Genomic DNA, 55,836 nt, shown 5'->3' on the forward strand with positions numbered 1-55,836 from the left:
ATCGACGAGAACCAGGATGCCGCCATGAAGTATGGCGTGCGCTCCATCCCGATGCTGATCATGTTCAAGAACGGCGAGCCGATGGCCAGCCAGGTGGGCGCAGCCCCCAAGGGCAAGCTCTCCGACTGGATCAAGAGCGCCCTCTGAGACCCCGGACGGCCGCGCACCCTTGCAGAAACCGGGTACGCAAGCCTTCTGAACCATGCTGAACCTTGACGGGTCGGAGCGGCTGTGCACAAGCATGACCGCTCCAACTCTTTTTCAAGCGACAAACCGACGGACAACACATGAGCGACGACAACAAGATCCCGGAAGGCGTCGAGCCCGAGGCCGCTGCTGATCAGGCTTCCGCCGACGCTCACGCCGGCGACACCGCACAGGAACTCAATCCGCTGGAGGCTCTTCAGGCCGAGAACGCGGAGCTGAAGGACCGCCTGCTGCGCACCATCGCCGAAATGGAAAACCTGCGTTCCCGCACCCAGCGCGAGATCAAGGACACCCGCACCTATGCGGTGACCGGTTTCGCCCGCGACATGCTGAACGTCACCGACAACCTGCGCCGCGCTCTCGACAGCCTGGGCGCGGAGGTGCGTGAGGCGGCCGACGCGACCATCAAGAGCCTGATCGAAGGCGTCGAGATGACCGAGCGCGACCTGCTGGGCCAGCTGGAAAAGCACGGCGTGAAGAAGCTGGAACCGGAAGGCCAGAAGTTCGACCCGAACTTCCATCAGGCCATGTTCGAGGTTCCGAACCCGAATGTACCGAACAACACGGTCGTTCAGGTGGTTCAGGCCGGCTACTCCATCGGCGACCGGGTCCTGCGCCCCGCCATGGTGGGTGTCGCCAAGGGCGGCCCGAAGGATGTGGCCGCAGACGGCGAGGCCGGCCAGACGGTGGACAAGAGCGCCTGATCGCGCATCCGCTCATCTGAACGACCGGAGAACAGCGCGGCCGATTGTGCCTGTGCGATTTACATTCAGGTCGTCGACCTTATCTTGGGAGGGGCTGCTCCGGTCGCGGGGCAGCCCTTCTGGCATTTCGGAGACGGGCGCCATGCTCCTGCAGTTTCTCGATTACATCGGCGTGGCCGTCTTCGCCCTGACCGGCGCCATCATGGCCTCGCGCAAGGGGCTGGACATCCTCGCTTTCCTCTTTCTGGCGACAATCACCGGCATCGGTGGCGGAACCCTGCGCGACGTGCTCCTCGACGTACCGGTCTTCTGGACCCTCAACGATCGCTATCTGCTCGTATGTCTGGCCATGAGCGCGCTCATGTGGGTGGCGGGGCCGCAGGTGGAAAAGCTCGGCAAGCCCCTGCGCTGGGCCGATGCCATCGGCATGGCGGCCTATTGCGTCATGGGGGCGGCCAAGGCCCTCGCTGTGACCGATTCCGCTCTGGTGGCGATCCTGTTGGGAACCATGACGGCAACCTTCGGCGGCATCCTCCGCGACATCGTGGTGGGCGAGAAATCGGCGCTGCTCAAGCCCGAGATCTATGTGAGCGCCGCGCTGGCGGGATCTGCGCTCTATGTCGGTCTGCGCATGGCGGAGATGGACAGCTGGGTCGCAGCCGGCCTCGCTGCCGCCTTCGCGCTGATCCTGCGCGGTGGGGCGATCGTCGCGGGCTGGACCTTGCCGGTCTACAAGTCCGGCGCTTCTCTCGACCGGCCGTGACGGCGGCCGAAAGGTCTCCTGGAAATGAAGAGGCCCGCATCTGCGGGCCTTTTTCATGTCAGGTTTGAGTGTGGGCAGGGTCTCAAGCCAGCGCCTGCTGCAGGGCCACAATGGCCACACCGGCGCTTAGCAGGGACGGCAGAGCCATGAACATCACAAGGGTCTTGAACATCGGGGTCGCTCCTCATCGGAATGGCGGGGTGCCATCCATGAGGAGATATTAGGGGAAACCCGTAAGGTCCGGGGTGATGCACGGCACAGTCCGGCGGTTTCTGCGCCCATTGCCTAGCTGCGCAGGAACACGTGACCAGCGGTGGCGAAGTCGCCCAGCCCCGACATGCGACCCTCGTGAAACACGGTGGTCTGGCCATAGAAGCGGCGACCGGCCTTCTCGCCGCGCGTGAGCTCGCGGAACGTTGCGGTAATCTCCCAGCCCGCGGCGGCCGGATCCTCCGGCGTTTCGGCCTGAAAGATACGGGCGCTGTCGTTGAGGGCGCGCACGAGATCCGGCGTGCCGCCCAGAAGGTCGAGATGCACGCCCTCGGGCAGATCGTCGGCGGTGAAGGGCAGCCAGGACAGGTCGCCCTCCTGCGCTGCCTCGCCGACGCAGATGATGTCGGCACCGGTGGCCGCGGACGACAGCTCCGGGCTGGTGCGGAAGTCGATATGGGAGAGGCCGGGCAGGGCGGAAAGCCTCCGGCACATCTCGGTCTCCGTCGGTTCCAGAAGCACGGAGCGGATGGGCCGCACGGCCGCATAGGCCTGCATGATCAGCGGAAAGAAGGCGGGCGGAGACAGCACCAAGAGACGGGCGCTGTCTTCCCGGGAGAGATATTGTGCGCTCAGCCCGCAGAGCGCCGCGCGCCGTCGCTGCGCCAGCCTCACCCCGTCGAGAAGCGCGATGGGTTGGCCCGTCTTGCCGGAGAACAGCAGATAGGCACCCGCCTGAGGGCTTGCGGCCTGAGATGCTGCCGAGGAGGCAGTGCCTGCCGGCAGGTCGAGCATGAGCGAGCAGCCGATATAGCCCCGGTCGCTGTGCCCCTGGCCACTGAAGTCGGTCCAGGCGGACGCCAGGGTCAGCGTACCGGTGCCATCCGGGCGTTGCAGCGCGAGCCGGGACGGGGCGGGGACAATGGTCTGCGAGCGATAGGCCCGGCGGAGGGTTTCCAGGAGATCCCGGACAGGGGCGGCGGCGTCGATGTCTTCTGCAGAGAGGATCCTCATGCCGCGCGCCCCGCAGGGTCGTCAGGCCGCAGAGCGGCTCTTCGGCGCGGGGAGCCCTGGCTTGGCGGCCGCAGGCTCGACGATTTCGCGCAGATGTTCGGCTTCACCCTGCCACTTGCGCACTTCGCGCCGCTTGGCACGGGCTTCCTTGCGCCACTTGCCCTGGCGGGCCCAGGCGCCGACGCCTCCCAGCACAATGCCGAGAGCGAGGCTGGCGAAAATGACCCAGAAGAGGGGAATGTCGGTGATGGCGAACCGCGGATCGGTCGGATCAAACGGGTTCAGCGACACGGTCACCGGATGGCGGTTGGACACCGAAAGGGGGACGATCACGATCGCGACGGCAACGAGAAGGGCGTTCTTGACGAAACGGATCATGACAGTCTCCGGGATATGGCTGCTGGTGCGAGAACCACAGGCTCCGGATACTAAGTCCTGCGGCGACAGACGGGAATGACCGTCAGGTCAGTCTTCCCCGTGGTCCACACCATCGTTCAGACGGACGCGCATTTCCTTGCCGGTCTTGAAGAAGGGAACGTATTTTTCCTCGACTTCGACCTTCTGGCCGGTGCGCGGGTTGCGCCCGGTGCGGGCGGGGCGGTTCTTGACGGAGAAGGCGCCAAAGCCGCGAAGCTCGACCCGATCGCCGCGCATGAGCGCTTCGGTGATCTCGTCAAGAATGGCATTCACGATATTCTCGACATCGCGCTGGTAGAGATGCGGGTTTTGTTCCGCGATCTGTTGAACCAGTTCAGACTTGATCATTTGCCGCCCCTCAATATTTCTATTTCTCAATTTCCGTTTCGGAAGCCTGCCAAACCGATACGAGGCCGTCAAGCATAAAACCGGGAGAAATCAGCCGGTTAGCCGAATAATCCGACTGAAGTATAGTTTCCGCGATCCCGGCGCCCAGGCCTTTCGACATTTTCAGGGCGAAGGGGCTGTCATCAGCCGCCTTGTCGAGATCCCAGGTGAGAACCGGCAGGCCCTCCGGCACGCCTTTCTCGTCCACGAGCCAGGCGACAACCTCCCGCTCGCCGCCGATGGCGTCGATCAGGCCCTTGTCCAATGCACGAACGCCGGAATAGATCCGCCCGTCCGCCAGAGTGCGCGCCGCTTCGAGATCAAGTCCCCGGCGCTCGGCGACCAGCTTGACGAACCACTGGTAGCTGTCGTCCACCACATCGGCCAGCACGGCGCGGGCCTCCGGGGAGGTCTCGGAATAGAAATCGGGTTCGGCCTTCAGGGGCGCGCTCTTCACCGCATCCATCTCGACGCCGATCGTGTCCAGCAGCTTGGCCGCATTGCCATACTGGAAGAGCACGCCGATGGAGCCGGTGATCGTGTTGTAGCGGGCAAAGATCCGCTCGCCGGACAGCGCCACCATGTAGCCGGCCGAAGCCCCAAGGGTGCGGATCTCGGCAACCACGGGCTTCTTTTCCGCCAGCCGGCGCAGGGCATTGTAGAGATCCTCGCCGCCGGTGGTGCTGCCACCGGGCGAGTTGATCGAGACGATCACCGCCTTCACGCTGTCGCGTTTGACCAGATCGTCGATCAGCTTCAGCTGGGCGCGGTTCTCGAGGATCATGCCCTCGATGGGCAGGCGGGCAATGTGGTTGCCGGCATGGGACAGATCGCGACAGAGCAGGGCAAAGCTTCCCCCGCCGATGAGGACCAGCATCGCCACCACGGCGACCACGCGCCAGAAGGTGAGCTTGCGGCGCAGCTTGCGGCGGTCGATGAGTGTATCCACGTCGAGGGGCATGAAGGAAAGCCTCTGGCTGTCTGCGGGTCGAACCGGACCCGCACGGCTCTTCTTCATAGGACGGAGCGTCACCGGAATGCAAATGCAACGAGGCTCTTGCACCCGGTTGACGTGCAGGCTCCGCGAGACCGGCCCGCGAAGCCCGGGTGCCCGTGTCAGCCGATGGCGACCACGGAGAAGGCGAAGGTGAGATCCTTGCCCGCCAGCGGATGGTTGGCATCCAGCACCACGTGGTCGTCCTCGACCGTGTCGATGACCACGGGCATGATCTGTCCGCCCTGGGTCTGAACCTGCAGCTGGGTGCCGACTTCCAGCGGAATTTCCGGCGGGAACTGGTTGCGCGGAACCGCCTGACGGGCAGCCGGGTTCACCGGGCCATAGGCTTCCTCGGCCGGGATCGTGACGGTCTTGTCCTCGCCGACCTGCATGCCCGGCAGGGCCTTGTCGAGACCGGGGATGATCTGTCCCGAACCGACCGTGAAGGACAGCGGATCGCGGCCTTCGGAGCTGTCGAACACGGACCCGTCGGTCAGGGTGCCCTTGTAGTGAATGTGAACGATGTCACCCGCTTTGACGGTCGTCATAGCGTGTCTCTCAATTCTGTCTGGAACGTGGGGAGGGTGAATGTCAGAGGCCGTCCGGTCTGGCGGCGGGTGCTCCGGGCTCATGGGCCAGCCTAGTCCATTCGGCCCGAATGTCAAAACCGGCGGCGGCCAGCGGGTGAGGCGTCAGAGGCTTGAAATACCAGAGGGCTGAAACGACAGAAGGCCCGGCGTCGCCGCCGGGCCTTCCGAAGTGTTGCGCTTGAAGCGTCTTCGAAGATCTTAGTCTTCGGAAGCCTGCTTCAGGGCTGCGCCCAGGATGTCGCCGAGGGACGCGCCGGAGTCGGAGGAACCGTACTGAGCGACGGCTTCCTTCTCTTCTGCGATTTCCAGAGCCTTGATGGAGGCGGAAACGCGACGGGTCTTCTTGTCGAACTGGGTGATGCGGGCATCGAACTTGTCGCCGACGGAGAAGCGCTCCGGACGCTGTTCCGCACGGTCGCGGGACAGGTCGGCGCGACGGATGAACGCGGTCAGGTCGCTGTCTGCGATCTTGACGTTCAGGCCGCCATCGGTGATTTCGATGACTTCACAGGTGACAACAGCGTTCTTGCGGATTTCACCGGCAGCGCCGGATTCCATCGGGTCAGCGCCGAGCTGCTTGATGCCGAGGGAGATACGCTCCTTGTCGACGTCAACATCGAGAACGACGGCCTTGACCATGTCGCCCTTCTTGAACTCTTCGATGACCTGCTCGCCCGGACGGTTCCAGTCCAGATCGGACAGGTGAACCATGCCGTCCACGTCGCCGTCGAGGCCGATGAACAGACCGAATTCGGTCTTGTTCTTGACTTCGCCTTCCACTTCCGTGCCAGACGGATACTGATCGGCGAAGGCTTCCCACGGGTTCTGCAGGGTCTGCTTGAGGCCCAGGGAGATGCGGCGCTTGATCGGATCCACTTCCAGGATCATCACTTCCACTTCCTGAGAGGTGGAAACAATCTTGCCCGGATGGACGTTTTTCTTGGTCCAGGACATTTCGGAAACGTGGATCAGGCCTTCGATGCCCGGCTCCAGTTCCACGAATGCACCGTAGTCGGTGATGTTGGTCACGCGGCCGTTGAACTTGGCTTCGATCGGGTACTTGGCTTCGATGCCATCCCACGGATCGGTTTCAAGCTGCTTCATGCCGAGGCTGATGCGATGCGTGTCCTGGTTGACGCGGATGATCTGCACGCGAACGGTCTGGCCGATCGAGAGCACTTCCGACGGATGGTTGATGCGGCGCCACGCGATGTCGGTGACGTGCAGCAGGCCATCGATGCCGCCCAGGTCAACGAACGCACCGTAATCGGTGATGTTCTTGACCACGCCTTCCACGGTCTGGCCTTCTTCGAGGCTCTGGACCAGTTCGGAACGCTGTTCGGCGCGGGTTTCTTCCAGAACGACGCGGCGGGAGACCACGATGTTGCCGCGGCGCTTGTCCATCTTCAGGATCTGGAACGGCTGCGGGGTGTGCATCAGCGGGGTCACGTCGCGGACCGGACGGATATCGACCTGGGAGCGCGGCAGGAAGGCCACGGCACCATCGAGGTCGACGGTGAAACCACCCTTGACTTGGTTGAAGATCTGGCCGTTGACCTTTTCGCCAGCTTCGAAAGCGACTTCCAGGCGGACCCAGCTTTCTTCGCGGCGAGCCTTCTCGCGGGACAGGACGGCTTCGCCCAGAGCGTTTTCGACGCGCTCCAGGTAGACTTCGACTTCGTCGCCGACCTTCATGTCGCCGTCACGGCCCTTGGCGCCGAATTCCTTCAGCGGCACGCGGCCTTCGACCTTCAGGCCGACGTCGATGACGGCGAGGTCCTTTTCGATGGCGACAACGATGCCCTTGACGACAGCGCCTTCATACAGATCGTTCTGGACGAAGGACTCTTCGAGAAGAGCGGCAAAATCCTCAACGGAGGGGTTCATTTCAGACATAAAAACTCCTGATGCCAATCCTGGCCGGCCGCCGGCGGGTTCGTGTTGGTGTTCGAAGGATCCTCCCTTCCCCGGATCGGACCTGCGCGGACATCTGGGCCGTGCGGATCGTCTCTGCCGAACGTCTCGATCCGTGAAGGGATCAAGCCGATCGGGCCGGCGGGGCAGGAAACGGAGCATCCCGTCTCGTGTCGGCGTTCTCCGCAACAGGGCGAAAAACGCTGAAATTCCTGATGCATGGCCGTGCCCGCAAGCGGGCTCGCCATCACATGCGGCAGATCCTGCGCAGCCACCGGACAGGGTCCGGTTGCGCATCGGGAAAAGCCGAAAGGGCGTATGGGAAATGTTCAACCGCTCCGGCCATGGGCCGGTGGGTCAAGGGCCCGTCAGCCAGCCAGGGTCCGGTCAATGATATCCACAGCCGCCTGAAACGCCGTTTCTATATCCATTTCCGTCGTGTCAAGCAAGTGTGCATCGGCCGCCTGCTTGAGCGGAGCCACGCTGCGGGAGCTGTCGCGCACGTCGCGGCGCTTCAGGTCTTCCAGCACGGAGGCGTAGCTCGCGTCCTCGCCCTTGCCCTGCATCTCGGCGGTCCGGCGCTTGGCGCGGGCCTCCGGTGCGGCTGTGACAAAGAGCTTCACGGTCGCGTCCGGGCACACGACGGTGCCGATGTCACGGCCGTCGAGAACCGCGCCCGGAGCCTTCGCGGCGAAGGCCTTCTGGAGCCGCACGAGTTCCTCGCGCAGGCCACCGAGCACGGCGACCCGGGAGGCCGCCTCGCCGATCTCATGGGCGGAGAGCACGGACTTGTCCATCTTCGCCAGATCCAGGTGGCGGGCCACCTCGATCGCGATCGCCTCGTCGCCAAGCGGCATGCCCTGCGCCAGAAGGGCAGCGGCCACGGCCCGGTAGGTCAGGCCCGTGTCCAGATGGTTCAGCTTGTAATGGTCGGCAATTCGCCGGGCGAGGGTGCCCTTGCCGGAGGCGGCGGGGCCGTCGATGGCGATGATCATGCGGCAACACCCCCCGCGTCCCGGATGTCGGCGCCCAGGCCGTTGAAGAGCGAGGTGAAGGTCGGGAAGCTGGTGGCGATCACGGCGCCATCATCCACGGTCACCGGCTTGTCGGCGGCCATGCCGAGCACTAGGAAGGACATGGCGATGCGGTGGTCCAGATGGGTGACGACGGTGCCGCCACCAAGTCCCTTGGCGCCGCCGGTCACGGTCAGCGTGTCCTCGGTCTCCACGCAGGGAATGCCGTTGGCTTCCAGTCCGCGCGCCACGGCGGCCAGACGGTCGCTCTCCTTCACCCGCAGCTCGTCGAGGCCCGGCATGAAGGTGTCGCCCTCGGCGAAGGCGGCCGCGATGGCCAAAACCGGATATTCGTCGATCATCGAAGGCGCACGCTCTGCCGGCACGGTGATGCCCTTCAGCTTGCTATGCTTCACCCGGATGTCGGCCACTTCTTCGCCCCCGGCGCTGCGTCGGTTCACGAGCTCGATGTCTCCGCCCATCTCGATCAGGGTGGTGATGATGCCCGTGCGATGCTCGTTCAGCATCACGTTCTCGATGACGATGTCAGAGCCCGGCACGATCAGGGCGGCGACCAGCGGGAAGGCCGCCGAGGAGGGATCCGCCGGCACGTCGATGTCCTGCGGCTTGAGCGTCGGCTGACCCTGCAGCTTGATCACCCGCTCACCTGCCTCGTTCACGGTGACGGAAATGTCGGCGCCGAAGCCGGCAAGCATCTTTTCCGTGTGGTCGCGGGTGGGGATAGGCTCGATGACGGTGGTTTCGCCCGGGCAGTTGAGACCGGCCAGCAGCACCGCCGACTTTACCTGCGCAGACGCCATGGGCACACGGTAGGTGATCGGGGCCGGGGTCCTGGCGCCGCGGATGGAGGCCGGAAGCCGGTCACCCTCGCGGGCGATCACCGCCGTGCCCATCTGGCGCAGCGGGTCGAGCACCCGGCCCATGGGGCGCTTGGAGAGGGAGGCATCGCCGACGAAAGTGGCGGCAATGTCATGGGTGCCGAAGATGCCCATGGTCAGCCGCACGCCCGTGCCTGCGTTGCCGAAGTCGATGACCCGGTCCGGTTCCAGCAGGGAGCCCAGACCGATGCCGTCGACCGTGTAGCTGCCGTCCGCATGCTTGACGATCTTGGCGCCCACGGCCCGCATGGCCTCGGCCGTGGCCAGCACATCCTCGGATTCCAGCAGGCCGCGGACGGTGGTGCGGCCAACGGCCAGGGCGCCGAACATCAGCGAGCGGTGCGAGATCGACTTGTCGCCGGGAACCCGGACGGTTCCCTTGAGCGGGCTGGCGGTGCGGGCTGCGAGCGGGGTAGGCGAGGTGCCATGGGACATGGACATGGTTCCGATTTTGTCGGGGCTGGAAAAGGGTTCCCTAGCTACCACGGGAGGGCCATCCCGTCATCTGCAAATGCGGATGCGAAAACTTGACGGAACCTCAGGTGTCTTCTTGAAATTTGGCTGCCTTCGTGCAGAACTTCGCGCTTGGGCCTTCATTCGCGTGATTTGGCTTTGACAGCAGGGCGCCATAAAGGCTATGGGGCGCCTCAATTCCAAAAGACGAAGGGTTAGCACGGTGGCAAAACCTGAACTTGGCACGAAGCGGCTGTGCCCGAGCTGCGGCGCAAAATATTACGACCTGAACCGGTCTCCGATCGCCTGCCCGAAGTGCGGCACGATCTTCGAGGCTGTCATGACCTCCCGTTCGGCGAAGGCCTCCAAGGTTGTCGAGGAAGTCGACGACGAGGATGAGGACGACGACGCAGCTCCGGAGCTCGTCAGCCTGGAGCAGGCGGACGCCGAGAACGGCGCTGACGGCGACGACGTGCCGGATCTGGACGATGACGTCGACCTGGATGACGACGACGACGCCGAAGAGGACGACGTTTTCATCGAGGATGAAGACGAGGACGAGGAATCCGTCCCGGGCCTTCGCGTCGAAATCGAAGACGACGAAGCCTAATGATTTGAAGATGCGAGGCTTTTCGGTCTCGCATCTTTTCCACAGGCGGAAATCCGGAGACGGGAAATTTCTGCTTGATCGGAAGGGGGCGGGCGACTATGTTCCGCTCCACATCGAGACCGGGTCCCAAGCCGGTCGACCGGAAAGATGGGGTCGTAGCTCAGTTGGGAGAGCGCTACAATGGCATTGTAGAGGTCAGGGGTTCGATTCCCCTCGGCTCCACCATTCCTCCTCAGGGCTTCTCGCAAGCGACCTGAAACTTGGGTGTCCTCCCTATCGAAGCGGAAGACAGGTTGGCCAGAGGCCGACACGCCGCCCACGCGGCAAAGACATGACGCCGGGTTCCCATGCCGGCTGACGGATTTCGGGGTCGTAGCTCAGTTGGGAGAGCGCTACAATGGCATTGTAGAGGTCAGGGGTTCGATTCCCCTCGGCTCCACCATCCTTCTTATCGATGAAATTTTCCAAATAAAATCAATAAACTATGCCTCTCGGTTCTGTTGGTGCGTACCCACGGTCAGTACCCAGGCGTTTAAGTGCCGTTATACAGGCTGAATGCGTTCATGCTCACTGTTCCAACCCGTCTCACGAGTGACAGACAAGACTGTGGCCTCATCCCGGTCAATCTGAGGCGGGTGGTTAGCAGGGCCCCCGTATGCAAACGCAGCGTTTTGTAAAACGACGGTCTATCGTGTTCCCGATCTTTCGATCAGTCGCAATTTGGATCTCTAAAGGTGAGTCCTATCCAGACTTCCGGAAAAGTCCAACGGGGCCTTTCTCATCCTCACCTTTGCGCTCAAATGTATAAGTTGACGACCCTAACCATCGAAGCTGACAGTTCTTTCCAAGGCTGCAGCGGTCGTGAAGTTGTCCTGGTCGCCTAAAGACGTATGCACTGCCTCCGTCCGCGATGACGGTTGCGACCAAGCGTCCGTCCCTGGCACAGTATTCCTGCTTGTCGCGGATGAGGAGCGTTTCGGAATTCTTGATACTATCAAGGGGGATGCAGCCTTTGGCATTGAAGACGTCCGCACCACCGAGCGTGACGTTGATTGCCGCGCCCTGTCCTGTCGGTGGGCTGCTCAGTTTCTGACTTACCATTTGTTGTACGATCTCGGCGACTTGCTGCTCGCTTAGCCCACCGCCTGACCCCGCTGGCCCAGCGGGACCCCGATCACCCTGCAAGCCCCTCGGGCCCTGAGGTCCCATCTCGCCCGGGTCGCCTCGCTCCCCTTTAGGGCCTCGCGGGCCGGGGGTGCCTGAGTTGGCCAAGGCCTGGGTCTTCTGCAGGATGTCCTGAAGTTGCGTGACCTGTCCCTTGAGGACCTGAACTTCGGCGCGTGACGCTTCGATCTGGTTGTTCAGATTACCGACGTAAATTCCCAGACTGATCAGAGCTGCTCCGACCGGCAGGACCGCGCTTGCGATTCCGACCACCTTAATCCAAATATTTTCGCTCATAAAAGACCCTTAGTATCCGGCAATAAAACCCGAAATTGCATAATCATGAACTGCAAGTCGAGTGGAATTTGCTGGCGCTGGTGATCGCGTATGAGGCGATGCCCGACGGGGATCCGTCCTACACTTGGCAAGCCGATCAGACGAGGGCCGTGTTGCGACGCAAGCTCTTCGGCCGGAGCGCGTCTGCGGCTTGTCGGTGCAAGGCTCACCGCAACAAGCCATGAGCAGTCTCTGGAGGGAGCGGTTGCCGTCCCTCCAGAAGACGCGTTAGGTGGAATCCGCCGTCTCAGGCGGACTGGGCGTAGCCGCCGTTATAGGCTTCGCTCTTGCGGCGCACCTGTGCGTGTTCGACGATCCTGTCGCGCGCGATGCCCCGGATCTCCTCGATGGAGGAAAGGCCCTTGCGCTCCAGATAGTCGTTGAGGTCGCCCGTCAGTTCCTGGATCAGGTTGACGCCGATGCCGCCGCTGCCCTTTTCCTCCATCGCCGCCGTGCAGACCTGCAGGTTGCCGGCGCCATGGGCGATGAAGTTGAAGGCTTCGCGGAAGCCCCGAATCCCGCCGATACCAGAAATCGACTTGTCCGGATAGGCGCGTGACACGTCGGAGACGCGCTGCAGGGCCTGGTGCAGGATGGCGAGACCACCCAGGCCGCCGGACGTGACCAGCCCGTCCACCTCGACCTCGAACTTGAGGGTTTCCGGGTCGAGAAGCGGCAGGGACGGGAAGGTGTTGCAGAGGGAGATCGACGAGGCGCCGGCCGCATAGGCCACGCCCGCAGCCTCGACCAGGGACGACGTGGAGGGGGTCAGCTTCACCCAGATCGGCACGCTGACCGCCGCGGTCACCGCCTTGAGGATCGACCGGATGATCTCCTCGTCATTGGCGATGTTGGCGCCCATGTCCTTCCGGTCCATGTGCGGGCAGGACATGTTCAGCTCGAGCGCATCACACCCGGCATTGACGCAAGCCTTGGCCAGCTTCGCCCAGTTGTTCATCTCCTCCTCGCTGCCGGCACCGGCCATGATCGAGGCGATGAGCATGCGGTCGGGATAGGTGGTCTTGATCTCTTCCAGATCGGGGAGCCACTGCTCCAGCGGCTGATCGGAAATCAGCTCCCAGTTCCAGGATGAATGCGACACGGTGTCGGGCCGCTTCATGCGCGAGACATAGGGCTTGGTCTCGCTGGTGCGCTGATAGATGGTCTTGGGCCCGGCGACATTCTCGACCGGATGCAGGCCGATCGTCTTGGTGACGACCCCACCCCAGCCGGCTTCAAACGCGCGCAGGATCTTTCTTTTGCTTTCCGTCGGCGGCGCGGAGGCCAGAACGAACGGGTTGACGAAATCGAGGCCTGTAAAACGTGTAGCAAGTCTGTTCACCGCAGCGCACCCATAGCTGATCTAAAGTTGAAAGCGTCAGTCCGATTTTCGAGAAAGTCAATGCTTATCAATCAGCTTCCTGTTTCGCCGGCGACACTCAACCTTGCGGCACGTGTCGCGGGGAAGAGCTACAGCATTGCGAAAGACCCCTCGCCGGGAGGGCCTGTCAGCCGGGGCGCTTTTGCACGACGCGCTCTTGCTCTAAACAGGGGGTCTGACCACGTCCCTGCCTATCGCGACCGAAGAGAGCTGCGCATGCTGTCCCATTTCCTGCCGCTGGATCTTGATGCCATCACCCCGGAAGAAGAGGCGCCTGCGCCCGAGAAGGTTCTGTCGGGCGATCCGCGTTTCACCACATGGCTGGCCGAGGCGCGGGACGAGGACACCCATTTTACCGGCGTGTGGCAGTCGACGCCGGGCAAGTGGCGCATTTCCTATGACGAGTGGGAGTTCTGCTCGATCCTCTCCGGCCGCTCGGTTCTGACCGACGCGCTGGGCAACGCCCGCGAGCTCAAGGCCGGGGACAGCTTCGTCATTCAGCCGGGCTTTTCCGGCACCTGGGAGGTGATCGAGACCACGCGCAAGCTCTTCGTCATCCGGCTCTATCCGTGACCGCCCTATCCGTGACCGCTCGCCCCGGCAGGGTCTGATCCGGTGTGGATCTCGCTTTTCTCGCTCTTCACGGTCTCCTTCCTGGCGGCGACGGTGCTTCCGGCCCAGTCCGAATTCGGCCTGGCCGGGTTGCTGGCGGCCGAGGCCGCGCCCGTCTGGGCGCTTGTGGCCGTGGCCAGTCTGGGCAACACGCTGGGATCCTGCGTGAACTGGGGCCTCGGGCGCTGGATCGAGCATTTCCGCAAGCGCCGCTGGTTCCCCGTCAGCGAGGCGGCCCTTGACAGGGCATCGGGCTGGTATCAGCGCTGGGGCAAGTGGAGCCTGTTGCTGAGCTGGGCGCCGGTGATCGGCGATCCGCTGACGCTGGCCGCCGGTGTGCTGCGCGAGCCCTTCCTGCCCTTCCTCGTTCTGGTCGCCCTCGCCAAGACCGGCCGCTATCTGGCGGTCGTCGCGGTGACGCAAGGGGTGCTGGGTTAGGGCAGGACCCGAAGGAGCAGGCGGCAAGATTATCCAGCAGGTTGTGATGAACAAGAAAAAGGCCCGGTTTCCCGGGCCTTTCGCATGTTTGCAGGGATGTACGCCGCGGTCAGGCCGAGTAGACGCGGCTCTGGACCAGCGGGGTGCCCTTGAGCCCGCTCAGGGTCTTGGCACCGGCAAGCACGGCCAGATCGACCAGCGGCTCGCCCAGGACGACCAGCATGTAGGCGGCGCCGAAGGTGCTGATGGAGCTCAGCGTCTCGGCCCCGAAGCCCTGGCCGTAGACGGCCCAGAAGGCCACCCAGGCAACCACGCCGCCCTGATAGGCGGTGGAAAGCGCCAGGGTCTGGGCATAGGTCACGTCCACATAGGCCGTGTTCTCGGGAATGATGCGCTTGGCCAGGGCTGCCACGGCAAAGAGCGGCACCAGCAGGGTGGTGACGTTCATGCCGTATTGCGGCAGGTCAAAGGGCGCGAAGAACAGCCCCTGAAGCAGCAGGCCGCCTGCCAGGCCGAGGGCGGCCGGACCGGCGCCGAAGACCAGGAACAGGGTCGAGCCCAAGATGAAGTGGACTTCGGACACGCCGACCGGATGGTGCGGCAGGATTTCGAAGAAGCTGAAGACGAGCGCGGTCGCCAGAATGCCGCGGGCCATCAGGGCTGCGGATCCGCCGTCGCGGAACAGGGTGTTCAGGCTCATCTTGGCAGCCAGCCCGAGGGAGGCTGCGGCCGTGGCGTAGCTCAGGGCGATCTTGGTCCCGTCAACGAGACCCGGTTCGATATGCATGACATGTATCTCCGTCCGCACCCACCGTGCGGAATAGAAGGAACGGCACCGGAAGCCGGTGCGGCGGCATCAATGGCAGGTCTCCTGGCTTGCGGGTTTGACACCCCCGACCACCTTCCCGGGCGCATTGGCCCAGTGGCATTCCGGTCGGGGACAGCCGCTTACAGTTGCGGGGGCAGCCACGGTCTCGGTCCCTGTTGGGTACGCCTCACCGTGTTCCCTTTTACTCTGCCGCGCCGGTCGGCTTGGCAGAACCATCGAGGAGGTCAGTATCTGCGGTCTCGGCCCTGCTGGCAAGGGCCGCGTGGCCGATCGGGTCTCCCGTGTGACAGATCCGCCTTGCGGGGGTTTCAGGGCGAAAACCGGGCCTCAGGGCGCGCCGGATGGCCGGCTTGGCGCGTTTGTGACAGCGGAATGTTCGCAAATGTTCGCAATTTCATATGAGCCCCATTTGAAGCCCCAAGGCTTTCCCGGAGGGATCCTGCGGCTTTTTGCGATGCGGCATTGAAATTCATGACTAAAACCGGTTGCCGTCGGTTTTGTTTAATGTTCATATGAACGTCATAAAAGGTTCATGTGCGGACAATACGAACATCAACCTGAGCGCTGGGGGTATCTCGTCCCCTGGCCTTACAGGTTACTGCACACGAACTCGACACGTACCGGCGGCGCCTTGCCGACCGGGAGGGAGGAAGTGAAATGATGAAGCGTATCGCAACCGGTCTCATGGCCGGCGCAGCCCTCATTGTCGCCCATGGCGGCGCTCAGGCTGCAACCGAAATCAACTGGTGGCACGCCATGGGTGGCGAGCTGGGCACCAAGCTCGAAGAGATCGTGGCCGCCTACAACGCCTCTCAGGACACCTACAAGGTCGTTCCGACCTACAAGGGCAGCTACTCCGAGACCATGACCGCTGCCATCGCCGCCTTCCGCGCTGGCGAGCAGCCGGACATCGTGCAGGTCTACGAAGTCGGCACCGGCACCATGATGGCCGCCAAGGGCGCCATCTATCCCGTGTACAAGCTGATGGAAGACGCCGGCAAGCCGTTCGATCCGTCCGCCTTCATGTCCGCCGTCGTCGGCTACTACACCGACACCGATGGCAACATGCTGTCCATGCCGTTCAACTCCTCCACGCCGATCCTGTATTACAACAAGGACGTCTTCGAGAAGGCGGGCCTGGATCCGGAACACGCGCCCAAGACCTGGGCCGAAATGGAAGAGTTCTCCCGCAAGATCGTGTCCTCCGGCGCTGCCAAGTGTGGTTTCACCACCACCTGGATGTCCTGGATCCAGACCGAGAACTTCTCCGCCTGGCACAACCAGCCGATCGGCACCCTGGAAAACGGTTTTGGCGGTCTGGAAGCTGAACTGACCCTCGCCGGTCCGGCTCAGATCCGTCACTGGGGCAACCTCAAGAAGTGGTCCGACGAAGGCCTCTTCCAGTATGGTGGCCCGGCTGGCGCTGCTGACGCGGCTCCGAAGTTCTACGCGCAGGATTGCGCCATGAACATGGGTTCCTCCGCAGGCCGCGCTGGCGTTCTGGCCAATGCCAAGGACTTCAAGGTCGGCTTCGGCATGCTCCCCTACTACGACGACGTGGAAGGCGCTCCGCAAAACTCCATCATCGGCGGCGCCACCCTCTGGGTGCTTCAGGGCCAGTCCGAGGAAGAGTACAAGGGCGTGGCCGACTTCTTCAGCTACCTGTCCTCCGCTGAAGTCCAGGCTGACTGGCACCAGTTCTCCGGCTACCTGCCGATCACGAACGCTGCTGCCGAGCTGACCAAGCAGCAGGGCTACTACGACGCGAACCCGGGTTCCGACACGGCGATCAAGCAGATTACCCTGAACGAACCGACCGCCAACTCCAAGGGCCTGCGTTTCGGCAACTACGTCCAGATCCGCACCGTCATCGACGAAGAGTTCGAGAAGCTCCTCGCCGGCGGTCAGGATGCCGAAGCTGCTCTGAAGGCTGTTGACGCTCGCGGTAACGCGCTGATCCGCGAGTTCGAAAGCGCCAACAAGTAAGGTCCCCTGATCGGACCATGAAGCCCGCGCGTCCTGCGCGGGCTTCTCCTGTTTGGCCCCTGGGGTGGAATACATGCAGACCAAGCGTGCAATCTTTCCGAACAAGTTCCTGCCTTACGCGCTTCTGGCGCCGCAGCTGGCAATCACGTTCGTCTTCTTCTTCTGGCCTGCAGCGCAGGCCGTGAAACAGTCCTTCTACAAGGAGGACCCGTTCGGCCTGAGTTCCCGCTTTGTCGGCCTAGCCAACTACACCAAGCTCTTCCAAGAGCCTGACTATCTGAATTCGATCGGGCGCACGGCGGTCTTTGCGATCTCGACCACCGGTCTGGCGCTCATCCTCGCGCTGATCTTCGCGGTGGCCGTCGACCGGCTCATCCGCTCGCGCAATGCCTACACCACGCTTCTGCTGTGGCCCTATGCCGTGGCGCCTGCGGTGGCCGGCATCCTGTGGTGGTTCATGTTCAACCCGACCGTCGGCATCCTGCCCTACATGCTGGATGTGGTCGGCTATGACTGGAACCACCGGCTGAACCAGACGGACGCCATGATCCTGATCGTGCTTGCGGCCAGCTGGAAGCAGATTTCCTACAACTTCATCTTCTTCCTGGCCGGTCTTCAGGCCATCCCGAAGTCGCTGAAGGAAGCCGCTGCCATCGATGGCGCCGGCCCGGTCAAGAGCTTCTTCACGATCATCCTGCCGCTGCTGTCACCGACCAGCTTCTTCCTGCTGGTGGTCAACATCGTCTCGGCTCTGTTCGACACTTTCGCCATCATCGACGCCACCACCGCCGGCGGCCCCGCACAGGGCACCAACGTGCTGGTCTACAAGGTCTATCAGGACGGCTTCATCGGCCTGAACCTGGGCTCTTCCGCAGCCCAGTCGGTGATCCTCATGGCCGTGGTGATCCTTCTGACCGTCATCCAGTTCCGCTACATCGAGCGGCGCGTGCAGTATTGAGGCGCTAGAGAGATGGTACAAAACAACACCTGGCTGAATGCGCTGACACACCTGATCCTGATCCTCGGGATCGTGTTCGTCGCCTTCCCGGTCTATATAGCGATCATCGCCTCGACCCGGGGGTCCTTCGACTTCCTGCAGGGCCTCGTGCCCCTGCTGCCCGGCACGGAGGCCATCGAGAACTATTCCCGGATCCTGAACGCGGGCGTCAGCACCTCCGGTGCGCCGCCCCTGGGCCTGATGATGACCAACTCCCTGGTGATGGCGCTCTCCATCGCCCTGGGCAAGATCTTCATCTCGATCCTGTCGGCCTTCGCGATCGTCTACTTCCGCTTCCCCTTCCGCACGCTCGCCTTCTGGATGATCTTCATCACCCTGATGCTGCCGGTGGAAGTGCGCATCATGCCGACCTTCAAGGTCGTGGCGGATCTCGGGCTGCTCAATTCCTACGCCGGCCTCACCATTCCGCTGATCGCCTCGGCGACGGCGACGTTCCTCTTCCGCCAGTTCTTCCTGACGGTGCCCGAGGAGCTGATGGAGGCCGCCCGGATCGACGGTGCGGGGCCGATGAAGTTCTTCCGCGACATCCTTCTGCCCCTGTCGCGCACGAACATCGCCGCCCTCTTCGTCATCCTCTTCATCTATGGCTGGAACCAGTATCTCTGGCCCCTGCTGGTGACCACGGACTCCAGCTACTACACCGTCGTCATGGGCATCAAGCGCATGGCTGACGTCGCGGATTCCGAACCCCAGTGGAACCTGGTGATGGCGGCCGTCGTGCTCGCCATGCTGCCGCCCATCGTGGTGGTGATCGGAATGCAGAAACTCTTTGTCAAAGGGCTCGTGGAGTCGGAGAAGTAATGTCCAGCATCGTTCTTAAGGATGTCCGCAAGGTCTATGCGGGCAATGTCGAAGCCGTCAAAGGCGTCTCCATCGACATCGCGGACGGAGAATTCATCGTCCTCGTCGGCCCCTCCGGCTGTGGCAAGTCCACGCTCCTGCGCATGATCGCCGGTCTGGAAGAGATTTCTTCCGGCGAGGTTTCCATCGGCGACCGGGTGGTGAACCGGGTCGATCCCGCCAACCGGGACATCGCCATGGTGTTCCAGAACTATGCGCTGTATCCGCACATGAGCGTTTACAACAATCTGGCCTATGGCCTGAAGAACCGTGGCATGGCCAAGGCCGAGATCGACCGCCGCGTCAAGGAAGCCGCCCGCATCCTCGAGATCGGCGACTACCTCGACCGTAAGCCGCGGGCGCTCTCCGGCGGCCAGCGCCAGCGTGTGGCCATGGGCCGCGCCATCGTGCGCGAGCCGGCCGCCTTCCTCTTCGATGAGCCGCTGTCGAACCTGGACGCCAAGCTGCGCGTCCAGATGCGCGTGGAAATCAAGAAGCTGCAGAAGGACCTGGGCACCACCAGCGTCTACGTGACCCACGATCAGCTTGAAGCCATGACCCTGGCCGACCGTCTCGTCGTGCTCAACGGCGGTAGTATCGAGCAGATCGGTGCCCCGATCGACGTCTATGACAAGCCGGCCTCCACCTTCGTCGCCAGCTTCATCGGCTCTCCGGCCATGAACCTGATCGACGCGAAGGCCGATGCCTCCGGGCTGGCGGCGGCAAAGGGCGAAGGCCTTTCCGGCGCCAACGCCTATGGCCGCGAGGCTTACGTCGTCGGCGTGCGTCCGGAACATCTGAAGGTGCTGCGCGGCGAGGCTGCCGCCCCTGCCGATGCCGCTCTCACCCTGCGCATGAAGGTCAAGGTGCTGGAGCCGGTGGGCGCGGAAAGCTACCTCTATGGCGAGCTGCCGAACGGCGGTGCGTCGCTGGTCGTGCGGGTGGAAAGCCACGAGACCTTCGCCATCGGCGAGATGGTCACCCTTCATGCCCCGGCCAAGGACGTCCACTTCTTTGACGCCCAGTCCGGCCGTCGCATCGAGGGCTGAGCCGCTCCGGTCAGGACCGGAACCGTGAAGAAAAATGAGGGGCCGCCGGATCTTCCGGTGGCCCCTTTGCCTGTGTGATCCATGATCTGTGTAACCTGCGCGTTCGTCAGAACCAGTGCAGGGGCGAGGCCACCGGCGCTGCTGCTGCTGCCTTCGGCGGGGCCATGCGGTTGCGGTCCACCGGGCCGTTGACGCCGGGCACGCTGCCCGAATTGGTATACTGCCAGATGGCGTAGTCGCTCCACGGCTTGGGAACGCTGGGCGCGGCGGCGCTCGTATATTCGGCGATCCAGAGCGGGTGATCGCCAAAGCCCGGGTTGCCGAGTGCGTTCCAGAAGGCCGGGCTCGCGTAGATCATCGGCTTGACCCCGATGAACATCTGCACCAGCTCGACCAGCGCCGACAGGGCGTAGGCATAGGTGGCCGGAGAGCACCCCTGCATCTCCTCGCAGTCGATGGCGGGAGGCAGGTCGGTTGCCGGATCGAACTGCACCGCCTGCAGGGCGCCGACAAGGTTGTCAGCCTGCTGCATGAAGCTCTCGGTCGGCAGGAAATAGTGATAGGCGCCGCAGGCCAGCCCGGCCGCCTTCGCCCCGGCCCAGTTGGTGTGGAACGTCGGGTCCTGAAAGCTGGTGCCTTCGCTTGCCTTCAGAATGGCAAAGCGGATGTTCGCACCGGCAACGCTGGTCCAGTCCACCGTGCCCTGATAGTGGGAAACGTCGATCCCTTCCAAGCAATCCTGTGCCATGTCGGCCTCCATCTCTTGTCCGTGAGGGGAAGGACGCATGTCCGCGCGCTTCGTGATCAGGAGGCGGCGGCGCGAAGCCTCTCGAGCCGCAACATGGCCAGTGCCGCCAGGCCGGGGCCCACGGCGAGCATGCAGAAGAGCCCGGGCCAGCCCGCATGGGCAGCGACAAGCGGGCTCATCTGCACGGTGCCGAAGGTCAGCGCAAAGCCGAGCGCGGTCTGGAAGGTCATGAGAGATCCGGCTTCCGAGGGCGCCGCGAAGTCGGCGACCAGGGCCGAATACTGCGCCGAATCCGGCAGGATCGCAGCACCCCAGATCAGGATGCAGCCCGCAAACAGCCAGGGTGCGGTGTCGAAACTGGCGGCGCTCGCCAGCGCCGCGCTGCCGCTGACGATCACCGACCAGAAGGCGATGCGCTCCTTGCCGATGCGGTCGGCAAAATACCCGCAGATGATCGAGGCGAGGCCTCCGGCGGCAATCGCGGCAAAGGCGAGAAGCCGCGACAGGACGAGCGCTTCGCCCGCGTCCATCGTCACGGCAAAGGCCGCCGCAGAGGCCACGCCAACCCAGGCCCAGAAGGCATAGAGTTCCCACATGTGGCCGAGATAGCCGGCATAGGCGAGGCGGATGCGCCGGTCGGTCCAGACCTTCAGCACGGTGCGCGGCGAGAAGGCCGGCGCGCGCCCGTGATGGGGGCCAAGGCGCGTCATCAGGCAGAAGAGCCCGCCGATCCCGGCCGCCAGGGAGGCGATCTGGACCGCCCATCGCCAGTCGGCGCCGCCTCCCAGCGCCAGAAGATGCGGTGCTGCGGATCCGAAGGTCAGGGCCCCAACCAGCGCCCCGACAAGGAAGCCCCGGTCTGTGGTGCCCCAGCCGACGGCGATCTTCATGCCCACCGGATAGACACCTGCCAGCATGGTCCCGGTCACGAAACGGCAGGCGATGGCGAGATTGCCGCCCGGCTCCAGCCAGAGCAGGCAGGAATTGGCGAGGGCAGCCACCAGCGCACAGGCGGCAAAGACCCTTCGCGGGTCCAGCCGGTCGGGCAACCCGAGAATGGCGGAGATGAGCGCACCCGCCACGAAGCCGATCTGCACCGCGCTGGAAAGGGCGGCCTGCCGTGCGGGAGAGATCGCGAATTCCGACGCCAGATCCGGCAGGATGGCGGCAGACATGAACCACAAGGACATGGCGGAGATTTCTGCCACCATGAGTAGCAGCAACGTGCGCCACTTGGCCTGAAGGCTGGGCGAAACGGCGGGATCAGAGGTCATTCAGGCAAAGGTCCTGGCGTTGCTTGCGGGTCAGGCGCCGGGCGATGTGCCCGTGGGCGGCCGTCAGATAGGCCTCCCAGCCGTCTTCATCGAGGGCATCCGGATCGACAACCTGAACCCACTGGGCGCGGGCAAGATAGGGCGCCGGCACGATGCCCGGCTGCTCGATCAGCATCCGGTAGCTCAGGTCCGAGCACTTGAAGCTGATCCGGCCTCCTGTCCCGGCGCCATCCGCGCGGCCCCCCGAGCACAAGGCGAAGATCTTGCCGCCCACCTTCCAGACGGACGAACCGCCCCACTGCACCACATGGGTGGCGGCGGGAAGGGGGGCGCAGAACGTGTCGAAGTCTTGGCGGGTCATGGGTGCGGAACAGGATGGAACAGGCTGGGTCAGGGGTGGCGGGCGGCGCGAATGCGACGGGGCAATGGCTTGGCTGAGCTTAGTGGATCGCGGGTTGCGTCGCTAACCTTGTTTTCTCAAACCTGTGTGTCCTTTGGCGACAACTTGAAAGATTGGCTCCGGACCGCCATATTCGTTGACGAAAGGGGGCATTGCCCCGGCGAGGATGCCTTCAAGGGTCCCCGCAAGACAGGTCGCTTGAAACAAGGACTGTTACGATGACCCGCATGTCAGCGTTTTCCAGCCCGTTCATGCTCGGGTTTGACGACATTGAACGAGTGCTCGATCGCGTCTCCAAGGCCGCGAACGATGGCTATCCGCCCTACAACATCGAGCGGCTGTCCAAGCCCGGCTCCAAGGGCGACGTGATCCGCATCACGCTGGCAGTTGCCGGCTTCACGCGGGATCAGCTGGATGTATCGTTGGAAGAAAGCCAGCTCGTGATCCGGGGACGTCAGGAAGACGACAAGACCCGCCAGTACCTGCATCGGGGCATCGCGGCGCGCCAGTTCCAGCGCGCATTCGTCCTTGCCGAAGGCATCGAGATCCTTGGCGCCGATCTGAAGGATGGACTGCTGTCCATCGATCTGGCGCGGCCGGAGCCTGAGAAGGTGATCCGCAAGATAGAAATCACCGGCGGCGACTGAGAAGACGTCGGCCGCAGGTCAGCCAAGACTGGAGATTGAATGACGCGCGATCCGAACGATCCCGCGGCCCTGGCCCGAGCCGAGCTGCTCGAGGCCATGAGCCAGGATGTTCTCGCCGAACTGGGCGCCGGCACTGTCGCCTATATTCGCAAGCTCAACCGGGACGACATGAACAGCCTGTTCCCGGACATGCCCGAAAGCAACGATGTCGCGAGCCTCTGGGCCCTGCTCAACGCGGACGGAACGCCCATCGTCGTGGCCGACAGCCGTGAGGCCGCACTGGCCAATGCCTTCGAGTACGAGCTGGAAATGGCGAGCGTCCACTGAGCTTCGGACGGACCTTCGGGTCGGTTTCGAGACGAAACGAAAAACGCCGGTCTCTTGCGAGGCCGGCGTTTTTTCACGTCTGGACCGTTTCGAGGCGCGCGCCGAGGCGTCCGCTCACGGGCGGTTCGGATCCGGTATCACCTTCGCCACCGGCTTGCGCCAGGGATTGCTCTTGAACCAGGCCACCGAATAGGCCGTCGCGATCAGGATCGCGAAGCCGAGCAGGTTGGCGAAGGCCTGCCACACGAAGGTCTCCCGCTCGCCGATCGTGTCGCGCAGGATGGCGACCAGCTGGCCGGCGAAAAGGCTCATCATGAAGACCGCCAGGGACTGCTGGCCAACCTTCTGCACCACCCGAACGAACCCCTGCCAGAGCGCGGGGCCACGCGACAGGCGGATGCCGCCTTCACCCGCCGCGATCCACGCCAGATAGGCCAGCGCCAGGAAGTGCACGAAGCGCAGGATGCCGAATTCCGTCTTGATCCAGAGCGGCTCGATGGCATCGCGGATCTCGCGGATTTCCGGAGACAGATTGATGATGCGGAACCAGGCAAAGGGAATGGTCGCCACGACGATCACGGCCGCCAGCACCATGAGTGAGGTCTTGACCGGCGGGCGCGGCAGCCATCCGCGCATGAAGGCGAAGCCGGTGAAGAAGATCATCTGCCAGGCGAAGGGGTTGAAGAACCACACCCGTTCCGACCAGGGCTCAGCTTCCAGGCTGAGGAAACCGAAGGTTGCCAGAGTCCACAAGCCGATGACAAGCAGGGCCACGGTGCCGCGCCCGGCCCGCGACGCGGCCATGACCACCGGCACCAGACCAAGGATCACGATGTACATGGGCAGGATGTCGAAGAGGTTCGGCACATAGGTCAGCGTCATCAGATGCGGCAGGCTCAGCTCGGTGGTCTCGAAGAAGTGCCGCAGGTTGAGTTCGCCCACATAGTCCACGTCATTGCCGAGCGCCGCCAGGAAGCCGGTGTCCACCAGCATGACCAGCAGGGCCGCGATCGCCAGGAACAGGCCGATGTGCGACCAGTAGACCTGCCACATGCGGTGCAGGATGCGTCCCGTGCCCATCACCAGTCCGTGGGTGTCGAAGATCCGACCGAAGGCGATGGCAGACGCCATGCCGGAGCAGAAGACGAAGATTTCCGTCGCGTCGGAGAAGCCGAAGCGGGCCGGGATCCAGAGGGTCCACCAGTTGAAGGGCAGATGGGCAACGAAGATGATGAACATGCCCAGACCGCGGAAGAAGTCGAGCCGCGGGTCGCGGCGGGTCTTCTGCGGCTGGGAAAGGGACGTTTGTGCGGCAACGTTCACGGGCTGTGTCCTGAAGACGACCTGATTGGGGAAACGGCTTTGTACGGGCCCGGTTCCTTAGTCAAGCACGCGTTGCGCGCAATTCGTGATTTTGCATGATTTCGGCCGCTTTTCGCATCCGGTCCACCGTTGCATGCCGGGTTCGCGCATAATTGTCGAGGCCCCCGCGCTGCCGCGACCGGTCGAGCAGCAGCCCTTCCGCCTGATCGGGAAGCCCGGCGCGCAGGGCGGCATCGATGGTCATGCGTTCGAAGACGTCCCGCTGCGCATGGGAGCCGCCGATGGCGGGCATGTCGCCGCGCGCCCGGGACAGAAGCTGGAAGGCGGAACAGTAGTTGCCGAGCCGGAACTGCTCGAGCCCCTGCGCCGCGGCCCGCCCCGGATGGGCGCTCACCCGGCCCATGTCCCCATCCTCCGGTCTGCGGCGGGCCAGCGAGGTCAGAAGCCGCTCGGTCCCCAGCCGCCGCCCCCCCTTCAGCAGGGCCAGAAGATAGTGCAGGTCCGCGAAGACGTTGCAGCCGTCGTCGGTTCTCCTGTCGCTCAACTGGGCGAGTTCTTCCCAGCGGGATCCCACATTCACGCCCTCCAGCTCGAGCCGCAGCAGCAGGGAGGTGGCATTGGAGATATCCCGATAGTCGTCGGTCTTGTCGCGGCGGATTTCCTCGTCGTAGAGGTTGAGAACCAGATCCGTCTCGCCCCGGTCCAGATGCATCAGCGCCAGATGCCACCAAACGTGAAAGCCGAAGTTGTTGCAGTGGCTCCAGCTGTCGGGGCGGGCCATCAGCCACTTGATCCCGTCGTCCGCACGGCCGGTCATGTCATGCACATGCGCCACGGCGTGCAGGCCCCAGGCGTCATCGGGGGCGAGCTCCACCGCCTGACGGCCAAGCGTCTCGGCCAGTCCGTAGTCGCCGGTTTCCTCCAGCGCGAAGGCGTGGCATCCCAGAAGATAGCCGCGCGCCGGGTGGCTCGCGTCATGGGCATCCGCGACCGTCTCGATCGACCGGCGCATGCCCTGCGCATCGCCGAGAACGAACCGGATGGCGTGGACGAGCTTCATCAGGAATGTGTCGCGGGGATATTCCGCCAGCGTTCCGTCCAGCCGGTCCGCCGCCCGCGAAGGCCAGCCGCAGAGCCAGTCCGCCAGCGCATCGGTCACCGCTCGTTCCCGCCGTGTCGCCCCCAGCCGGCGTTCCGACGTGCGGGCCATCTCCAGGCATTCGGTTGCAGTCGGCACCAGCTCCCGGCGTCCGAGAAGAAGACAGAAGAGCCCGCGTGCCGCATGTCCGAGGCCGAAGTCCGGGTCGCTCTCCAGGGCGGTCTGCAGATGCAGAGGCGTGCTGCTGCCGTGGGAGAGGAACGCGTGAACCGTGGCATCCCAGGCGCGCGCCGCGGCCGGAGAGGCAATGGTCAGGTCATAGCCGAACTGGTCGGTCTGGGGCATGGAGGAGGGCTCCTGAAAGCTGCGGGATCGGCGGAGAGGGCATGACGGGGGCGGGAGGAACTGCCCCGGAAATTGCGCCATTCAGCCATTTCTGCCCTCAAGGAGACGCCTCTGCCCGTTGAACTGCAACACACAAAAGAGTGTTGCGAACGTGTGTGCCACGCCCCGCGCCGACGCGATAATGTCGCTGCGGAAAGGAACCCTGATGCCCCGTCTTCCGACCTCGCAGATCGAGGCTGCTCCTCAGCCCTCTCCCTTGTCCCGGCTTGATGTGCCCGGGTCCGCTCCCTCGCAGGGACACGTCTGCGCGCCAGCAGATCCGAAGGGGCAGCGCAAGGTGATCCTCGCGGCAATGCTCACAGCACTCGGCCTCTGGATCCTGGCCACTCCCGAGGCAGGAGCGCGGGTGGCTCTCGCCGTGCCGCTCGGGGCGCTGGCCGGCATCAGTCTCTATCACGCGCGTTTCGGCTTCACCGCCGCCTGGCGCCGCTTTGCGGAAGAGCACCGCGGGCGCGGTCTTCGGGCGCAGCTCCTGCTGCTTGGCCTTTCCTCGCTCGTGGCCTTGCCGCTGATCGGATGGGGGCATCTCATCGGGCTGCCGACGAGCGGTTACGTCTTCCCCTTCGGTCTGGCCGCAGCCCTTGGCGCCACGCTCTTCGGCATCGGCATGCAGCTTGGCGGCGGCTGTGCCTCGGGCACGCTCTTCACCGTGGGCGGCGGCTCCACGCGCATGGTCGTCACGCTGATCGCCTTTATCGCCGGCTCGGTCTGGGCCACCGCGCACCTGCCCTGGTGGAACGGCCTTCCGGCCCTGCCGCCTGTGGCGTTCGCGCAGGCGCTCGGCACGCCGCAGGCGATGCTGGCGACGACCGCGGCACTGTCCGGTCTCGCATTGCTTTCCGTGTGGGTGGAACGGCGCGCCCATGGTGCGCTCGAGAGGGAAGTCACCCCGCACTCTCTTCTGCGCGGCCCCTGGTCCTTCGAGGCTGGAGCCGTCGCTCTCGCATTCGTCGGCATCGCCACCCTTCTCGTGCTGGGGCGGCCATGGGGCATCACCTCGGCCTTCGCCCTGTGGGGTGCAAAGACGCTGGCCGCTTTCGGCGTCCCGGTCGAAACCTGGCCCTATTGGCAGGGGCAGACCGCCCTCAGCCGCAATCTGCTGCAAGACGGCACCAGTCTCATGAACTTCGGCATCATCCTGGGCGCGCTTCTGGCTTCCGGGCTTGCCGGAAAATTCGCCCCCGTTCGGCATCTCCACCCGAAGGACGCCCTGTCCGCAGTGATCGGTGGCCTGCTCATGGGCTATGGCGCGCGTCTCGCCTACGGCTGCAACATCGGCGCCTATCTGGGTGGCGTGCTCTCCGGCTCCCTGCATGGCTGGCTCTGGCTGGTCTTCGCCTGGGCCGGAAGCCTGATCGGGATGCGCCTTCGTCCTGTCTTCGCCCCATGATCCGCACTTGCCAGAGCCCAGAGGAGATCTCCCCCATGCCCGCCCACCGAACGATCGCTCTCCCGGCTCAAGATCCCGCACTCCTTCGGCTGGCGCTTCTGGTGACGCTGGCGCTGCTTTGCGTCCAGCTGCTCGCGTTGCGGCCTCTCCAGGCGTCGGAGCTTGGCCCCCGCGCTGGATGGCAGGTGGTCCGCAGCGAAGATCCCTTCGAAGTCCTCTCCCACCGGGTGAAGGAGGCGATCAAGGCCGAGCGGATGGGTCTCGTCACCCGGGCCAGCGCCTCTGATGGCGCGCGCGGGGCAGGCGTGACCATTCCCGGCAACGAGGTTCTGGGCGTCTTCCGCAACGACTACGCCCGGCGCATGCTGGATGCGTCGCTTTCCGCCGGCATCGAGGCTCCGATCCGGCTCTATTTGATGGAAAATGACGATGGCAGTTCGACCCTTGCCTACAAGATGCCGAGCCATGTCTTCTCGCCCTATCTGGAGGAGGGCGGCGAGCCGCTGAAGGATCTCGCAGCGGAACTGGACATGATCTTTGCGGCGATTGCCGCCCGCGCGACGGGGCCTCTTCCCTGAGGCATCTCCCGGCAGACTTGACGATTTACGTCCACGCCGAACGGGCGTAGCATCATCGGGTCTTCAACAGCTGAAAGGAGGTGTGCCCATGTCTAGTGAGTTCCCGAGTTTGGCCCTTGTGTCTGGGCACCTGGGAAGGACGTCGGAGCAGCCTCTGACGTCGTGAGCTGGTGCCGGGATGTCATCCGGACAAGGGGTCGATCGGACCTCATGGGAAGGCCGCGAAAGCGGCCTTCTTGTGTTTTGGCTAGGCTCCTCGCCCGAGCTTGGACGAGGAGCGAGAAGATCAGGCGATGAGGCCAACGGCCCGGCGCACGCCTTCGTCGCGCAGGGAGCAGTCGATGCCCACATAGCGGTCGCCCGCCGGGCCGCTCAGCCAAGCCAGTGCCTCGCCCACCCAGCGCGCGGGAATATGGACGTTCGGGTCCAGCTGGCTGACCGGGTTGATGCCCGAAGCCTTGATGGCAACCTGCATGTCGGTGGCAACCGTTCCCGGGCTCAGGCCCAGAACGCGGATGTGGTCGTCGATGAGCTCCAGATGCGCGCATTTGGTCAGCGACAGGACAGCGGCCTTGGAGGCGCAATAGTGGCTCCAGCCTTCCAGCGCGCCGGTCGCAGCCCCCGAGGAGATGTTGATGATGGTACCGCCGCCATGTGCCTTCATCGGGGCGATGGCGTGGCGGATCACGTTCAGCACACCCTTCACGTTGATGTCGATCACCTTGCCCCAGGCCGCCGGATCCGCATCCTCCAGGCGCGCGATCGGATCAATCACGCCGGCATTGTTGATGACCACATCCAGTGCGCCGAACCGGTCGACGGTCTGGCGGATGGCGGCCTGCACGGCGGCGGCATCCGTCACGTCCAGGCTGATGGCCAGCGCCTGACCGCCAGCGGAGGTGATCTCGCTGGCAATGCGGGTGATGTCGCCGGTGCTGCGGGCGGTGAGAACCACATTGGCCCCGCGCTCGGCAAAGACGCGGGCGGCAGCTTCGCCGATGCCCCGGCTTGCGCCCGTGATGAAGACTGTCTTCGATTGCAGATCCGACATGATCCCAACTCCTGCCCCAGTAGCCTGAAGCGGCCCGAAACGGCCCTTCAGGATCCGTATTTAGGCAATCGTTAATATTTGCGCCAGCCCGATTGTATGCAAACGCGGGCGTTCGGGCGAATGTGCGTTCAAGCGTGTCCGGGGGGGCGGCCCGTGGTGCGCCGCCGGTGCGGCTCAATCAGGGGCTTGCACTTCCGCAAGCTTTTGCCATCCTGCGCCCATGACAAATCTGACAGCGACCCTGCGTGCCCGCCTGCGCACGCTCTATTTCGGCGACAGTCGCCAATCCCGCTACTGGCGCTATGGCATGCTCGTCTTCGACGTGGCCACGATCGCCTATTTCGTTGTCTCGTCGATGATCGATCCGGAGCATCACAATCACGCCATCGATTTCGTGGTGGCAGCGGTGCTCGGTCTGGATTTCGCGGCGCGCCTTCTGGCAGAGCCCCGGCCCTGGCGCGAGCTCTTCAGCTTTACCGGCATCATGGACATCGCGGTGATCGCGTCCCTGCTTGCTCCTGTCTTCGTGGAAAACATGGCGTTCCTGCGGGTTGTGCGCATGCTGCGGCTGCTGCGTTCCTACCATCTGCTAAAGGAGCTGCGCGAGGCGTCTCCCTGGTTCCGGGTGCGAGAGGAGATCATCCAGTCCGCGATCAATCTCGTGGTCTTCGTCTTCGTGGTGACCGCCATTGTCTACGTGGTCGAGAACGATCTGAACCCGGACATCAACACCTATCTCGACGCGCTCTATTTCACGGTCACCACGCTCACCACCACTGGCTTCGGTGACATCACCATGAGCGACACCGCAGGTCGGCTGATGACCGTGATCATCATGATCTTCGGCGTCGCCTTGTTCCTGCGTCTGGTGCAGACGATCTTCCGCCCCAACAAGGTGCATTACCCCTGTCCCGATTGCGGGCTGAGCCGTCATGACCCGGACGCGGTTCACTGCAAGCATTGCGGACGCACCATCGCCATTCCGACCGAAGGGGAGTGGAGCTGAACACCGCATCGTGACCGGCCGAGCCCCCGGGGATCTGCCGAAGGGCCTCGCCTCGGGTGGGGGAGGCGCCTATGTGTTTGCAGGGGCGTTGACGACGCCGCTGCGAACAGGGGGGAGGAGAGATCCCGTGTCCACTGCTGGCCTGACAATCGTGATCCGGAGCATCCTTAAACGGCTGCCGTATCTGGCGGCGCTGCTGCTCTGCCTTGCTGCTCCGGTTCTCGGGGCGGCATCGGGCGCCCGGGCCGAAACGGGCGCTGCGCCAGTCACTCCTTGCGGAGGCGAAATCGCCTGCGAGCTGCGAGCGGGCCGCTATTACGTTCACATGCCCGAGCCGGGGCACGAGGCCGCATCGAAACGCCAGCCGGGCGGTCGCGTTGGCGCCATCGTCTTCCTCCATGGCCATCGCGGCAACGGGCTCAACGAGATCCGCAATCGCTCGTTTCAGGCGCTGGCCGATGAGCTCGGTGTCGCCTTCGTGGCGGTGGAGGGCCTTCAGGGAACCTGGTCCTTCCCGAATGCCCCTCGCGCCTTGCGTGACGAGCCGGCCTTTTTTGACGCGGTTCTTGCCGATCTGACCGGGCGGTTTCCCGTCGACCGGTCGAAGATCCTGCTCTCCGGCTTTTCGTCAGGCGCCTTCATGACCTGGGCGCTCGCTTGCCAGAAGCCGGATCGCTTTGCCGGCTACGCACCCATTGCCGGCGCCTTCTGGGAGCCCTTGCCCGATCACTGCGCCGGACCCGCGCCCTATCTCTATCATACCCACGGCACCACGGATGAGGTGGTGCCGCTGGCGGGCCGTTATCTCGGCGGTGGGCGGTTCAAGCAGGGCGACGTCTACGAGAGCCTCATGGTCTGGCTCCGTGCCGAGGGCCGCAGCCTCGACAGGGGCGAGAGCCATGGCGAACCGGGTCTTTCCTGCACCGCCTGGGCGATGGCTTCGGGGCGGCTGGAGCTCTGCCTGCATGACGGCGGCCATTCGGTGCGAGCGGAATGGCTGAAGCGCGCCTGGCGAAACCTGGAGCGCGACCGGGGCTGGACCCAGCCCGCCTCTTCCGCCCCGGCGAGCGCCTGCGCGCCGGATCGCGTGGGGGCTGCCGCGCCATCCCGCAGCTCGGCCTGCTGACCAGATCAAGGATTGGGCATCTCCGGCCAGAGCCTCCCGAATTGCGGGGCGATCTGCCCCTTCCTGCGGCAAGTCCTGCCGCCAATATCGCCTTCTGCACGGTGACGGCCTCGCTTACCCTGAAAGGAACCTTCAATCGGGGATAAGCTCATGAGCCAATTCGATTTTTCCATGAACCGGCGTGGTCTTCTGGGCCTTGGTGCGGCTGCGGGCGCAAGTGCGCTGCTCGGTCCGCTGGGCAAGGCTCTTGCGGCCGGAACCATAACGCCCGGCCCCAATGCGGTGCTGCTGGTGATCGACGTGCAGAACTGCTTCCTGCCCGGCGGAACCCTTCCCGTCAGCGAGGGCGATCAGGTGGTGCCGATCATCAACGCCCTTTCGTCGAAATTCGCCAATGTGGTGCTGACCCAGGACTGGCACACGGCCGATCACACGAGCTTCGCCTCCAACCACGAGGGCAAGGCCCCCTTCGAGACGGTGGAGCTTGATTACGGTACGCAGGTGCTCTGGCCAGATCATTGCGTGCAGGGCACCCAGGACGCTGCCCTTGCTCCCGGGCTCGACATCCCCCACGCCCAGCTCATCATCCGCAAGGGCTATCACTCCGAAGTGGACAGCTATTCCACCTTCCTGAATGCGGACAAGACCACCCGCACCGGCCTCACCGGCTACCTGCAGGAGCGGGGTCTGACCGAGGTCTATGCCTGTGGTCTGGCGACCGACTTCTGCGTGGCCTGGTCGGCCATCGATGCCCGCGCGGCGGGTCTTGTCGTCTCGGTCATCGAGGATGCCTGCCGTGCCATCGATCTCAACGGCTCGCTCGAGGCCGCCTGGTCGACCATGAGCGAGGCGGGCGTGACCCGCGTGCAGTCGACCGACTTCGCCTGACCGGCGCTCTTCTTCGGTGTTCCCGCAAGGGGAGCGATGACGTGGCGCTGACGAATTGGTGAGCGCATAACCGCGCGCCGTGAAGGCCCCCGCCTTGACCGGCGCGCGGGAAACGGATTGGCTGGACCTGTTTCGCTTCTTGTCAGGATCCGCCCTCCGTGCCGCTTGCCTCTTCTTCCGCACAACCAGACCCGGCACCGGCCTCCGGCCCGCTCACCGGGCTTGTCGTGCTCGATCTCTCGCGCATTCTGGCCGGGCCCACCTGCACCCAGATCCTGGGCGATCTCGGGGCGGAGGTCATCAAGGTCGAGCGTCCGGGCCGGGGCGATGACACCCGTGGCTGGGGCCCGCCCTTCCTGAAGGACCGGGACGGCCAGGACACGGCGGAAAGCGCCTATTACCTCTCGTCCAACCGCAACAAGGCCTCTGTCGCCATCGATCTTGCCAGCGCGCAGGGGCAGGAGCTGATCCGCAAGCTCGCGCTTGAGGCGGATATCCTGGTCGAGAACTTCAAGGTCGGGGATCTGAAGCGGCGCGGGCTGGACTACGACACTCTCGCCGCGCTCAACCCCCGGCTGATCTATTGCTCCATATCCGGCTTCGGCCAGACCGGCCCCTATGCCCATCGCGCCGGCTATGACTTCCTGATCCAGGGCATGGGCGGCATCATGTCCCTCACCGGCCTGCCCGACGAGGAGGGGGGACGCCCCGTGAAGGCTGGCGTCGGCATCGCCGATGTCATGTGCGGCATGTATGCGCTGACCGGCATTCTGGCGGCCCTCCACGAGCGGACGACCTCGGGCAAGGGTCAGCATGTGGATGTGGCGCTTCTGGACAGCCAGGTCTCCTGGCTCATCAATCAGGGCGTCGGTTATCTCGTGTCCGGCAAGGTGCCGGGGCGTCTGGGCAATGGCCATCCCACGATCGTGCCCTATGAGACCTTTCCGGCCAGCGATGGCGACTTCATCCTGGCCGTCGGCAATGACGATCAGTTCGCCCGCTTCTGTGCCCTTGCGGATTGCGCCGACCTGGCCGGCGATCCGCGCTTCATCACCAACGCCGACCGGGTCCGCAACCGGGCGGAGCTGATCCCGCTCCTGCGCCGGCTCACGATCACCCGCTCCGCGGCCGATTGGATCTTGGGGCTGGAGGCGCTGGGCGTGCCCTGCGGTCCGGTGAACGATCTCGCCCAGACCTTCGCCGATCCGCAGGTCATGGCGCGCGGCATGCGCATCACTCTGCCGCATCCCGACAGCGGGACGGTGGATCTCATCGGCTCGCCGCTCAACCTGTCTCGCACGCCGGTCACCTATCGCTCAAGCCCCCCGCGTCTGGGCGAAGACACGCGTTACGTTCTCTCCCGCCATCTCGGCCTTGACGACGACACGCTCTCCCGGCTGGATGCCGCCGGCGTGATCGCGCTCGCCGGATCGCCCAACCTGTGACCTCTGACCCTGTGCTTCCCAAGGATTCCGTGACATGACCCTGCCTCTCCTCGATGCCGCCGCAGAGCGCAAGGGCGCCGACGTGATCGCCGCCAAGCTGGCCGATGCAGGGGTGCGCGAGGTCTATGGCATGCCGGGTGGGGAGGTTCTCGCCCTTCTCGAGGCGCTGACCTGCGCCGGGCTGCGCTTCACGCTGGTCAAGCACGAGAATGCCGGCGGTTTCATGGGCGAGGGAGCCTGGCATGCCACGGGCCGGGTCAGCGTGTTGCTCGCAACCCTCGGGCCCGGTGTCGCCAATGCGGTCAATGTGGTCGCCAATGCCTGGCAGGACCGGGTGCCGCTGATCTTCCTGACCGGCTGCGTCGACGGGGCGGAGGCGGAAACCTACACCCATCAGGTGTTCGATCATCAGGCCCTGCTGCGCCCCATCGTGAAGGCCAGTTTCTCGGCCCGCGCAGGCGCGCTGTCGGCGATGATGGACAAGGCCATGGCGATCGCCCTTGATGGGCAGCCGGGCCCGGTTCACATCGACGTGCCGATCAGCGTGGCAGAGGGCCTGACCGACGAGCCGGTTTTCCTGCGCGGCGAGGCCGGCTACGCGCCGGTCCTGTCCGCGCCTGCCGGACAGGATCTGGCCCGCGCGGCAGAGATCTTCGCGCGCGCCAGCCGTCCGGTGATGATCGCCGGGGTAGATGCAGTGAACGAGGGTGCGGGACCTGCGATTACCGCCTTCTGCGAGACGTTCCAGGTGCCGCTGATCACCAGCTACAAGGGCAAGGGACTGATGGACGAGGGGGCGGACCTGGCGCTGGGGGGTGCCGGCCTGTCGCCCCGGGCAGACCGTCACCTTCTGCCGCTGCTGGCCCAGTCCGACTGCATCCTGCTGGCGGGCTATGACCCGATCGAGATGCGCATCAACTGGCGTGCGCCCTGGCCGGCGGCCACGCCCGTCGTCGAGATCGCGCCCGTCCTGCGCACCCATGGCATGCATGATGTGACCTGCACCCTGCGCGCCGGTGTTGCTGAAACGCTTTCGGCCTTGGCGGGCGCCCGTGCCGCGACCACGCCGTCCTGGCCGGAGGGGGAGTGGCGCAAGGCCCGCGCCGCCCTGCGCGCGGACTTTCAGCCCGAGAGCACCGGCTGGGGGCCGGCCACGGTGTTTCACACCCTGCGTCAGGCCCTGCCGCCGGAAACGGTTGCCACGGCCGACAGCGGCGCCCATCGCATTCTTCTCAGCCAGATCTGGACCTGCCCGCACCCGCGCGGCCTGCTCCAGTCCTCGGCGCTCTGCACCATGGGCTGTGCCGTGCCTCTGGCTATCGGCCACCGCCATGCGGACGCAAAGGCCGCGCCGGTCATTGCCTTTGTCGGGGATGCAGGGCTGGAAATGGGGCTGGGCGAGCTCTCCACCCTCCGGGATCTCGGCTTGCCGGTGATCATCTGCGTTCTCGTCGACCGGTCCCTGTCGCTCATCGAGCTGAAGCAGCGCGGATCGAACCGTCCCAATGCGGGCGTCGATTTCGGCGAGACCGACTTCCCGGCCATCGCGCGCGCCTATGGCGGCCACGGGGTCTGGGTGGAGGATGCCTCGACCCTGAGACAGGAGGCGGCAGAGGCCCTGATCCGGGACGGCTTCACCCTGCTGGCCTGCCGCATTCCCTCCCGCGCCTATGACGGGCGCATCTAGGCGCCCTCAGACGCCTGTCCAGATCTCCCTGAGACCTCTCGGTCCTCGACCCGGATGGGCATCGCCCGCCTGTCCGGGAGAGAGAATCACGCGCCTTTAACCGGCCATTCACCGTGATTGAAGAGGCGCACTTGTCCGAGACACCCGGCGAACTAGTGCCACAATACTTGTCCCGGCGACCCCTGCATCATTTGCGAATGCGTATTTCTGACGTGGGTCAGACGTGGTTCTGACGCGCCTCGGATCAGCACAACTGTCAGATACATTCATGAACTGCGTGAACCAAAGTCGCGCGTTGTCGGGATGACTCTCAATCTCCAGTGGTAAAATTCCCGCTCTTCGAATGTGAAGCAATTGAAATTGGGTCTCATGAATCCGTCGAAGTATAGTTCCGGAGAAAATAGGCTACGATCTACTGAAGTAATCTTCAATTACATCTGATTAATATATTGTTAACTATATTATATGTTCATCCTTACTTAAGGTGTTGCGCCTGAGTGTGTTGGTAAATGCTTGCTGTGGAGAAAGATGAAAGATCGGGGGCAATGGATACTGCAAGAAATTCCAATGATGCTTCGACTTATGTCTTGCCGGGACAGTGCGATCTGACGGCTGCAGCGCGCATACACGCGGCACTGATCGAAAAGATGAACGAGCCGGTCCTCCTGCTGGATGCGGGCGAGGTGGAGCGCTGCGGCACCGTCGTGGCGCAGATCCTTGTCGCGGCCTCGCGTGAGGTTTCGGCAGCGGGCGGGCACATGCAGGTGCGCAACATGGGGCCCGGTTTCCGGAAGTGCTTTGCGGACCTCGGCCTCTCGCAGGACGTGACCAGTTGGGAGTGAGTAGCACATGGCCAAGCGGGCTTTGACGGTGGATGACAGCAAGACCATGCGGGACATGGTGGCCTTCACGCTGAAGGGCGCCGGGTTCGAGGTTCTGGAGGCCGAAGACGGGATGCATGCCCTCTCCGTGCTCAAGGGCCAGACCGTGGATGTGGTGATCACCGACATCAACATGCCGAACATGGATGGCGTGACCCTCGTGAAGGAGTTGCGGGCCAAGCCGGAGTTTCGCTCCACCCCCATCTTGATCCTCACCACGGAAGGCGGCGAGGACAAGAAGGCGAGTGGGCGGGCGGCCGGCGCCACGGGTTGGATCGTCAAGCCCTTCGCGCCGGACAAGCTTCTGGCGGTGGTCAACAAGGTCTGCCCCTGAAGCCGGCGCGCATGTGACACCAGGAAAGCGGGATAGCGGAACATGAGCAGTGACGGCTCCTCTGGATCGGACTTCGAGCGGTTTCGGGTCACCTTCTTCGAAGAGTGCAACGAGATCCTCGCGGATCTGGAAGTCCATCTGACCCAGCTTCAGGAGGAAGCCCTGGATGTGGAGGGGCTGAATGCGGTCTTCCGCGCGGCCCACTCCATCAAGGCCGGGGCAGGGGCCTTCGGCTTCACGCGGCTGGTCACCTTCACCCATTCCTTCGAGGCCCTTCTCGACAAGCTGCGCGATGGCCAGATCGAGCAGTCTCCCCACATCGCGGACGTGCTGATCCGGGGTGGCGATATCCTCGCCGAACTTGTCACCGCGGCACAGGAAGAGCGCGAGGTCGCGGCAGACTTCACCGCCCCGATCCTCGCCGAGATCGCCGAGGTGATGGACGAGGGCGGCGGCGCTGCCGCAGTCGCCTCCGCAGCAGCGGCCGCGGTCGGACCCGCCAGCGCGGCGGACGTCGAGCCGAACGGACCGCGCAGCTGGCAGATCACGCTGGCCCCGGGTCCGGATCTCTTCAAGAACGCCACCGAACCCCTTCTCCTGATCCGCGAACTGCAGGGCCTTGGGGATCTGATTGTCCGCTGCAATTCGGATGCTCTGCCCACCCTGCGCCGCATGGATCCGGAGCTCTCCTATCTGGGCTGGGTCTTCACCCTGGAGAGCACCTGCACCCGGCAGGATATCCAGGAGGTCTTCGAATTCGTCGACGACACCTGCTCCATAGACATCGAGGATGTGACCGGCCGCACGCCCAGGGCGACGACCTCGCAGGAGGAAGAGGACGGCTTCGGCCTGTTCGAGCCTCTGGAAAGCGATTCCGCTCCGGAAGCAGGCATGGCGCAGGCCGAGGGCGGGCAACCGGCACCGGCACCTCCGGTCGGAGCTGCTCGCGCTCCTGCGGCGGCCGCCGCCGGCGCTCCTGCGTCAAAGCCGGCCGCCGCGTCTTCCATCCGGGTCGAGCTCAACCGCATCGATCGTCTGGTCAACACCGTCGGCGAACTGGTCATCACCCAGGCCATGCTCTCGCAGGAGCTGGGCGAACTTGCCGACTATCTCGGCCGCCAGCCCATCGCCGGACAGGAGGCGCTCGCCGCGCTCACCCGCGAGCTGCAGGAATGCGTGATGGCCATCCGCATGCAGCCGGTGAAGTCGGTCTTCGCGCGCATGCCCCGCCTGGTGCGCGATCTGTCCGGCAAGCTCGGCAAGAAGATCAACCTGCGCATGTCCGGTGAACATACCGAGGTCGACAAGACCATCATCGAGGAACTGGCCGACCCGCTCACCCACATGATCCGCAACTCCATCGACCATGGCATGGAAATGCCAGCCGACCGGGTCGCTGTGGGCAAGCCCGAGGAAGGCACGATCGAGCTGTCTGCAGCCCATGTCGGCGGCAACATCGTCATCAGCGTGTCGGATGATGGCGCGGGCATCAACCGGGAACGGGTCCTGCGCAAGGCGATGGAAAAGGGCATCGTGCCCGCCGACGCGGTGCTGAGCGACCACGAGATCGACGAGCTGATCTTTGCCCCGGGCTTCTCCACCGCCGATCAGGTGACCGACATTTCCGGCCGTGGCGTCGGCATGGACGTGGTCCGGCGCAACATCATGGGCATCGGCGGCCGCATTCAGGTGACCTCGCACCCCGCGCGCGGGACACGGTTCAACCTGCTCATCCCGCTCACCCTAGCGGTGCTCGACGGCATGATCGTTGCCGTGGGCAACCAGCGCTACATCCTGCCGATCACCTCCATCGTGGAGTCCTTCCGGCCCGATCCCACCCAGCTTCGCTTCCTGGATGATCGCACCCAGCTGGTCTCCATCCGGGGCGAGTTCATCCGCATCATCAAGCTCTGCGACCTCTTCCATGTGCCCGATGCGGTGCACGACCCGGCGCGCGGCCTCGTCGTGCTGGTCGAGGTGGCCGGCGGCGGCAAGGTCGGCATCGTGGTGGACGAGCTGATCGGCCAGCAGCAGATCGTGATCAAGAGCCTCAACGACAATTTCGATCCGGTGGAAGGGATCTCGGGCGCGACCATTCTCGGCAACGGCAAGGTCGCGCTGATCCTCGACATCGAGCAACTCGCCATCATGCGGGCGGACGTATCCAGCGGCCGTCTGCCGCCGGACCCGGGCCCCGCCGCCTTGGTCGCAGCCGAATAGATCCAGAAGGAGAGCCCAGCCCATGCAGACCGACATGCACGCAGCGCAGGCAGACGCCTCCGCCGCCATCGCGATGGGGTCTGGTCACGCCAGCGCCGATACGGCGCCAGAGCCCTGCCAGTTCATCAGCTTTACCCTCGGCGACGACGAATACGCCATCGACATCATGGCGGTGCGAGAGATCAAGGGCTGGACGGACACAACGCCGCTGCCCAACCAGCCCGCCCATGTGCTTGGCGTCCTGAACCTGCGCGGCGCCATCGTGCCCATCATGGATCTGCGCAGCCGCTTCGGCCAGGGAATGACGGAAACGACGCCGATGCACGTGGTCATCATCGTCAATGTGGGCGAACGGACCTTCGGCATTCTGGTGGATGCGGTGTCCGACATCCTCACCGTCGAGCCGGCGGAGATCAAGGGCGTGCCCGACAACGATCGAACGGGCAGCGAGGCCTATCTCAGCGGCATCATCAATGCCGACCACGGGATGGTCGTCGTCTTGTCCCTCAGGGAACTCTTTCAGTAATCGAGCCGGCTCGCGGGCCGGGCCATCAACCGGGTCCGCGCGGGCCGAATGACCGGAAATCCCCCTACGAAGGGGCCAGGAGACAGCCATGAAGTCGAGTGACGCGAAGAATTCAGCCGGCTCGGAAAAACGGGCCACAATGACAATCCGGAAGAAGGTGAACCTGACCTCCGGCCTGCTGATCGCGGCGATGGTTGCCGTCGGTGGCCTGGCCATCTTCAACTACCAGCAGACCAGCGGGGCCCTCACCCAGCTGGCGGGCGCGGCCCATCTGGAAGGCGAGATGGCGCACATCCAGCAGGAGTTCCTGGGGCTGCGCGGAACGGGCCTCGTCCGATTGATGCGTCCGGAGTACAACCCGGAAAATGAGACAGCTGCGGAAATCGAGGCACTCACCGCCAAGGTGGAAGAAGCAGCCGCTGCCGACAAGATCGGCCTGGCAGCGACCCTCAAGACCATCAAGGACGACATTCACGCTTATGCGGTGACCTACGAAGAGGCGCATCAGCTCAAGGGACAGCGCGCACAGCTGCTCGAAGAACGCTTGCGTCCGATGCAGGCGTCGCTGTCCGAGCAGATCAACCTGACCATCGATGCGATCAACCGGGGTAGCGACAAGACCTTGCAGGCGCAGGCGGACAGCCTGCGCGAGACCTTCTCCCTGGGCAACCGTCTGGCCATGGCTGCCGTCGCCTCCGGCGACACCACCGGCCTCGGACAGGCCAAGGAAGCCCTGGCCAAGGGTGAGCTGATCGTCAGCGGTCTGGCCTCGAGCAGCGACCTTCTGGTCAAGACCCGCGCGTCCCAGGTTTCCGGGCAGATGACCGCCTACGGCGAGGTCTCCAGTCAGGCCGCCGAGATGGAAGCCCGGTTCGAACGTCAGATCGCCGAAGAGCTTCCTGCGATCACGAGCGACATCGAAAGCCAGTTCGATGCGCTCATGACGTCAGTGCTGACCACGACTGACGCGACGGCGACCTCCGGGCAGAGCACTGGCTTCATCGCCTTTGTGATCAGCATTGTGGCAAGCCTTGTGGCGCTGGGCCTGGCAATCAGTTTCGCGCTTCTGGTCGGGCGCGGGGTCGCCATTCCCCTGGTGCGCCTGACGGATGCAACGAAGCGTGTCGCCGATGGCGAGCTCGACACCGAGATCCCCTATCTGGAACGCTCCGACGAACTGGGCGACCTGGCTGCCGAGATCGACGGGTTCCGCATGGCGGCCAAGGATGCCGAGGAGCAGATCATCGTCAACACCCGCATCAAGGTGGCCCTCGACAACTGCACCACAAACGTGATGGTGGCCGGCACCAACGGGCATATCGCCTACATGAACAAGTCCGTCACCGCGATGCTGAAGAACGCAGAGCAGGACCTGCGCAAGGAATTCTCCGGCTTCGACGTGAGCAAGCTGATCGGCACCAACATCGACATCTTCCACAAGAACCCGGCCCATCAGCGTTCCCTGCTGGAGCGGCTCAACAGCACCTTCCGCACGCAGATCGCCGTCGCCGGTCGCGAGTTCGGCCTGATCGCCAACCCGGTGACCGACGACAAGGGCAACCGGCTGGGAGCCGTGGTCGAGTGGTCCGACATCACCGAGGAAAAGCGGGTCGAGCGGGAGATTTCCGAACTCGTCGCCGCGGCCGCGAACGGCAACCTGCGCATGTCCATCCCGCTGGAAGGCAAGGCCGACTTCATCCTGCGCCTCAGCCAGGCCATCAACAACCTGTGCTCCACCACGGCCACCGCGCTGGACGACGTGAACGACAAGCTGCGCGCCCTGTCCGAGGGGGATCTAACCGTGCGTGTCACCGCCTCCTACCAGGGCATGTTCGAGGAACTGAAGAACAACCTGAACGACACGGCGGATCGTCTGGCGGAAATCGTGACCGAGGTGGCCAGCGGTGCGAACGAGGTGAGCAACGCCTCTGCGGAGATCACCTCGGGCACCACGGACCTGTCGCAGCGCACCGAGCAGCAGGCCTCCAGCCTCGAGGAAACCTCAGCCTCCATGGAGCAGATGGCGGCAACCATCCGCCAGAACGCGGAAAATGCCCAGCAGGCCGACCAGCTGGTCGCGAACGCCAGCCAGGTTGCGACCCGCGGCGGTGAGGTCGTCACTCGGGCTGTCAACGCCATGAGTCGGATCGAGGCCTCGTCCCAGAAGATCTCTGACATCATCGGGGTCATCGACGAGATCGCCTTCCAGACCAACCTGCTGGCCCTGAACGCTGCCGTGGAAGCGGCCCGTGCCGGCGATGCGGGCAAGGGCTTCGCGGTCGTGGCCTCCGAGGTGCGCTCCCTGGCACAGCGGTCGTCGGAAGCCGCCAAGGACATCAAGGAGCTGATCGTCGAAAGCGGCAGCCAGGTGAACGACGGGGTGGGCCTCGTCAACAACACAGGCGAGACCCTGGACGAGATCGTCAACTCGGTGAAGAAGGTCGCCGATATCGTCTCCGAAATCGCCGCCGCTAGCCGCGAACAGGCAACCGGCGTCGAGGAAATCAACCGGGCCGTCAGCCAGATGGACGAGATGACCCAGCAGAACTCCTCGCTGGTGGAAGAGAATGCCGCCGCTTGCCGCATGCTGCAGAGCCAGGCGGAGAACATGACCCAGCGCATGGCCTTCTTCCGCACCAGCGCGGCCATGGCGGGCGGGCATCAGCGCGCAGCAGCCTCCGGCCGAGGTGGCGGCGGAGGATCTTCTTCACGCCCCGCTCCGCGCAAGCCGTCAGGCCCGGCGCCGGCGACCTCGCGATCCCGCCCGTCAAGCTCGGGAGCCCTGGCTCTCCAGCAGGATCTGGCCGCTGCCGTGGAGGACGATGACTGGAAGGAATTCTGAACGGACGGAATTTTTCACCCAAGGAGCTCTGGTCCGGGACATCCCCGGACCATTGCCTCTAAAGGAGCGTCAGTAAAAGCAAATGCTTGCATCCGTTGAGACGAACCAGCGCACTGATCGCGAGTTCCGGTTCGAGAAAAGTGATTTCGATTATCTGGCCGATCTGGTCCGCCGCAACACCGGCATCGTGCTGGCCGACCACAAGCAGGACATGGTCTATTCCCGCCTTGTCCGTCGCCTGCGCGAACTCGGCCTGAGCACCTTCAAGTCCTATTGCGAGCTGCTGGAAAAGCCCGGTGGCTCGGCGGAACTGGGCAAGCTCATCAATGCCATCACGACGAACCTGACCCGTTTCTTCCGGGAGGGACATCACTTCGAGCATCTGGCGCAGACGACCCGCGCGCATCTGGCAAAGACCCGTGGCCGCAGCCGCTTCCGCATCTGGTCGGCGGGCTGCTCCTCCGGCGAGGAACCCTATTCCATCGCCATGACCATGGGTGAGCATTGCGAGGCCCTGCGCTATCACGACTTCCGCATTCTCGCGAGCGACCTCGACACGGATATGGTCGCCCGCGGATCGGCCGGCCGTTACATGCTCAAGGATGCGGACGGGCTCAGCAAGGGACAGGTCACGCGCTGGACGACGCCTGTGCGCGGCACCGGCGAGATCCAGATGAAGCCCGCCCTGCGGGAGATGATCGTCTTCAAGCAGCTCAACCTGCTCGGCCCCTGGCCCATGCGCGGCAAGTTCAACGTGATCTTCTGCCGCAACGTGATGATCTATTTCGACGGTCCGACCAAGGCGCGCCTGCTGGAGCGCTATCACGACGCCCTCGTGCCCGGTGGCTGGCTCTACATCGGCCACTCCGAGACAATTCTGGAGCAGCGACACCTGTTCGAGCCCATGGGCAAGACGATCTACCGGAAGGCGGGGCCATGCTGATGCCGGTACCTGACGGTTTGACCGGACCTGCTGATGACACGGCCTCCTTCCGGCTGGAGCAGGTCGACATTTCCCGGCGCGTGCGCGTTCTGCCGGGGGAAAGCCGGTCCGTCTTGCGGCCGGATCTCGTGCTCATGACCGTGCTTGGCTCCTGTGTCTCCGCCTGCATTCGCGATCCGCGCACAGGCTTCGGCGGCATGAACCACTTCATGCTGCCCTTCAGCGAGACCGGCACCTGGAACGGCGAGGAAGCCGCCATGCGCTACGGTAACTATGCGATGGAGGCGCTCATCAACGAGGTGCTCAAGTCGGGATGCCGCCGCGAGGATCTGGAGATCAAGGCCTTCGGTGGCGCCGATCTGGGCTTCCACCAGTCGGGCGTCGGCCGCAAGAACGTCGCGTTTCTGATCGGCTACCTGAACTCGGAAGGCTTGCGCCTTGCGGCCCATGACTTTGGTGGCAACCAGGGACGGAGGGTCTTCTATCGGCCCGCCACGGGCCAGGTGCGCCAGAACTACATTCGCACCACCCCGAAGGATGCCGTGCTGCGGGAGGAGCAGAAATACGCCCGCACCCTCGAAACCCGGCCGCTCGACGGCACCATCGAGCTGTTCTGAGGAGATCGCGCCATGTCCCGTCGCATTCGTGTCCTGATCGTCGATGACAGCGCCCTGGTCCGGCAGATGCTGACGGAGATGCTGTCAGCGGACCCGGAGGTGGAGGTGATCGGCTCGGCCTCCGATCCGCTCTTCGCCCGCACCATGATCAAGGAACTCAATCCGGACGTGCTGACCCTGGATGTTGAAATGCCGCGCATGGACGGGCTGAACTTTCTGGAGAAGATCATGACCCTGCGGCCCATGCCGGTGGTCATGGTGTCCTCCCTGACCCAGAAGGGCGCCGAAGCCGCTCTGCGCGCCATGGAGCTGGGCGCCGTGGATATCGTGGCGAAACCCACCATCGGGCTGCGCGATTCCTTTCCGCTCCTGCAGGCCGAGCTGCTGGCCAAGATCAAGGCGGCAGCCGGTGCCCGCGTCCGCTCCCGCGAGCGCGCGGCCGAGGTGGCGCGGCCTGCGAGTTTCAGCGGCCACTACAAGACGACGGAATGCATCATTTGCATCGGCGCCTCGACCGGCGGCGTGGAAGCGCTGGCCGACGTGCTGCGCCTGATGCCGGGTGACGCCCCGGCCATCGCCATCACCCAGCACATGCCGGCGTCCTTCACGGCGAAATTCGCCTCCCGCCTCGACAGTATCTGCGCCGTGCGCATTGCCGAGGCGCGCGGCGGCGAACGCATGCTGCCGGGCCATGCCTATCTGGCGCCGGGCAACCAGCACCTCACGGTGGAGCGATCCGGCGCCAATTACGTCTGCCGGGTCGGCGGCACGGATCCGGTTAGTGGCCACTGTCCGTCGGTGGATGTTCTCTTCCACTCGGCCGCACGCAATGTGGGGGTCAACGCCGTCGGCGCGATCCTCACAGGCATGGGCCGCGATGGGGCGGAAGGACTGAAGGCCATCCGCCAGGCAGGAGGTGCCACCATCGGTCAGAACGAGGCGACCTGCGTGGTCTATGGCATGCCGCGCGTCGCCTTCGAACTCGGAGCCGTGGAGCGCCAGGTGCCGCTCGGCGGTGTGGCGCAAGCCATTCTCGAAGCCTGTGCTGCCAAGGGCAGCCGGGCCGTACGCATATAATCGCGACGCAAGCGTCGCTTCATGGGGGCCGATATGGTGACGAGTAGTCAGGCCGAAGCAGCAAATCTGGACGATGTGGACCTGTTCCTCTTCGAGGACGGAGACGATGCGGAGCGTGAGGCGGACCTGCCCGCAGACGAGCCCGGCGGCGATCTGATCGCGGACCCCGATCCGGCCGTGGCGGAGGCGGTCGACACCTCGATCGCTGATCTGGCCGCCGAACTCGACGAGCGCTCGCGTCTGATCGAACTCAATGCCGTTCAGGAAAAGACCCTGCATTTCCTGATGGAGGAGATCAACCACGCCTCCCGCGATGTGGAAGACACGGCCGGAAGTCTTTCCTCCCGCTTCCGCCACATGGCGACCTCTGCCCGCGATCTGACGCAGGTCGTCCAGTCCCTTTCGGAGGAAGTGCTCTTCGTGAAGGTCGAGAACGACCGCATCGGCACCCAGACCCTGGCGGAAGAGCTCATGGCCGGGCTGGAGGATTTCTTCCGGAAGGTGGTTTTCCTGTCATCCCGCGGGGTCAAGATGTCCTACACCCTGGACGACATGTTCAAGGTGCTCGACAGCATGCAGGAGAGCATTGCCGAGATCGACCGGATCAACAAGCAGACCCATCTGCTCGCCCTCAATGCCAAGATCGAGGCGGCCCGGGCCGGAGAGGCAGGGCGCGGCTTCAAGGTGGTGGCGGAAGAGGTACGGGCTCTGGCGGCCTCGGTGAACGAGCTCTCCACGGACCTTCGCGAGCACACCACCCAGGTCACCCAGGGGCTGGAGGGTGGATATGAAATCATCAAGGAAATTGCCACCGTCGATCTTTCGGAGGAGAATATCGACGCGCATTCGCGGCTGAAGCTGATGACCCGGAGCTTTATGGCTCAGGGAGAGGCAGTGGAACAGGCGCTCGCGCGCAGTGCGGAAGCAAGCAGACAGGTAGAAGCGGAGATCAACAGCTCCATCGTGGAGCTGCAGTTCCAGGACCGGCTGAAGCAGCGGCTCGAAGCTGTGAACGATGCCATCGATCGCATGATGACCATCACCCGCGACGCGGCGGCGCTGGAAGGCACGCCCATCGGCGAACTTGGTCCCGATTTCCAGGCGGCAGTCGCCCGGGAAATTGCAGGGGTCTTCAAGCTCGGAGAACTCCGCGATACCTACCACCGCCAGCTTGGCCTCCACGTGGAGGATCGGCCGGAGGCACCTGCAAGCAGCGCTGCCGACGATGACGACGATATCGAATTGTTCTAGGAGAGCCTGATGGAATTGCGGACAGAACAGAGCGGCGATCAGTTTACGGCCTGGCTGAGCGGCCAGTTGAAATACCAGGACAATGGCGCCTTCCGGCAGCTGATCGAGCAGATCAACGCCGCGCAGGTGCGCAATTGCGTCTTCGATCTGAGCGAGCTGTCCTCCATCGATTCCGCGGGTCTCGGCATGCTGGTGATCGCCTCGGACAATTCGGAGAACCATGGCTGGAAGATCGAGGTGCGCAACGTTCGCGGCCAGGTACGGAAGATCCTCGACCTTTCCCGGTTCGACAAGATCATGACCGTCGTCCCGCATCCTGCCGACGAGTAAGTGCACATGATTCCTCCCCTGACCCCGCCAAGTGATCCCCAGGGTCCGCGATCGACCACGCGGCTGGGCGACCTCGGCATTCGGCGTCTGGGGGACGCGCGCATCCTGGTGGTCGAGGACAGCAGCTTCGCGCGCAAGACGATCAACGCCATTCTCGTGAATTACGGGTTCGAGAACGTGCGTCTTGCGGCCGATGGGGGGGAAGGGGTGGCCATCGCCTTGCATTGGCGCCCGGAAGTGATCATCACCGATCTCTTCATGCCCGTGAAGACCGGCTTCGACCTGTGCCGGGAGTTGCGTCAGAACCCGCTTTTCCGGGAGACACCGATCATTGTGCAGACCTCGGCGGACACGCCGGCCCTGCGCGGGGACGTCTTCGAGGCGGGGGCTTCCGATCTGATCAACAAGCCGCTCAACGCGCGCGAGCTGTACAGCCGGCTGATCGTGCATCTGGAGCGTATCCGCCTGATCGAGAGTCTCAAGGCCTATCGCACCCAGATGCGCGAGGAGCTGGAGGCTGCCAAGGCGATGCAGATGGAGCTGCTGCCCTCCGATGCCGCCATTGCGCGGCTGGAGCAGGACCATCCCGTTCGTTTCGCATGGCACAGCGAGCCCTGCCAGGGGCTGGCAGGGGACATCTGGGACGTGTTTCCCATTGGCCCGGACTGCCTGCGACTGTGGACCGCCGACTTCACCGGCCACGGCGTGCGGTCGGCCCTGAATACCTTCCGCCTCAACACCTTCATGCGCACCAGCAGCCAGGAGCCGGACATGGATCCGGCGCAGTGGCTCAGCGCCTTGAACAGCTTCCTCTGCGAAGTCCTGTCTCCCGGCCATTTCGCGACGGTGCTCTGCTGCGATCTCGACTTTGGCGCAGGGGCTCTTCGCATCGCCTCGGGCGGTGCGCCGCAGCCAGTCGTCGGGCGGAGCGGCCATCATGCCCTCGTGGATATTTCCGGCATGCCACTGGGCATTTCCCGCCGCGCCGAGTTCGGGGAGGCCCGGCTTGATTTCGGCCCCGGGGATTGCATGTTGGCCTATTCCGATGCGCTGACCGAAACTCCCAGCGCGGAAGATCCTCTCTTCACGCCGGAGCGTCTGGTGCAGACCCTCGACGGCTTTTCCGAAGGCCTGACGGGTCGCACCGCGACCCTTGTGCGCCACCTGATCGAAGTCGCGCCCGACGGGCTTGAGGATGATCTCACCCTGGTCTTCGCGCAGTGGAGGGACCCCTCGGGTGGCTGATCTCGCGGGTTCCCCGAACGTGTTTCCCCCGCTGCTGACTCCGGAGGTCGCGGTACCCGCGCCCCGAATCTGGAGCGATGAAGAGCTGCGATCCCGCCTTGCGACGGCGCCGGATCACTTCAGCCTGAATCTGCGCACCATGGAAGAGGCGGTTGTCGCCGCCGAGGTGCTCTCCCATCGCTTTGCCGCGCCGGAAACCGCCGAGATGGGTCTCTGGGAACTTCTCGCCAATGCCATCGAGCATGGCAACCTCGGCATCACCTATGAAGAAAAGACCGTGCTTCTGGGCCGGGACGGACTGCACGCGGAGGTCGCCCAGCGACTGCGCCTGCCGGTCTTCCGGGACCGGCGCGCGACCCTGACCTTCACCGAGCTCCCGAACCGCTTCGAGGTACTGGTGGCGGATCAGGGGGACGGCTTCGATTTCGCCCGCTACTCCAAGAGGGATATCGCCTCCCGCAAGCCCCACGGACGTGGCATCGCCATTGCTCGCGACATTGCCTTCGACACCCTGACCTATCGCGGCACCGGCAGCGAGGTGCTGGCCATCTCCTGGAAGCCGGGTTGCGAGCCCGACGGCTGGGTGATCTGAAGGATCCGGGTCAGCCGTGGCCGACCCGGGTTCCCGTATCCCGCGTGCTTCCTATCGATCCGCGTGATAGGCCCACACCATGCTGTGGCACAGGGTTTCGTCCTGATGACACATGCGCAGGGCCAGCAGTCGCTCCAGCGCTTCGAGCCGCACATGCAGCGGCACATCCTCCAGAGGGGTCACCGAGGGACGCCCGGAGGCGCCGGGTGTCAGGAACAGGTCCGGCGTTCCCGGAGAATGGACGTACTGCCAGTCGTCCGTTCGCAAGCTGATGAGGCTCTTACCCCGGGCGGGCTCTTCGCCAGCCGGAACCTCGCTCGCAACCTCCATGTGGCGGAAGCTGAATTCCCACAGGGCGTAATCCCGCCAGTCTGACGGCGTGTCGCCATTCAGGAAGGGACGCAGACTGCGTCCGTCCGGTTGATGCAGGGGCGAAACGTCCAGTAGGTCGACAAGCGTCGGGAACAGGTCCACGGCCGAGGTGAACCGGTCGATCACCTGGCCCTCGGCCATCCCCGGTCCCCGGATGATGAGGGGAACGTGGTAGCTCTGCTCCAGATAGCCGCCCTTGCCGAGCATGAAGTGGTCGCCCATCATTTCCGCATGGTCGGAGGTGAGGATCACGAGCGTGTCCCCGGCCATTCCCGACGCGTCCAGACCTGCCATCAGGCGTCCGATCTGGTCGTCCACTTCCGAAATCATGCCGTAATAGAGCGCTCGCAGCCGCGCTATGTCCCGCCGGTCCAGATCCCGCACCAGGCCCTCGGCACCCGGGATGTGAGACTTCAGGCCCATGGTCGAGAGCAGGGCCGCCTGAAGCGGATGGGCCAGGGCCTCCTGATCCGGCGTGGGCGGTCCGGCAAAGGCCGGGCCCTCCTCGGCGTCATACATGCGGTTGTAGGGTTCCGGCACGCAGATCGGCGGATGGGGGCGCAGGAACGAGACATGGGCAAACCACGGTGTGCCGGTTTCCTGCTCGCCGAGCCAGGACAGGAACGCGTCCGTCAGGAAGGCCGTTGGCGTCTCGTCGGCGCCATAGACCGTCGGGTTGCGCGAGATCCGCTCGCCCTCTTCCGGCGCCACGTGATGGATGCGCGCGAGCTGTTCTGACCTGAAGCCGCGCTTGCGCAACCAGCTCAGCCAGGTCTTGTCATCCTCGAGCAGGAGTTGCCCGGCGACGAACCCCGGCAGGATCCCCTCATAGGTGGTGAGGACCGGATCGGCCGGATGGTGGCAGCGCGGGTCCGGAGAGGTGTCGGTGTAACCGAAGAGAGTGGGCAGATAGCCTGCCCGGCGTGCGGCCCGCCCAATGTTGTCGAACCGGTCATCGAGCGGCGACCCGTTCCACAGCACCCGGTGGTTCATCTGGTAGAGACCGGTATAGAGCGAGGCGCGCGCCGGAGAGCAGGGGGCGGTTGCCGCATGATGGCGGGCAAACCGGCTGCCGCTGCGGGCGAGCGCATCCGTGTTCGGCGTGCGCACCTGCGGGTGGCCGGCGCTGCTCAGGCAGTCTCCCCGCCACTGGTCGGCGGTGATGAAGAGGATATTCGGGCGACGGCTCATCGCGCCTCCAGTTTTTCGATCAGGGCGGGCAGGTCGGCCACGGTGTCGATCACGAAATCGGCGCCGGCCGCCTTCAGCTCGGCTGTTGCCTTCTGGCGCAGCACGTCGATTTCCTCTGCCGACAGGGCCGCAAGCTCCGCCGGGGTCTTGCCCACGGTGTTGCCCGAAAGGGCGACGCCCACGGTCGGGCACCCTGCAGCCACACCTTCGGCGATGCCGGGCGCCGTGTCATCCACCTTCAGCACGGCAGCGGGCGGATAGACCCCGAGATCCACGAAACACTGGTACATGCCGAGGGGGCCGGGACGCCCCTCGCTCAGGTCGTCGGCACAGATCAGATTGTCCGGCTCGTAGCCTTGGGCGGCGGCCACCGGCAGAACGCGCTCCATGATCGAGCGGGTGTAGCCCGTGGTGGATCCGATCTTCATGCCGCGGGCACGCAGCCAGGTCACCAGCTCGGCGGCTCCCGGCACCAGCTCGGCGAAATCGGCGACGACCTCCTCGTTCATGGGAACGAAGATCTCATAGACCTTGTCCACGTCCGCATCGGTGGGTGCTGCGCCGTAGCGGGCGGTCCACTGGGCCGCGATGTCCGGATCGTCCATCATGGCCCGGATGTGGTTCCACTTCGGCGCCCCCATGGGGGCACGGGCCTGGGCGATGGTCGCTGTGATGCCAAACCGTTCGAAGGCCTTCACGAAAACGCCCATCGGGGCGAAGGACCCGAAGTCGATCATGGTTCCGGCCCAGTCGAAGACGACAGCCTTGAAAGTGGTCATTGGGGCAGATCCTTCTGATAGAGCTCGGCGATGGTTTCCTCGCCGATGGCAAAGGCCGTGGAAGCGCCGCAGCCTGCGGTGACCACCACGATGCGGGTGGCCGGGTCCGGCGCATCGGTGAAGCGCCACCGGTCCGGGGCGCTGGCATAGGTGCCGATCCAGCGTTCGCTGACGCTGTAGGGGCCGAGGTCCAGAACCCGGTCCATTTCGGCCAGGATGAGATCGTCGACCTCCCGCGAGCCGAAGGGGTCGGGCGTGGGGCCATAGTGGTGGCTGTCGCCGACCACGAGAGACCCGTCGTCCGACTGAACGACGATGAGATGGATGCCATTGGCGCGCTCGGCGGCCTGTTCCCGGTCAAGCAGGGCCTTCAGCGGTTCCGCCTCGGGAAGCTCGGCATAGCCGAGATAGCGGGCAAGTCCGAGATCGGACATGACCGCCGAGCCCAGGGTCATGGGCTTCTCCGGGGTCACGCGCAGCATCTGCAGCTTGCAGCGCGTGGCGCCATAGGGGGCGATGCGATCCGCCATCAGCGAGACGGCGTCGTCTCCGGGACAGACCACCACCGCCTCGGCGTGAATGTCGCCGCGCGAGGTCGCGACACGGGGCGTTTCCACGGCCTGCACGCTGGTTTGCCACTGGAACGTCACCCCATGAGCGGCTTCCAGCCAGGCGGCCAGCCGCGGCAGCGCCTCGCGGGATTCCACCCGCACCTCGTGGGGAGAATAGAGGGCCGCGGTGATCTGGTCAGCGCGCAGGCGCGGCGCGTGCTCCAGGGCTTCGGTCGGCGTCAGGCGGCGGCAGGCCGCCCCCATCTCGGTCTTGAGAAACGCATCGATTACCGCTTCGGATTCCGGGTGGCGCGCGGTCATGGTGAGACCCTGATGCAGCACGCGGATGCCCGCCGGGCCGGCGACCTCTTCCCAGACCTGCCGCGAGCGCCAGGCCTTCTGCCAGCAATCCCCGGACTGCTGACCTGTCACGGTCACGAAGCCGAAGTTGCGGATCGAAGCGCCATTGGCGGCCGCGTCCCGGTCGATGACGATGACCTTCTTGCCCAGCCGCGCGGCAGCGAGCGCATGGGCCAGACCCACGATACCCGCGCCCACGACGGCGAGATCGTAGCTTGCTCGAGACATGCAGAAACTCCTGAGGGCCGGAGAAACCGGCGGAAAGGGCGGCCCGCGCGAGGACAAGTCGGGCGCGCGACCGAGACTGGATCGTGCTTATTTCATTTCTATGAAACAAGCAGCTTTCATAGCTTGAGGATATGAAATGCCTGCCGGGATGCCTCGCGCGCCGTCCTGCGGGCGTGGGTCGCCGTGGCCGGGCGTTCGATTGCTACCCGGCGCGAGGGGCAAACCCGCCGAAGTGTTGAGCCGCGCCCACTGGACCCTGCTGTCGCCTTGCCGTAAGTAGGCGCAAAATCATGGGGCCCCCGGGCCCCGGAAACAGGGTCCGCAATGCCGGGCCGAAAGAAACAGGGTCAGGAAAATGCTCGTTTGCACGACCAGGGCGGACACGCGCAATGCGGTCCGGGAGTGGCGGCGTCAGGGTGAGACGCTGGCCTTCGTGCCCACCATGGGCTTTCTCCACGAGGGGCACCTGTCGCTCGTGCGCGAAGCGGCCCTGAGGTGCGACCGGGTGGCGGTCTCCATCTTCGTCAATCCCACCCAGTTCGGACCCAACGAAGACCTGTCCACCTATCCGCGCGCCCTCGAACGGGATCTCGAGCTTCTGGAGAAGGAAGGCGTGGCGCTTGTCTTCACCCCGGATGCAGACGAGATGTACGGCCATGCGGGCGGCACCTTCGTGGAGGTGCCCGAGCTTTCCGGCATCCTGCAGGGGGCCCTGCGCCCCGGACATTTCCGCGGCGTTTCCACCGTTGTCACCAAGCTGTTCCACATCGTTCAGCCCGATGTCGCCGTCTTCGGTGAGAAGGACTTCCAGCAGCTTGCCCTGATCCGTCAGATGGTGCGGGATCTCGATTTCCCCATCGAGATCGTCGGTCACCCCACCGTGCGCGAGACCGACGGTCTTGCCATGTCCTCGCGCAACGTGCGCCTGACCCCCGCAGAGCGGGCAGCCGCCCCGGTGCTGAACGCGGCGCTTGACGCGGCCGAGGAGCAGGCGCGGCGCGAACCTGGCGTCACCGTCGAGGCTCTGGAGGCCACGGTCCGCGCCATCTTGTCGGGCTGTGCGCTGGGCAAGGTCGAGACCGTCGACCTGCTGGATGCCCGCAGCCTCCAACCGGCCACCGGTCCCCTGCGCCAGGCCATCGTGATCCTGCTGGCGGTGCGGTTCGGCCAGGTACTCCTGATCGATCAGCGCGTCGTCGAGCCCGGGTCCGCCAGCCGCTGACCTTCACGGGCGTCAGGCCCTCGCGGCCCCGCCCGGATATATAATCCTGAAGAGGACAGATCCATGAGCACGCAAAAAGCCATCCGTCGCATCACCGTTCCGCAGATCGCGCAACGCAAGGGCGGCGAGCCGATCGTCTCCCTCACCTCCTATCACGCCCATACGGCAGCCATCGTTGACCGCTATGCGGATTTCATTCTGGTCGGTGACAGCCTCGGCATGGTCATGCACGGCATGGAATCCACCGTTGGCGTCAGCCTCGAACTGATGATCATGCATGGCAAGGCCGTGGTCCGGGGCACCCAGCGCGCCCTTGTCGTGGTCGACATGCCGTTTGGCACCTATGAGGAAAGCCCCTCGGTCGCCTTCCGCAATGCGGCGCAGATCATGAAGGAAACCCAGTGCGGCGCGGTGAAGCTGGAAGGCGGCGAACGCATGGCCGAGACCATCCGCTTTCTCACCGAGCGCGGCATTCCCGTGATGGCCCACATCGGCCTGACCCCCCAGTCCACCCACGTGATGGGCGGGTTCAAGACCCAGGGCCGGGATGAGGCGAGCTGGGATCGCCATGAACAGGATGCCCGGGCCGTTGCCGAGGCGGGCGCCTTCGCCGTGGTTCTGGAAGGCATGGTCGAGCCGCTGGCCGCCCGCATCACCAAGGCCATCTCCATTCCGACCATCGGCATCGGCGCCTCCGCCGAATGCGACGGCCAGATCCTTGTCCTGGAAGACATGCTCGGCCTCAACCCGACACCGCCGAAATTCGTCAAGGTCTATGGCGGTCTCGGCGATGCGATCGAGAATGCGGTCCGCTCCTACGCCGAAGACGTCCGCACCCGCGCCTTCCCTGGTGAGGCGCAGGTCTATCAGGTCAAGACGCCGAAGGCCTGACCGCTGAGCGGGCCCTTTTCGGGCAAACTACGTAAGGGGATTCCGGGCCGTCTTTCCGAGGGTCCGGGATACCGAATGTAAACGCTTGAACGCTATTTCTCGGAGACGATTCCGAACGAGGGTTCACGCGACGATGGCACCTTTCTTCAACGGCGCTAGGAAAGCGATCTATCAGGCAATCCTGCGCTCGCAGGCACTCATCGAATTCCTGCCAGATGGCACTATCGTTGATGCGAACGAGAACTTCCTCAAGGCCGTCGGCTACTCGCTTGCCGACATCAAGGGGCGTCACCATGCCATCTTCGTGCCGGAGGAGATCCGCAACACGGCCGAATACCGCCGCTTCTGGGACCGGCTGAAGGCAGGTGAGTCCATTTCCGGCGAGATTCCGCGTCTGCGCAAATCCGGCGAGGAGATCTGGCTTCAGGCGACCTACACCCCGGTGCTCGGACGCGGCGGCAAGGTGGACCGGGTCGTCAAGGTTGCCACCGACATCACCGCCGAGAAGCGCCGCACCATGGAACGCGAGGGCATGCTGGCCGCTCTGGAGCGGTCACAGGCCGTGATTGCCTTTGGTCTCGATGCGACCATTCTCGACGCCAACCAGAATTTCCTGTCTGCCATGGGATATGCCCGCGAGGAGGTCGTCGGGCGCAAGCATGCGATCTTCCTGAAGCAGGGCGAGGCGGACAGCCGCGAGTACAAGGAATTCTGGGACAAGCTGCGTCGCGGTGAATATCACTCGGGCATCTTCCACCGGGTCGGCAAGGGCGGTCGCGACATCTGGATCCAGGCGAGCTACAACCCGATCCTTGACGCGAATGGCAAGCCCTTCAAGGTGGTGAAATTCGCCTCCGACATCACCGATCGCATCCTCCGCCGTCAGCGCCTGGATGCCGCCGGCCTGCAGATCGAAACCGATCTCGACGACGTCGCCCACTCCCTTTCCGACGCCAGCGCCCAGGCCGCCAATGTGGCGGAAGCCTCCGGCCGCGCCTCCACATCTGTCCAGACGGTGGCCGCAGCCGCCGAGGAAATGGTCGCCTCCGTGGAGGAAATCACCCGTCAGGTCGGCCAGGCCATGGCGATTGCCGCCAAGGCCGTGACCTCCGCCGAGCGCACCATGAAGATCATGGATGGCCTCGCGGAGGACGCCCAGCAGATCGGGGAAGTGATCGAGCTCATCGAGAGCATCGCCGATCAGACCAATCTTCTCGCCCTCAACGCGACCATCGAGGCCGCGCGCGCCGGCGAGGCCGGAAAGGGGTTCGCGGTCGTGGCCTCCGAGGTCAAGAACCTCGCCTCCCAGACGGCCCGCGCCACGGAGCGCATTTCCCAGCAGATCTCCTCGGTGCAGAATTCCTCCACCCAGGCCGATGAGGCGATCAACGAGATCATGGAGGTCATTCGCGACATCAGCGAGATCTCGACCAGCATCTCCTCGGCGATGGGCGAACAGTCCTCCGTCACCCGCGAGATCTCGGAGAACATGCATTTCGCGTCCGAAGGGGTGATGGCCATTTCGTCCAGCATCAACCAGGTGTCGGATGCGACCCGGAAGGTCGACAAGGCCACCAGCGGCATCCGCGAGGTCGCGCGGCTCTTCCGCCAGAGCTGAACGCCCGCGGTACCCGCAGGCCCGCGGTGTCTGCGCCGCCTCGCGAGACGGTCGCCTAGCGCAGGTAGTCGAGCAGGGAGAGGGAGGTCAGGGTGCCGAGGGCGGAATAGCTCGCCTCGAGCTGCGTCTTGTAGTTGGCCGCATCCACGGCCACCTGCGCCACGTCGACCGAAGTCAGATCGGTCACCAGACCTTCCACCGCAGCGACATATTCGCTCTGCGCCTCGATCAGGCTTTCAAGGCTCGCCGCCTTGTAGCCCATCGAGCTCTGCAGCGCGATGACACCGTCCTGCGCCGAGACGATCAGGTCGTTGAGCGCTTCCAGGTCGGCCGTGTCCAGCGGATCGGCGGTGACCATGTAGGAGAGGGCGCGCAGGGCTTCCTCGAAGGCGGTGTTGTCCGCCGTCACCCCGTAGGTCAGCGTCCTGTCTTCGGACAGATAGGCCGTCTGCAGCACCCCGTCGCCGAGATAGTAGCTCGTGTCCGGCGTGGCGAGATCCGTCACCGCAAGCGCCGAGGTGTCGACCGGCTGCACACTCGT

The 55,836-nt window shown here is 64.5% G+C and carries 54 protein-coding genes, 2 tRNA genes and 1 riboswitch (2 of these 57 running past the window's edge); of the genes, 36 read left to right on the plus strand and 20 right to left on the minus strand.

From position 1 onward, the window contains the following. The 3 genes from trxA to FR728_RS14655 all read left to right on the plus strand — a co-directional run. Window positions 1–147: the final stretch of a thioredoxin gene (gene trxA / locus FR728_RS14645; RefSeq protein ID WP_377176346.1), read on the plus strand. The gene continues 216 nt to the left of window position 1, outside the view; the window shows 147 of its 363 coding nt (coding positions 217–363); its start codon lies off the left edge, out of view; it ends in the stop codon at window positions 145–147. Window positions 148–287: 140 nt separating this feature from the next. Then, window positions 288–911, plus strand: a complete 624-nt coding sequence (gene grpE, locus FR728_RS14650; RefSeq protein WP_149893486.1) for a nucleotide exchange factor GrpE — start codon at window positions 288–290, stop codon at window positions 909–911. Window positions 912–1,053: 142 nt separating this feature from the next. Further along, entirely contained in the window at window positions 1,054–1,674 is a 621-nt protein-coding gene (locus FR728_RS14655; protein ID WP_149893487.1) for a trimeric intracellular cation channel family protein, read from the plus strand. A gap of 285 nt (window positions 1,675–1,959) precedes the next feature. Here FR728_RS14655 and FR728_RS14660 read toward each other — a convergent pair whose 3' ends face one another. The 8 genes from FR728_RS14660 to aroA form a co-directional block, all read right to left on the minus strand. Continuing rightward, window positions 1,960–2,898, minus strand: a complete 939-nt coding sequence (locus tag FR728_RS14660) for an ornithine cyclodeaminase (RefSeq protein WP_149893488.1) — start codon at window positions 2,896–2,898, stop codon at window positions 1,960–1,962. Window positions 2,899–2,919: 21 nt separating this feature from the next. Then, window positions 2,920–3,276 (minus strand): LapA family protein, encoded by a 357-nt coding sequence (locus tag FR728_RS14665; RefSeq protein ID WP_149893489.1) that lies wholly within the window; start codon window positions 3,274–3,276, stop codon window positions 2,920–2,922. Between the two features lie 87 nt (window positions 3,277–3,363). Continuing rightward, the gene (gene ihfB, locus FR728_RS14670; protein ID WP_073007707.1) at window positions 3,364–3,663 is read right to left on the minus strand and encodes an integration host factor subunit beta; all 300 of its coding nucleotides are present in this window, start codon (window positions 3,661–3,663) and stop codon (window positions 3,364–3,366) included. A 19-nt stretch (window positions 3,664–3,682) separates the two neighbouring features. Beyond that, window positions 3,683–4,663, minus strand: a complete 981-nt coding sequence (sppA, locus tag FR728_RS14675; protein WP_149893490.1) for a signal peptide peptidase SppA — start codon at window positions 4,661–4,663, stop codon at window positions 3,683–3,685. Window positions 4,664–4,818: 155 nt separating this feature from the next. After that, window positions 4,819–5,247 carry an FKBP-type peptidyl-prolyl cis-trans isomerase gene (locus FR728_RS14680; protein WP_149893491.1) on the minus strand — a complete coding sequence of 143 codons (429 nt, stop codon included), beginning with the start codon at window positions 5,245–5,247 and terminating at the stop codon, window positions 4,819–4,821. Window positions 5,248–5,487: 240 nt separating this feature from the next. Further along, the gene (gene rpsA / locus FR728_RS14685; protein WP_149893492.1) at window positions 5,488–7,185 is read right to left on the minus strand and encodes a 30S ribosomal protein S1; all 1,698 of its coding nucleotides are present in this window, start codon (window positions 7,183–7,185) and stop codon (window positions 5,488–5,490) included. A gap of 386 nt (window positions 7,186–7,571) precedes the next feature. Beyond that, on the minus strand, window positions 7,572–8,198 hold the full coding sequence (gene cmk / locus FR728_RS14690; protein WP_149893493.1) for a (d)CMP kinase: 627 nt from the start codon (window positions 8,196–8,198) through the stop codon (window positions 7,572–7,574). Further along, window positions 8,195–9,550 (minus strand): 3-phosphoshikimate 1-carboxyvinyltransferase, encoded by a 1,356-nt coding sequence (aroA, locus tag FR728_RS14695; RefSeq protein ID WP_149893641.1) that lies wholly within the window; start codon window positions 9,548–9,550, stop codon window positions 8,195–8,197. The genes cmk and aroA overlap by 4 nt, the downstream gene beginning before the upstream one ends. 241 nt (window positions 9,551–9,791) lie before the next feature. Here aroA and FR728_RS14700 point away from each other — a divergent pair, with 241 nt between their 5' ends. The 3 genes from FR728_RS14700 (at window position 9,792) to FR728_RS14710 (ending at window position 10,620) form a co-directional block, all read left to right on the plus strand. Then, window positions 9,792–10,178 (plus strand): TIGR02300 family protein, encoded by a 387-nt coding sequence (locus FR728_RS14700; protein ID WP_149893494.1) that lies wholly within the window; start codon window positions 9,792–9,794, stop codon window positions 10,176–10,178. 149 nt (window positions 10,179–10,327) lie between these two features. Then, window positions 10,328–10,403: transfer RNA gene (locus FR728_RS14705), tRNA-Ala, on the plus strand. A 141-nt stretch (window positions 10,404–10,544) separates the two neighbouring features. Continuing rightward, window positions 10,545–10,620: transfer RNA gene (locus FR728_RS14710), tRNA-Ala, on the plus strand. A 1,305-nt stretch (window positions 10,621–11,925) separates the two neighbouring features. On the opposite strand, the gene FR728_RS14720 is transcribed toward FR728_RS14710, so the two are convergent. Further along, a complete protein-coding gene (locus FR728_RS14720; RefSeq protein ID WP_188318919.1) occupies window positions 11,926–13,020 on the minus strand; it encodes a tRNA-dihydrouridine synthase in 1,095 nt (364 codons plus the stop codon). 255 nt (window positions 13,021–13,275) lie between these two features. Here FR728_RS14720 and FR728_RS14725 point away from each other — a divergent pair, with 255 nt between their 5' ends. After that, complete coding sequence (locus FR728_RS14725) at window positions 13,276–13,632, plus strand: cupin domain-containing protein (RefSeq protein ID WP_149893496.1); 357 nt, start codon at window positions 13,276–13,278, stop codon at window positions 13,630–13,632. Window positions 13,633–13,674: 42 nt separating this feature from the next. After that, window positions 13,675–14,109 (plus strand): YqaA family protein, encoded by a 435-nt coding sequence (locus FR728_RS14730; RefSeq protein ID WP_149893497.1) that lies wholly within the window; start codon window positions 13,675–13,677, stop codon window positions 14,107–14,109. A 109-nt stretch (window positions 14,110–14,218) separates the two neighbouring features. Here FR728_RS14730 and FR728_RS14735 read toward each other — a convergent pair whose 3' ends face one another. Next, entirely contained in the window at window positions 14,219–14,896 is a 678-nt protein-coding gene (locus FR728_RS14735; RefSeq protein ID WP_149893498.1) for an energy-coupling factor ABC transporter permease, read from the minus strand. Between the two features lie 57 nt (window positions 14,897–14,953). Beyond that, window positions 14,954–15,170: riboswitch (cobalamin riboswitch) on the minus strand. 428 nt (window positions 15,171–15,598) lie between these two features. Here FR728_RS14735 and ugpB point away from each other — a divergent pair. From ugpB to FR728_RS14755, 4 genes are all read left to right on the plus strand, one after another. Then, window positions 15,599–16,924, plus strand: a complete 1,326-nt coding sequence (ugpB, locus tag FR728_RS14740; RefSeq protein ID WP_149893642.1) for a sn-glycerol-3-phosphate ABC transporter substrate-binding protein UgpB — start codon at window positions 15,599–15,601, stop codon at window positions 16,922–16,924. Window positions 16,925–16,997: 73 nt separating this feature from the next. Beyond that, a complete protein-coding gene (gene ugpA, locus FR728_RS14745) occupies window positions 16,998–17,882 on the plus strand; it encodes a sn-glycerol-3-phosphate ABC transporter permease UgpA (RefSeq protein ID WP_149893499.1) in 885 nt (294 codons plus the stop codon). A 12-nt stretch (window positions 17,883–17,894) separates the two neighbouring features. Then, window positions 17,895–18,743, plus strand: a complete 849-nt coding sequence (gene ugpE / locus FR728_RS14750) for a sn-glycerol-3-phosphate ABC transporter permease UgpE (RefSeq protein WP_149893500.1) — start codon at window positions 17,895–17,897, stop codon at window positions 18,741–18,743. Further along, complete coding sequence (locus FR728_RS14755) at window positions 18,743–19,831, plus strand: sn-glycerol-3-phosphate import ATP-binding protein UgpC (RefSeq protein WP_149893501.1); 1,089 nt, start codon at window positions 18,743–18,745, stop codon at window positions 19,829–19,831. Before ugpE ends, FR728_RS14755 begins: the two co-directional genes overlap by 1 nt. 106 nt (window positions 19,832–19,937) lie before the next feature. Here the strand turns inward: FR728_RS14755 and FR728_RS14760 are convergent, their stop codons facing one another. The 3 genes from FR728_RS14760 to FR728_RS14770 are packed head-to-tail and all read right to left on the minus strand — an operon-like array spanning window position 19,938 to window position 22,214. Beyond that, on the minus strand, window positions 19,938–20,579 hold the full coding sequence (locus FR728_RS14760) for a glycoside hydrolase family 25 protein (RefSeq protein ID WP_149893502.1): 642 nt from the start codon (window positions 20,577–20,579) through the stop codon (window positions 19,938–19,940). A 56-nt stretch (window positions 20,580–20,635) separates the two neighbouring features. After that, window positions 20,636–21,853, minus strand: coding sequence for an MFS transporter (locus FR728_RS14765; protein WP_208998842.1), 1,218 nt, complete (start codon window positions 21,851–21,853; stop codon window positions 20,636–20,638). After that, window positions 21,843–22,214 carry an MmcQ/YjbR family DNA-binding protein gene (locus FR728_RS14770; RefSeq protein ID WP_149893503.1) on the minus strand — a complete coding sequence of 124 codons (372 nt, stop codon included), beginning with the start codon at window positions 22,212–22,214 and terminating at the stop codon, window positions 21,843–21,845. The genes FR728_RS14765 and FR728_RS14770 overlap by 11 nt, the downstream gene beginning before the upstream one ends. 257 nt (window positions 22,215–22,471) lie before the next feature. Here FR728_RS14770 and FR728_RS14775 point away from each other — a divergent pair, with 257 nt between their 5' ends. Both FR728_RS14775 and FR728_RS14780 read left to right on the plus strand, forming a co-directional pair. Beyond that, window positions 22,472–22,900: an Hsp20 family protein gene (locus FR728_RS14775; protein WP_149893504.1), complete on the plus strand. Its 429-nt coding sequence runs from the start codon at window positions 22,472–22,474 to the stop codon at window positions 22,898–22,900. Window positions 22,901–22,939: 39 nt separating this feature from the next. Then, window positions 22,940–23,227, plus strand: a complete 288-nt coding sequence (locus tag FR728_RS14780; RefSeq protein WP_188318920.1) for a BQ00720 family protein — start codon at window positions 22,940–22,942, stop codon at window positions 23,225–23,227. Window positions 23,228–23,341: 114 nt separating this feature from the next. Here the strand turns inward: FR728_RS14780 and FR728_RS14785 are convergent, their stop codons facing one another. Both FR728_RS14785 and FR728_RS14790 read right to left on the minus strand, forming a co-directional pair. Beyond that, window positions 23,342–24,550: an OpgC family protein gene (locus tag FR728_RS14785; RefSeq protein ID WP_280115347.1), complete on the minus strand. Its 1,209-nt coding sequence runs from the start codon at window positions 24,548–24,550 to the stop codon at window positions 23,342–23,344. 61 nt (window positions 24,551–24,611) lie between these two features. After that, window positions 24,612–25,994, minus strand: coding sequence for a tetratricopeptide repeat protein (locus FR728_RS14790; protein ID WP_149893505.1), 1,383 nt, complete (start codon window positions 25,992–25,994; stop codon window positions 24,612–24,614). A gap of 205 nt (window positions 25,995–26,199) precedes the next feature. Between FR728_RS14790 and FR728_RS14795 the strand changes: the two genes are divergently transcribed. Together FR728_RS14795 and FR728_RS14800 are read left to right on the plus strand one after the other, a co-directional pair. Further along, window positions 26,200–27,444 (plus strand): YeeE/YedE family protein, encoded by a 1,245-nt coding sequence (locus FR728_RS14795; protein ID WP_208998843.1) that lies wholly within the window; start codon window positions 26,200–26,202, stop codon window positions 27,442–27,444. 35 nt (window positions 27,445–27,479) lie between these two features. Then, window positions 27,480–28,022 (plus strand): DUF302 domain-containing protein, encoded by a 543-nt coding sequence (locus FR728_RS14800; protein WP_149893506.1) that lies wholly within the window; start codon window positions 27,480–27,482, stop codon window positions 28,020–28,022. 286 nt (window positions 28,023–28,308) lie between these two features. On the opposite strand, the gene FR728_RS14805 is transcribed toward FR728_RS14800, so the two are convergent. Then, window positions 28,309–29,073 carry an SDR family oxidoreductase gene (locus FR728_RS14805; RefSeq protein ID WP_149893507.1) on the minus strand — a complete coding sequence of 255 codons (765 nt, stop codon included), beginning with the start codon at window positions 29,071–29,073 and terminating at the stop codon, window positions 28,309–28,311. Between the two features lie 220 nt (window positions 29,074–29,293). On the opposite strand from FR728_RS14805, the gene FR728_RS14810 reads away from it, so the two are divergent. From FR728_RS14810 to FR728_RS14890, 17 genes are all read left to right on the plus strand, one after another. Beyond that, window positions 29,294–30,079 carry a potassium channel family protein gene (locus FR728_RS14810; protein WP_149893508.1) on the plus strand — a complete coding sequence of 262 codons (786 nt, stop codon included), beginning with the start codon at window positions 29,294–29,296 and terminating at the stop codon, window positions 30,077–30,079. Between the two features lie 127 nt (window positions 30,080–30,206). Beyond that, entirely contained in the window at window positions 30,207–31,205 is a 999-nt protein-coding gene (locus FR728_RS14815) for a CE1 family esterase (RefSeq protein WP_208998844.1), read from the plus strand. A 150-nt stretch (window positions 31,206–31,355) separates the two neighbouring features. Continuing rightward, window positions 31,356–32,093, plus strand: coding sequence for a bifunctional nicotinamidase/pyrazinamidase (gene pncA / locus FR728_RS14820; protein WP_244304668.1), 738 nt, complete (start codon window positions 31,356–31,358; stop codon window positions 32,091–32,093). Window positions 32,094–32,251: 158 nt separating this feature from the next. Further along, on the plus strand, window positions 32,252–33,538 hold the full coding sequence (locus FR728_RS14825; RefSeq protein WP_149893509.1) for a CaiB/BaiF CoA transferase family protein: 1,287 nt from the start codon (window positions 32,252–32,254) through the stop codon (window positions 33,536–33,538). Window positions 33,539–33,572: 34 nt separating this feature from the next. Beyond that, window positions 33,573–35,225 (plus strand): thiamine pyrophosphate-binding protein, encoded by a 1,653-nt coding sequence (locus tag FR728_RS14830; RefSeq protein ID WP_149893510.1) that lies wholly within the window; start codon window positions 33,573–33,575, stop codon window positions 35,223–35,225. A 545-nt stretch (window positions 35,226–35,770) separates the two neighbouring features. Beyond that, window positions 35,771–36,067 (plus strand): STAS domain-containing protein, encoded by a 297-nt coding sequence (locus tag FR728_RS14835; RefSeq protein WP_188318921.1) that lies wholly within the window; start codon window positions 35,771–35,773, stop codon window positions 36,065–36,067. Window positions 36,068–36,074: 7 nt separating this feature from the next. Beyond that, a complete protein-coding gene (locus tag FR728_RS14840; RefSeq protein ID WP_149893512.1) occupies window positions 36,075–36,440 on the plus strand; it encodes a response regulator in 366 nt (121 codons plus the stop codon). 42 nt (window positions 36,441–36,482) lie between these two features. Then, the gene (locus FR728_RS14845; RefSeq protein WP_149893513.1) at window positions 36,483–38,660 is read left to right on the plus strand and encodes a chemotaxis protein CheA; all 2,178 of its coding nucleotides are present in this window, start codon (window positions 36,483–36,485) and stop codon (window positions 38,658–38,660) included. A 22-nt stretch (window positions 38,661–38,682) separates the two neighbouring features. Continuing rightward, window positions 38,683–39,186 carry a chemotaxis protein CheW gene (locus FR728_RS14850; RefSeq protein WP_244304670.1) on the plus strand — a complete coding sequence of 168 codons (504 nt, stop codon included), beginning with the start codon at window positions 38,683–38,685 and terminating at the stop codon, window positions 39,184–39,186. Between the two features lie 139 nt (window positions 39,187–39,325). Then, on the plus strand, window positions 39,326–42,028 hold the full coding sequence (locus FR728_RS14855) for a methyl-accepting chemotaxis protein (protein ID WP_149893514.1): 2,703 nt from the start codon (window positions 39,326–39,328) through the stop codon (window positions 42,026–42,028). Window positions 42,029–42,110: 82 nt separating this feature from the next. Continuing rightward, entirely contained in the window at window positions 42,111–42,971 is an 861-nt protein-coding gene (locus FR728_RS14860; protein ID WP_149893515.1) for a CheR family methyltransferase, read from the plus strand. After that, entirely contained in the window at window positions 42,965–43,588 is a 624-nt protein-coding gene (locus tag FR728_RS14865; protein WP_208998845.1) for a hypothetical protein, read from the plus strand. The genes FR728_RS14860 and FR728_RS14865 overlap by 7 nt, the downstream gene beginning before the upstream one ends. A 12-nt stretch (window positions 43,589–43,600) precedes the next feature. Further along, window positions 43,601–44,665, plus strand: coding sequence for a protein-glutamate methylesterase/protein-glutamine glutaminase (locus FR728_RS14870; protein ID WP_149893516.1), 1,065 nt, complete (start codon window positions 43,601–43,603; stop codon window positions 44,663–44,665). A gap of 21 nt (window positions 44,666–44,686) precedes the next feature. Next, window positions 44,687–45,916 (plus strand): methyl-accepting chemotaxis protein, encoded by a 1,230-nt coding sequence (locus FR728_RS14875; RefSeq protein ID WP_149893517.1) that lies wholly within the window; start codon window positions 44,687–44,689, stop codon window positions 45,914–45,916. Between the two features lie 9 nt (window positions 45,917–45,925). After that, window positions 45,926–46,246 carry an STAS domain-containing protein gene (locus FR728_RS14880; protein ID WP_149893518.1) on the plus strand — a complete coding sequence of 107 codons (321 nt, stop codon included), beginning with the start codon at window positions 45,926–45,928 and terminating at the stop codon, window positions 46,244–46,246. Window positions 46,247–46,252: 6 nt separating this feature from the next. After that, entirely contained in the window at window positions 46,253–47,491 is a 1,239-nt protein-coding gene (locus FR728_RS14885) for a PP2C family protein-serine/threonine phosphatase (RefSeq protein ID WP_149893519.1), read from the plus strand. Then, complete coding sequence (locus FR728_RS14890; protein WP_188318922.1) at window positions 47,484–48,083, plus strand: ATP-binding protein; 600 nt, start codon at window positions 47,484–47,486, stop codon at window positions 48,081–48,083. The genes FR728_RS14885 and FR728_RS14890 overlap by 8 nt, the downstream gene beginning before the upstream one ends. Window positions 48,084–48,134: 51 nt before the next feature. Here the strand turns inward: FR728_RS14890 and FR728_RS14895 are convergent, their stop codons facing one another. The 3 genes from FR728_RS14895 to FR728_RS14905 are packed head-to-tail and all read right to left on the minus strand — an operon-like array spanning window position 48,135 to window position 51,564. After that, the gene (locus tag FR728_RS14895; RefSeq protein WP_149893521.1) at window positions 48,135–49,646 is read right to left on the minus strand and encodes a sulfatase-like hydrolase/transferase; all 1,512 of its coding nucleotides are present in this window, start codon (window positions 49,644–49,646) and stop codon (window positions 48,135–48,137) included. After that, window positions 49,643–50,425: a phosphonoacetaldehyde hydrolase gene (phnX, locus tag FR728_RS14900; RefSeq protein WP_149893522.1), complete on the minus strand. Its 783-nt coding sequence runs from the start codon at window positions 50,423–50,425 to the stop codon at window positions 49,643–49,645. The genes FR728_RS14895 and phnX overlap by 4 nt, the downstream gene beginning before the upstream one ends. Beyond that, window positions 50,422–51,564 (minus strand): TIGR03364 family FAD-dependent oxidoreductase, encoded by a 1,143-nt coding sequence (locus FR728_RS14905; RefSeq protein WP_149893524.1) that lies wholly within the window; start codon window positions 51,562–51,564, stop codon window positions 50,422–50,424. Before FR728_RS14905 ends, phnX begins: the two co-directional genes overlap by 4 nt. Before the next feature lie 355 nt (window positions 51,565–51,919). On the opposite strand from FR728_RS14905, the gene panC reads away from it, so the two are divergent. From panC to FR728_RS14920, 3 genes are all read left to right on the plus strand, one after another. Then, window positions 51,920–52,786 (plus strand): pantoate--beta-alanine ligase, encoded by an 867-nt coding sequence (gene panC / locus FR728_RS14910; protein ID WP_149893525.1) that lies wholly within the window; start codon window positions 51,920–51,922, stop codon window positions 52,784–52,786. Between the two features lie 63 nt (window positions 52,787–52,849). Beyond that, the gene (gene panB, locus FR728_RS14915) at window positions 52,850–53,677 is read left to right on the plus strand and encodes a 3-methyl-2-oxobutanoate hydroxymethyltransferase (protein WP_149893526.1); all 828 of its coding nucleotides are present in this window, start codon (window positions 52,850–52,852) and stop codon (window positions 53,675–53,677) included. A gap of 133 nt (window positions 53,678–53,810) precedes the next feature. Beyond that, the gene (locus FR728_RS14920; protein ID WP_149893527.1) at window positions 53,811–55,295 is read left to right on the plus strand and encodes a methyl-accepting chemotaxis protein; all 1,485 of its coding nucleotides are present in this window, start codon (window positions 53,811–53,813) and stop codon (window positions 55,293–55,295) included. A 55-nt stretch (window positions 55,296–55,350) separates the two neighbouring features. Here FR728_RS14920 and FR728_RS14925 read toward each other — a convergent pair whose 3' ends face one another. Then, window positions 55,351–55,836 carry the 3' portion of a flagellin gene (locus tag FR728_RS14925; RefSeq protein WP_149893528.1) on the minus strand. Its footprint extends 411 nt past the window's final position, so 486 of the gene's 897 nt are visible here — the last part of the coding sequence; the start codon falls outside the window, past its right edge — the gene reads right to left on this strand; the stop codon is at window positions 55,351–55,353.

The sequence above is a fragment of the Roseibium aestuarii genome (assembly GCF_008477545.1).
Taxonomy (GTDB): domain Bacteria; phylum Pseudomonadota; class Alphaproteobacteria; order Rhizobiales; family Stappiaceae; genus Roseibium; species Roseibium aestuarii.

Coding starts and splice junctions, on each gene's coding strand:
- FR728_RS14765 (WP_208998842.1), bottom strand. CDS start 21,853: ATGACCTCTGATCCCGCCGTTTCGCCCAGCCTTCAGGCCAAGTGGCGC.
- FR728_RS14860 (WP_149893515.1), top strand. CDS start 42,111: ATGCTTGCATCCGTTGAGACGAACCAGCGCACTGATCGCGAGTTCCGG.
- FR728_RS14780 (WP_188318920.1), top strand. CDS start 22,940: ATGACGCGCGATCCGAACGATCCCGCGGCCCTGGCCCGAGCCGAGCTG.
- FR728_RS14850 (WP_244304670.1), top strand. CDS start 38,683: ATGCAGACCGACATGCACGCAGCGCAGGCAGACGCCTCCGCCGCCATC.
- FR728_RS14755 (WP_149893501.1), top strand. CDS start 18,743: ATGTCCAGCATCGTTCTTAAGGATGTCCGCAAGGTCTATGCGGGCAAT.
- cmk (WP_149893493.1), bottom strand. CDS start 8,198: ATGATCATCGCCATCGACGGCCCCGCCGCCTCCGGCAAGGGCACCCTC.
- FR728_RS14800 (WP_149893506.1), top strand. CDS start 27,480: ATGCCCGCCCACCGAACGATCGCTCTCCCGGCTCAAGATCCCGCACTC.
- FR728_RS14775 (WP_149893504.1), top strand. CDS start 22,472: ATGACCCGCATGTCAGCGTTTTCCAGCCCGTTCATGCTCGGGTTTGAC.
- phnX (WP_149893522.1), bottom strand. CDS start 50,425: ATGACCACTTTCAAGGCTGTCGTCTTCGACTGGGCCGGAACCATGATC.
- FR728_RS14790 (WP_149893505.1), bottom strand. CDS start 25,994: ATGCCCCAGACCGACCAGTTCGGCTATGACCTGACCATTGCCTCTCCG.
- ugpE (WP_149893500.1), top strand. CDS start 17,895: ATGGTACAAAACAACACCTGGCTGAATGCGCTGACACACCTGATCCTG.
- FR728_RS14655 (WP_149893487.1), top strand. CDS start 1,054: ATGCTCCTGCAGTTTCTCGATTACATCGGCGTGGCCGTCTTCGCCCTG.
- FR728_RS14845 (WP_149893513.1), top strand. CDS start 36,483: ATGAGCAGTGACGGCTCCTCTGGATCGGACTTCGAGCGGTTTCGGGTC.
- FR728_RS14810 (WP_149893508.1), top strand. CDS start 29,294: ATGACAAATCTGACAGCGACCCTGCGTGCCCGCCTGCGCACGCTCTAT.
- grpE (WP_149893486.1), top strand. CDS start 288: ATGAGCGACGACAACAAGATCCCGGAAGGCGTCGAGCCCGAGGCCGCT.
- FR728_RS14805 (WP_149893507.1), bottom strand. CDS start 29,073: ATGTCGGATCTGCAATCGAAGACAGTCTTCATCACGGGCGCAAGCCGG.
- FR728_RS14680 (WP_149893491.1), bottom strand. CDS start 5,247: ATGACGACCGTCAAAGCGGGTGACATCGTTCACATTCACTACAAGGGC.
- FR728_RS14895 (WP_149893521.1), bottom strand. CDS start 49,646: ATGAGCCGTCGCCCGAATATCCTCTTCATCACCGCCGACCAGTGGCGG.
- FR728_RS14795 (WP_208998843.1), top strand. CDS start 26,200: ATGCCCCGTCTTCCGACCTCGCAGATCGAGGCTGCTCCTCAGCCCTCT.
- ugpB (WP_149893642.1), top strand. CDS start 15,599: ATGAAGCGTATCGCAACCGGTCTCATGGCCGGCGCAGCCCTCATTGTC.
- ugpA (WP_149893499.1), top strand. CDS start 16,998: ATGCAGACCAAGCGTGCAATCTTTCCGAACAAGTTCCTGCCTTACGCG.
- FR728_RS14885 (WP_149893519.1), top strand. CDS start 46,253: ATGATTCCTCCCCTGACCCCGCCAAGTGATCCCCAGGGTCCGCGATCG.
- FR728_RS14725 (WP_149893496.1), top strand. CDS start 13,276: ATGCTGTCCCATTTCCTGCCGCTGGATCTTGATGCCATCACCCCGGAA.
- FR728_RS14920 (WP_149893527.1), top strand. CDS start 53,811: ATGGCACCTTTCTTCAACGGCGCTAGGAAAGCGATCTATCAGGCAATC.
- FR728_RS14835 (WP_188318921.1), top strand. CDS start 35,771: ATGGATACTGCAAGAAATTCCAATGATGCTTCGACTTATGTCTTGCCG.
- FR728_RS14855 (WP_149893514.1), top strand. CDS start 39,326: ATGACAATCCGGAAGAAGGTGAACCTGACCTCCGGCCTGCTGATCGCG.
- FR728_RS14830 (WP_149893510.1), top strand. CDS start 33,573: ATGACCCTGCCTCTCCTCGATGCCGCCGCAGAGCGCAAGGGCGCCGAC.
- sppA (WP_149893490.1), bottom strand. CDS start 4,663: ATGCCCCTCGACGTGGATACACTCATCGACCGCCGCAAGCTGCGCCGC.
- FR728_RS14880 (WP_149893518.1), top strand. CDS start 45,926: ATGGAATTGCGGACAGAACAGAGCGGCGATCAGTTTACGGCCTGGCTG.
- FR728_RS14660 (WP_149893488.1), bottom strand. CDS start 2,898: ATGAGGATCCTCTCTGCAGAAGACATCGACGCCGCCGCCCCTGTCCGG.
- FR728_RS14840 (WP_149893512.1), top strand. CDS start 36,075: ATGGCCAAGCGGGCTTTGACGGTGGATGACAGCAAGACCATGCGGGAC.
- panB (WP_149893526.1), top strand. CDS start 52,850: ATGAGCACGCAAAAAGCCATCCGTCGCATCACCGTTCCGCAGATCGCG.
- pncA (WP_244304668.1), top strand. CDS start 31,356: ATGAGCCAATTCGATTTTTCCATGAACCGGCGTGGTCTTCTGGGCCTT.
- aroA (WP_149893641.1), bottom strand. CDS start 9,550: ATGTCCCATGGCACCTCGCCTACCCCGCTCGCAGCCCGCACCGCCAGC.
- FR728_RS14905 (WP_149893524.1), bottom strand. CDS start 51,564: ATGTCTCGAGCAAGCTACGATCTCGCCGTCGTGGGCGCGGGTATCGTG.
- FR728_RS14770 (WP_149893503.1), bottom strand. CDS start 22,214: ATGACCCGCCAAGACTTCGACACGTTCTGCGCCCCCCTTCCCGCCGCC.
- FR728_RS14735 (WP_149893498.1), bottom strand. CDS start 14,896: ATGCATATCGAACCGGGTCTCGTTGACGGGACCAAGATCGCCCTGAGC.
- ihfB (WP_073007707.1), bottom strand. CDS start 3,663: ATGATCAAGTCTGAACTGGTTCAACAGATCGCGGAACAAAACCCGCAT.
- rpsA (WP_149893492.1), bottom strand. CDS start 7,185: ATGTCTGAAATGAACCCCTCCGTTGAGGATTTTGCCGCTCTTCTCGAA.
- FR728_RS14870 (WP_149893516.1), top strand. CDS start 43,601: ATGTCCCGTCGCATTCGTGTCCTGATCGTCGATGACAGCGCCCTGGTC.
- FR728_RS14875 (WP_149893517.1), top strand. CDS start 44,687: ATGGGGGCCGATATGGTGACGAGTAGTCAGGCCGAAGCAGCAAATCTG.
- FR728_RS14665 (WP_149893489.1), bottom strand. CDS start 3,276: ATGATCCGTTTCGTCAAGAACGCCCTTCTCGTTGCCGTCGCGATCGTG.
- FR728_RS14760 (WP_149893502.1), bottom strand. CDS start 20,579: ATGGCACAGGATTGCTTGGAAGGGATCGACGTTTCCCACTATCAGGGC.
- FR728_RS14865 (WP_208998845.1), top strand. CDS start 42,965: ATGCTGATGCCGGTACCTGACGGTTTGACCGGACCTGCTGATGACACG.
- panC (WP_149893525.1), top strand. CDS start 51,920: ATGCTCGTTTGCACGACCAGGGCGGACACGCGCAATGCGGTCCGGGAG.